The sequence below is a fragment of the Gemmatimonadaceae bacterium genome, assembly GCA_035606695.1.
Lineage (GTDB): Bacteria > Gemmatimonadota > Gemmatimonadetes > Gemmatimonadales > Gemmatimonadaceae > JAQBQB01.
Genome location: DATNEW010000017.1, coordinates 57,672 through 115,342, shown reverse-complemented (window position 1 = coordinate 115,342; position 57,671 = coordinate 57,672). Strand labels below are relative to the sequence as shown.

General features: G+C 64.1%; 39 protein-coding genes (2 of these 39 cut by a window edge). 32 read left to right on the top strand and 7 right to left on the bottom strand.

Annotation, left to right across the window (positions count from 1 at the left end; translation table 11 throughout):
* The 7 genes from VN706_07190 to VN706_07160 all read left to right on the top strand — a co-directional run.
* Positions 1-52, top strand: partial view of a pectinesterase family protein gene (locus tag VN706_07190; GenBank protein ID HXT15399.1) — the end only. The gene continues 2,426 nt to the left of window position 1, outside the view; 52 of the gene's 2,478 nt are visible here — the last part of the coding sequence; its start codon lies beyond the left edge, outside the window; the stop codon is at positions 50-52.
* Positions 53-72: 20 nt separating this feature from the next.
* Positions 73-1,617, top strand: coding sequence for an alpha/beta hydrolase fold domain-containing protein (locus tag VN706_07185; protein HXT15398.1), 1,545 nt, complete (start codon positions 73-75; stop codon positions 1,615-1,617).
* A 113-nt stretch (positions 1,618-1,730) separates the two neighbouring features.
* Positions 1,731-2,528, top strand: a complete 798-nt coding sequence (locus tag VN706_07180; protein ID HXT15397.1) for a hypothetical protein — start codon at positions 1,731-1,733, stop codon at positions 2,526-2,528.
* A 141-nt stretch (positions 2,529-2,669) separates the two neighbouring features.
* Positions 2,670-3,203: a hypothetical protein gene (locus VN706_07175; protein HXT15396.1), complete on the top strand. Its 534-nt coding sequence runs from the start codon at positions 2,670-2,672 to the stop codon at positions 3,201-3,203.
* The gene (locus VN706_07170) at positions 3,203-3,589 is read left to right on the top strand and encodes a hypothetical protein (GenBank protein HXT15395.1); all 387 of its coding nucleotides are present in this window, start codon (positions 3,203-3,205) and stop codon (positions 3,587-3,589) included. The genes VN706_07175 and VN706_07170 overlap by 1 nt, the downstream gene beginning before the upstream one ends.
* Before the next feature lie 53 nt (positions 3,590-3,642).
* Positions 3,643-4,008, top strand: a complete 366-nt coding sequence (locus tag VN706_07165; protein ID HXT15394.1) for a hypothetical protein — start codon at positions 3,643-3,645, stop codon at positions 4,006-4,008.
* Between the two features lie 105 nt (positions 4,009-4,113).
* The gene (locus VN706_07160; GenBank protein ID HXT15393.1) at positions 4,114-5,421 is read left to right on the top strand and encodes an alpha/beta hydrolase; all 1,308 of its coding nucleotides are present in this window, start codon (positions 4,114-4,116) and stop codon (positions 5,419-5,421) included.
* A 222-nt stretch (positions 5,422-5,643) separates the two neighbouring features.
* Here the strand turns inward: VN706_07160 and VN706_07155 are convergent, their stop codons facing one another.
* Genes VN706_07155 through VN706_07145 form a run of 3 tightly spaced genes read right to left on the bottom strand, consistent with a single transcriptional unit; the run spans position 5,644 to position 10,715 of the window.
* Positions 5,644-5,892 (bottom strand): hypothetical protein, encoded by a 249-nt coding sequence (locus tag VN706_07155; GenBank protein HXT15392.1) that lies wholly within the window; start codon positions 5,890-5,892, stop codon positions 5,644-5,646.
* A gap of 52 nt (positions 5,893-5,944) precedes the next feature.
* A complete protein-coding gene (locus VN706_07150) occupies positions 5,945-7,513 on the bottom strand; it encodes a RagB/SusD family nutrient uptake outer membrane protein (GenBank protein ID HXT15391.1) in 1,569 nt (522 codons plus the stop codon).
* A gap of 19 nt (positions 7,514-7,532) precedes the next feature.
* Positions 7,533-10,715: a TonB-dependent receptor gene (locus VN706_07145; protein HXT15390.1), complete on the bottom strand. Its 3,183-nt coding sequence runs from the start codon at positions 10,713-10,715 to the stop codon at positions 7,533-7,535.
* A 285-nt stretch (positions 10,716-11,000) separates the two neighbouring features.
* On the opposite strand from VN706_07145, the gene uxuA reads away from it, so the two are divergent.
* The 4 genes from uxuA to VN706_07125 are packed head-to-tail and all read left to right on the top strand — an operon-like array spanning position 11,001 to position 15,761.
* A complete protein-coding gene (uxuA, locus tag VN706_07140; protein ID HXT15389.1) occupies positions 11,001-12,038 on the top strand; it encodes a mannonate dehydratase in 1,038 nt (345 codons plus the stop codon).
* Between the two features lie 44 nt (positions 12,039-12,082).
* Positions 12,083-13,720 (top strand): phosphoglycerate dehydrogenase, encoded by a 1,638-nt coding sequence (serA, locus tag VN706_07135; protein HXT15388.1) that lies wholly within the window; start codon positions 12,083-12,085, stop codon positions 13,718-13,720.
* Positions 13,711-15,102, top strand: coding sequence for an FAD-binding oxidoreductase (locus VN706_07130; GenBank protein HXT15387.1), 1,392 nt, complete (start codon positions 13,711-13,713; stop codon positions 15,100-15,102). Before serA ends, VN706_07130 begins: the two co-directional genes overlap by 10 nt.
* Entirely contained in the window at positions 15,099-15,761 is a 663-nt protein-coding gene (locus VN706_07125; GenBank protein ID HXT15386.1) for an HAD-IB family phosphatase, read from the top strand. The genes VN706_07130 and VN706_07125 overlap by 4 nt, the downstream gene beginning before the upstream one ends.
* A 110-nt stretch (positions 15,762-15,871) precedes the next feature.
* On the opposite strand, the gene VN706_07120 is transcribed toward VN706_07125, so the two are convergent.
* Positions 15,872-18,073 (bottom strand): GDSL-type esterase/lipase family protein, encoded by a 2,202-nt coding sequence (locus tag VN706_07120; GenBank protein ID HXT15385.1) that lies wholly within the window; start codon positions 18,071-18,073, stop codon positions 15,872-15,874.
* Positions 18,074-18,137: 64 nt separating this feature from the next.
* Between VN706_07120 and VN706_07115 the strand changes: the two genes are divergently transcribed.
* From VN706_07115 to VN706_07080, 8 genes are all read left to right on the top strand, one after another.
* Positions 18,138-18,947, top strand: a complete 810-nt coding sequence (locus tag VN706_07115) for an SDR family oxidoreductase (GenBank protein HXT15384.1) — start codon at positions 18,138-18,140, stop codon at positions 18,945-18,947.
* A 94-nt stretch (positions 18,948-19,041) separates the two neighbouring features.
* The gene (locus VN706_07110; protein ID HXT15383.1) at positions 19,042-20,283 is read left to right on the top strand and encodes an enolase C-terminal domain-like protein; all 1,242 of its coding nucleotides are present in this window, start codon (positions 19,042-19,044) and stop codon (positions 20,281-20,283) included.
* Positions 20,283-22,424, top strand: a complete 2,142-nt coding sequence (locus VN706_07105) for an alpha-glucuronidase family glycosyl hydrolase (GenBank protein HXT15382.1) — start codon at positions 20,283-20,285, stop codon at positions 22,422-22,424. Before VN706_07110 ends, VN706_07105 begins: the two co-directional genes overlap by 1 nt.
* Before the next feature lie 148 nt (positions 22,425-22,572).
* A complete protein-coding gene (gene xylA, locus VN706_07100) occupies positions 22,573-23,739 on the top strand; it encodes a xylose isomerase (protein ID HXT15381.1) in 1,167 nt (388 codons plus the stop codon).
* Entirely contained in the window at positions 23,740-25,218 is a 1,479-nt protein-coding gene (xylB, locus tag VN706_07095; protein ID HXT15380.1) for a xylulokinase, read from the top strand.
* The gene (locus tag VN706_07090; protein ID HXT15379.1) at positions 25,215-26,282 is read left to right on the top strand and encodes an ABC transporter permease; all 1,068 of its coding nucleotides are present in this window, start codon (positions 25,215-25,217) and stop codon (positions 26,280-26,282) included. Before xylB ends, VN706_07090 begins: the two co-directional genes overlap by 4 nt.
* A gap of 56 nt (positions 26,283-26,338) precedes the next feature.
* Positions 26,339-27,385, top strand: coding sequence for a substrate-binding domain-containing protein (locus VN706_07085; GenBank protein ID HXT15378.1), 1,047 nt, complete (start codon positions 26,339-26,341; stop codon positions 27,383-27,385).
* Positions 27,386-27,422: 37 nt separating this feature from the next.
* A complete protein-coding gene (locus VN706_07080) occupies positions 27,423-28,958 on the top strand; it encodes a sugar ABC transporter ATP-binding protein (GenBank protein HXT15377.1) in 1,536 nt (511 codons plus the stop codon).
* 72 nt (positions 28,959-29,030) lie between these two features.
* Here the strand turns inward: VN706_07080 and VN706_07075 are convergent, their stop codons facing one another.
* The gene (locus VN706_07075) at positions 29,031-30,983 is read right to left on the bottom strand and encodes a sialate O-acetylesterase (GenBank protein HXT15376.1); all 1,953 of its coding nucleotides are present in this window, start codon (positions 30,981-30,983) and stop codon (positions 29,031-29,033) included.
* 238 nt (positions 30,984-31,221) lie between these two features.
* Here VN706_07075 and VN706_07070 point away from each other — a divergent pair, with 238 nt between their 5' ends.
* The 9 genes from VN706_07070 to VN706_07030 all read left to right on the top strand — a co-directional run bounded on the left by VN706_07070 (position 31,222) and on the right by VN706_07030 (position 50,009).
* Positions 31,222-34,263: a TonB-dependent receptor gene (locus tag VN706_07070; protein HXT15375.1), complete on the top strand. Its 3,042-nt coding sequence runs from the start codon at positions 31,222-31,224 to the stop codon at positions 34,261-34,263.
* A 30-nt stretch (positions 34,264-34,293) separates the two neighbouring features.
* Positions 34,294-36,135 carry a RagB/SusD family nutrient uptake outer membrane protein gene (locus VN706_07065; protein ID HXT15374.1) on the top strand — a complete coding sequence of 614 codons (1,842 nt, stop codon included), beginning with the start codon at positions 34,294-34,296 and terminating at the stop codon, positions 36,133-36,135.
* A gap of 130 nt (positions 36,136-36,265) precedes the next feature.
* The gene (locus tag VN706_07060; protein ID HXT15373.1) at positions 36,266-37,333 is read left to right on the top strand and encodes an endo-1,4-beta-xylanase; all 1,068 of its coding nucleotides are present in this window, start codon (positions 36,266-36,268) and stop codon (positions 37,331-37,333) included.
* A 131-nt stretch (positions 37,334-37,464) separates the two neighbouring features.
* Entirely contained in the window at positions 37,465-39,822 is a 2,358-nt protein-coding gene (locus tag VN706_07055) for a glycoside hydrolase family 3 N-terminal domain-containing protein (protein HXT15372.1), read from the top strand.
* Between the two features lie 55 nt (positions 39,823-39,877).
* On the top strand, positions 39,878-40,594 hold the full coding sequence (locus tag VN706_07050; GenBank protein ID HXT15371.1) for a FadR/GntR family transcriptional regulator: 717 nt from the start codon (positions 39,878-39,880) through the stop codon (positions 40,592-40,594).
* A 109-nt stretch (positions 40,595-40,703) separates the two neighbouring features.
* On the top strand, positions 40,704-41,756 hold the full coding sequence (locus tag VN706_07045; GenBank protein ID HXT15370.1) for an endo-1,4-beta-xylanase: 1,053 nt from the start codon (positions 40,704-40,706) through the stop codon (positions 41,754-41,756).
* 58 nt (positions 41,757-41,814) lie between these two features.
* Positions 41,815-44,448: a glycoside hydrolase family 3 C-terminal domain-containing protein gene (locus tag VN706_07040; GenBank protein HXT15369.1), complete on the top strand. Its 2,634-nt coding sequence runs from the start codon at positions 41,815-41,817 to the stop codon at positions 44,446-44,448.
* Positions 44,448-48,932, top strand: a complete 4,485-nt coding sequence (locus VN706_07035) for a glycosyl hydrolase 115 family protein (GenBank protein HXT15368.1) — start codon at positions 44,448-44,450, stop codon at positions 48,930-48,932. Before VN706_07040 ends, VN706_07035 begins: the two co-directional genes overlap by 1 nt.
* A 12-nt stretch (positions 48,933-48,944) precedes the next feature.
* Complete coding sequence (locus tag VN706_07030; GenBank protein HXT15367.1) at positions 48,945-50,009, top strand: aldose epimerase family protein; 1,065 nt, start codon at positions 48,945-48,947, stop codon at positions 50,007-50,009.
* On the opposite strand, the gene VN706_07025 is transcribed toward VN706_07030, so the two are convergent.
* Entirely contained in the window at positions 49,965-50,423 is a 459-nt protein-coding gene (locus tag VN706_07025) for a hypothetical protein (protein ID HXT15366.1), read from the bottom strand. The two genes, VN706_07030 and VN706_07025, sit on opposite strands and share 45 nt — an antisense overlap.
* A gap of 289 nt (positions 50,424-50,712) precedes the next feature.
* Here VN706_07025 and VN706_07020 point away from each other — a divergent pair, with 289 nt between their 5' ends.
* From VN706_07020 to VN706_07005, 4 genes are all read left to right on the top strand, one after another.
* A complete protein-coding gene (locus VN706_07020; protein ID HXT15365.1) occupies positions 50,713-51,843 on the top strand; it encodes an ROK family protein in 1,131 nt (376 codons plus the stop codon).
* 63 nt (positions 51,844-51,906) lie between these two features.
* Positions 51,907-52,551, top strand: a complete 645-nt coding sequence (locus tag VN706_07015) for a hypothetical protein (protein HXT15364.1) — start codon at positions 51,907-51,909, stop codon at positions 52,549-52,551.
* Positions 52,552-52,692: 141 nt separating this feature from the next.
* A complete protein-coding gene (locus VN706_07010) occupies positions 52,693-53,910 on the top strand; it encodes an aminotransferase class I/II-fold pyridoxal phosphate-dependent enzyme (GenBank protein ID HXT15363.1) in 1,218 nt (405 codons plus the stop codon).
* A gap of 201 nt (positions 53,911-54,111) precedes the next feature.
* Positions 54,112-55,956: an ATPase, T2SS/T4P/T4SS family gene (locus tag VN706_07005; protein ID HXT15362.1), complete on the top strand. Its 1,845-nt coding sequence runs from the start codon at positions 54,112-54,114 to the stop codon at positions 55,954-55,956.
* Positions 55,957-55,978: 22 nt separating this feature from the next.
* On the opposite strand, the gene VN706_07000 is transcribed toward VN706_07005, so the two are convergent.
* On the bottom strand, positions 55,979-57,671 hold the 3' portion of the coding sequence (locus VN706_07000; protein ID HXT15361.1) for a xanthine dehydrogenase family protein molybdopterin-binding subunit. The gene runs 428 nt beyond the window's last position; only the last 1,693 of its 2,121 coding nucleotides appear in the window; its start codon lies beyond the right edge, outside the window; it ends in the stop codon at positions 55,979-55,981.

Genomic DNA, 57,671 nt, shown 5'->3' with positions numbered 1-57,671 from the left:
TACGCCGGCGGCGGTGCTGAACGGTTGGGTGCCGGCGCCAAGCGGGCGTTAGTGATGTTGCCGGTGTTCCCCGTGTCGCGCCTCACCCTCGCGGCGCTCGGCGTCGGCGGCCTGATGGCGCTCGCCGCGCCGCCGTCGATAGACGTCTACATGATCGGCGACTCGACGATGGCCGACAAAGTGGATCCGGACATGAATCCGGAAGTCGGCTGGGGCCAGGTCTTCCCGAAGTATTTCACGAGCGACGTGCACGTGCGCAATCACGCCGTGAACGGCCGCAGCACGAAGAGCTTCATCGATCAGCATCGCTGGGACAGCGTGACCGCGCAGCTCAAGCGCGGAGATTACGTGTTCATCGAGTTCGGCCACAACGACGAGAAGCAGGACGACACGAGCCGCTACGCCGCGCCGCACGGCGCGTACAAGGCGAATCTCGAGCGGTTCATTGCCGATACGCGATCGAAGGGCGCGACGCCGATCTTGTTGACGCCGATCGTCCGCCGCAGCTTCGACGACAAGGGTGAGTTGAAGCAGACGCACGGCGACTATCCCGCGGTGGTGAGAGAAGTCGCGAAGGAGACGCGTGTCGCATTCATAGATCTCGAACGAGACACTCGCGCCCTGATCGCCCCGCTTGGCCCCGAGAAATCAAAGGTCGAGTACGACTACATGCCGCCGGGCGCGTCGATCATGTTCCCGAGGGGGAAGGCGGACGACACGCATCTGTCGAAGCGCGGCGCGCTCGACGTGGCGGGGCTGGTCGCGCGCGATCTGTCGAAGATGGATCTGCCGCTCGCGAAGTATCTGCGGCTCAAGCCGGATCCTACGCCGGATCCAGTCGCGCTGCGCCTGTGGGACACCGTGCCGGGCGCGGTGGGCGACAGTGTGATCGACACGCCGACGATCACGCCGTTCCTCGTGCGCGACTCGAACGGCGCAAAGGGCTCTGGCAAACCGACGAGCGCGATGATCGTGTTTCCGGGCGGCGGTTACGAGCATCTCGCCACGGACAAGGAAGGTTTTCAGGTGGCGCGCTGGCTCAACACGCTCGGCATCAGCGCGTTCGTGGTGCGCTATCGCCTGGGCCCGCGCTATCACGATCCCGCGCTGCGCATGGATGCGCAGCAGGCGATTCGGCTAGTACGCAGGCGTGCCGCGGAGTGGAACGTCGATCCGCATCGCGTGGGCGTGATTGGCTTTTCGGCGGGCGGGCATCTCGCTGCCACCGTCGCCACGCAGTTCGATTCAGCGACGCGGCCGGACGTGGCGATGCTGATCTATCCGGTGATCACCATGGCGTCGCCGTACGCGCACGCGGGCTCGCGGCGGAATCTGCTCGGGGAGCCGGCGTCGGACTCGGCGATCCATGTGATGTCGGCGAACGAGCGGGTGAGGCCGGATATGCCGCGGACGTTCATTGTGGCGAGTACGGACGACCGGACGGTGCCGGTTCAGAATTCGCTCATGATGTATGAGGCGTTGTTACGGGCGAAGGTGCCGGTGGAGATGCATATCTTTGAATCGGCGAGGCATGGGTTTGGGCTCGCGGCAGCGGATAGTGTCGTGGGCGCGTGGACGGGGTTGGCGGGGAGATGGTTGGTACGGGCGGGATTCTAGCGCTGAGCGTTTGAGGCGCTGAGACTGTATGATCCTGTGGCCTAAGCGAGCTATCGAAAATCACTGCTAAATTGCGCAGGCCACTTGTCGTTGGGTAGCTATACAGTTCTTACATGAGCGACGTTTCAGACCGAATTCGCGCGAGCATGGCGGTCCTCGGGCTGTCTTTCCTGCCGTCAATCCGGCCGCTCGCGGTTCCAAATGATTTCGGCGACGAGCTCATACCGGCGGGAACCGCTGTTCTGATTTGGTACCGCGGTGAGCGCTATGTGCTCAGTGCCGCGCACGTCGTCGAGCTGTACCCCAATTACACGTACTACATCGGATCGATGCGGAGCTGGATCGAGATCCCAGGTCCATGGACTGTGAATCGCCCTTCGGGTGGAAACCGCGAAGGCGACACGATTGACATCGCCTTTCGGCACGCACCAAACGCATTCGCAGAGCAGCTCGATGGTTGCACATTTCTCTCGGCCGACCAGCAAGCGACCACAGAACAAGTGAGGTTCAATGGGCCGTACCGTTCAAAGTATGTCGCCATTGGTTACCCGCTGAACGCCTTCAAGATCAAGCGCTACTCCAAGACAACCGTTCCGGGCAACATCGCATATGCGGGGGGAATCGCGTCGCCCGATTCCTACATCAACGAGAAGCTGAGCGCTACGGCGAACCTAGTGTTGGACTCTAAGTGGGATTCGATCGTTGGCGAAAAGGGTCTGCAAACCTCGCCGAAGCTGGAAGGCATTAGTGGCGGGGCCATCATACGGCTTAGATCTATTGAAGGGCTGGGCGATTTGACGCGGCCACAATTAGCAGGCATTACAATCGAGGAACGCAGGCAGGCAAGACTGCTCGTCGGAAATCGTCTCGGCGTCTACACGGAGGCTATCAATCGTGCTCGTACGGCCTAACCCTCCGAGCAGCTCCCTAACGAACGCTGAAACTGACAAGGAATGTGCGGATGGCACCCTGCCGCGCCCGGCGCTGTTATTAGACTTCTTTGTGCTTTCGAAGAATTGACCGGCTCACTCTTTCACCGACCTGCCCGTACGATGACCCGTCGACCACTGATTCGATTCATTCTCGGCGTCGCGTTCTGTTTCCCTTGCACGTTTGCCGTTGCCCAAGCGACGACAGCCCCCACTTGGGGGCCACTCGGCAAGCTGCTTGGATCATGGACAGCGGATAGCGGCGGCGGTGGCCGGCCGGGAATGGCGGTACGCGGAGGAGAAACATGGGTGCGGGACCTGAACGATCGCGTGATCGTCCGCCGTGATTTCTCCGAGTATCCGGCGACCGCTCAGCGGGCCGCGTTCCGTCATGAAGGGCTCATGGTGATTGCGCCCGCCGCCGCAGGGTTCGCGGCGCGTGCCTTTGACAATGAAGGCCACGTGATCACGTACCAACTCGTCGCGAGCGACACGGCCATCGTGTTGACGTCCGACGCCGTGCGTGCGCAGCCGCAGTTCCGATTGACCTACCGACCGACGCCGAACGGATATGATGTTGGCTTCGAGATCGCTCCGCCCGATCGACCGGGGGAATTCAAGCCGTATGTCGCCGGCCGGCTGCACCGCGCGCCGTAGTGTCGACTGACGCCTTCGCGACCTACTTCATCCTGGGCGGCGCCTTCTTCGCCAACCCTGCCATGCGTGCCGAGTTTGCGCGCTTCAGCACTGTCTATCGCACGCATGAATCCATGAAGCCCGTCATGCCGCTCGGCATGCTCGGTATGCTGCTCTCGATGTTCGCCCTCGCGGCATTGGTCGCGATGATCCACCCCGCCGGCGCGGGCGTCGTTGCCGGCGTGCAGTTCGGATTGCTCATCGCCCTGTATGCCTTGGGCTCTTTCGTCCTGCACAACCACGTCAATCTCAACATCGGCGGGCGATTGACGGCACTCCAGGGCATCGCGTACAGCGTGCAGTGGGTGGTCGTCGGAATGGTGATCAGCCTCGTGTATCGAGGCTGAGTGTCGCGCATGCGTTGCAGCTGACTCAAACTCGTTCGCCAACAGAGGTGCACGTGGAACGATCCGCCGCGGTGACCTATTACGAAAAGCTCATTGCCACGAATCCCGCGGTGGAGCGAAAGGGCGATACCGTGCCCTACACATCGCTCAACGGGCACATGTTCAGCGCGTTGCACAAGGACAACACGGTGGCGCTGCGGCTTCCCGAAAAAGAGCGCGAGACGTTTCTCGAGAGGTATCGAACGTCTCTAGCCGCGCAGTACGGCGTGGTGCAACCCGAATATGTGGTCGTGCCTGACGCACTGCTGGCCAAGACGAAGGAGCTCGAGCCGTACTTTGCCGCGAGCTATGAATACGTGGCAGCGATGAAACCCAAGCCCACGACCAAGAAGAAGGCGAGCGCAAAGAAGCGGCGCTGACGTTTAGGCCGGGCGCCTTGCGATTGCGACGAAAGCGTGCGAAGCTACTATCGCGATAGTAGATTGTCATGCTCTCCGCGCCGCCCACTCATGCGGGAACCACTCATGCGCCGATTTCCCACGCTCTCCTCACTCGCGGCAACGCTCACGGCCGCTCTGATCGCCACCGCCGCGAGCTTGCCGGCGCAAAACGCACTCGGCACCTGGCAAGGCACTCTCCAATTACCCGCGCAGCCGCTTCGCCTCGTCATCGACATCGCGCGCGACAATGGCCGGCTCAAGACGGTCCTGTTCAGCCTCGACCAACGCGGCTTCGAAAGTCCGATCACTGCGGACACGATCACGATCTCTTCGCGCACGGTGCGACTCGTCTTCAGCCGAGCCCGCGCGGAATTCATCGGCACGTTCGACCGAACCGGCGACACACTCTCCGGTTCCTGGATGCAAGGTGGATCGTCGCCGCTCGTGCTCGTGCGAGCAACCGCACAAACCGCATGGGGCGATAAATCATCGCACGCGATTCGACAGATCGCCGTCGATACCACCGTCTCTCTCGAGGTACTCGACTGGGGCGGCACCGGACGTCCGGTGGTGCTCCTCGCCGGCGCCGGCAACACCGCGCACGTCTTCGACGACTTCGCGACGAAGCTCACTCCCCGATATCACGTCTACGGGATCACACGCCGCGGCTTCGGTCGCTCGAGCGCGCCGCCATCCGGCTACTCCGCCGACCGCCTCGCCGACGACGTGCTGGCGGTACTCGACTCGCTACGCCTCGCGAAGCCGGTGCTGATCGGCCACTCGATCGCCGGCGAAGAACTGAGCTCCATCGGATCGCGCCGTCCCGAGCGCGTCTCGGGTCTCGTGTATCTCGATGCAGGCTACGTGTACGCCATGTACGACAGCACGCAGGAGAACACCCTGATGGACATGTACGACGTCCAGCGAAAGCTCGCGAAGCTCTCACCCGCGCTCAGTCCGCGCGATCTCGAGAACATTCTCAACGAGCTGCTGACGACGAGCCTTCCCCTCATGGAGCGCGACATGCGCTCGTGGTCGAAGCACCTCGCGGCGCGCCCCGACCGCGACGTCACACCGCCACCGTTCGCGCGAGACTTCGTCGCCGATTCACTGTTCGCGGGCGAAGAGAAATTCTCGACGATCCATGGCCCGGTGCTCGCGATCTTCGCGGCACCGCGCGAAGTGTCACCCGCACTACTGAAGGATTCCGTAGCGCTCGCGAAATCCGACTCGGCGTATCTCGCGGGCGTCATGCCGCAGATCGACGCGTTCCAGCGCGGAGCGCCGGGCGCACGCGTCATTCGCATTCCGCACTCGAACCACTATGTGTTCAGATCGAACGAGGCGGAGGTACTGCGAGAAGTGTTTGCGTTCATCGACGCTCTTCATTGACCACGGACAACGGCGGACAACGGCGGACCGACACGGAGACGGCGTCAACTGCGGTCAACTGCCGTTTGACGCCTTCGTATTGGAACACCCTCAGGACCCATCGATTCGCGAAGCGTCCTGAGGCTGTCTTAAAAAAGCAGTCACTTAAAACGTCGTTCAACCGCAGTTCAACGCCGTCTCCGTGCCGATCAGTGTCGTCCAGCAGTTTTCCGTGGTATTGCTTTACTCGAACAAAATCGAAATCGCCGTATCCGTCGCGAACAAGCGCGACTCGCGCACCGACCCGGCGTCCGTGACTCGCTCGAGATGGGCAGCACGAATGGCGTCGGGATCTGAATAGTCCGCGAAGATGATGGGATTGCGATACCGCCCCGGCCCCGCGTCGGGACTGTACGCCTGCGCAAAGGCGGTGGTTGCCGAAGCAACCACCGCCAAGAGCAGATTCCTCGCTACGCGAAGAATGACGTTCACGTTTTCGAGGACTCTGGTGTCACGCCCAGCGCCCACCGCCCACCGCCCACCGCTACTGCCACCCCGGATTCTGCGTCAGCTTCGGATTCAGATCCAATACCCGCTGCGGAATCGGCATCAACTTGTACTTGTCCGGAATCGGACCGTTGTTCGCCTTCGGGAACTTGCTCGTGCTCGACTTCGCGTGCGCCATGCTCTGTTCGATGCGCGCCTTCGACCACGCCCAGTTGCGTTGATCGTCGAAGTATCCGTTCGGCCCCTCGAGCGACAATTCCCAGCGACGCTCGTTGAATACCGAATCTCTAAAGAGATCGTGGCTCAGCCCCGGCGTCATGCTCGGAATCCCCGCGCGCTGGCGAATCGCGTTCACGGCCGCATACGCCTCCGCCCCCGGCCCACCATTCACCTCGTTCGACGCCTCGGCGATCATCAACAACACTTCGGCGTAGCGGAGAATGATGTAGTTCGGCTCTTCCGCGCCCGTGCCCGTCATCTGCGGGTCGAGGAACTTGCGCGGGAACGGCGTTTCGCTCGCGTACGGCTGCGACGCGGTCTTGGTCTCGTCCCACGTCACGGTCGTGCCGTTCTTGTTCCACGAGAGCACGAACGTTCCGTCGAGCCGCTTGTCGTCCTTGCGGAAGGTATGGAACCAGATGCTCTCCGCCTCGAACGATCCGTTCGTCGATGCACCGAGGAACGGTGCCGTGGCGTTCGGCGCCATGTGCGACGAGAGGCGACCACCCAATCCCGGGGCGCGCACGTTCTGGATGTCGAAGATCACTTCGCTGTTCTGCTCCTTCACCGTGCCGCCGATGAAGTCGAACAGCGATTTGTAATCGGACACCAGCGAATACTCGCCGTCAGACTGCACCTGCTTCGCCATCGCGAGCGCGCTCGCCCAATCCGCCGCCGTACCAACGCCCGTACCCGCGCGCTGGAGATACATCTTCGCCAACAACGTCTTCGCGGCGCCGCGCGAGGCACGGCCGATGTCGGAGCCCGTGTACGACTTCGCGGGCGGCAGCACCGCGATCGCGTCCTTCAGATCCTGCTCGATCTGCGCATACACTTCCTGCGCCGTATTGCGCGGAATGGCGAGACTGTCCAGTCCTTGCGTCTCGTGCAGCTTGAGCGGCACGCCGCCGAACATCCGCACGAGATTGAAGTAGTGCAGCGCGCGCAGGAACTTGGCTTCGCCAACGATGCGCGCCTTGAGCGTCGCATCCATGTCGATCGCCGGCACGTGATCGAGCACGGCGTTCGCGCGGTTGATCGCGTCGAACGCCGACGCCCACACCGCCTGCACGTACGCGTGGTTCACCGGAATGTTGTACACGTCCGGCTGGCTGCGCTCGTTCGTCGCCGACAATCGCGACGTCCACATCTCCGTCGAATGCTCCACGAGCATGACGAAGTCGCGGCCGTAGTAGTTGTCGCCGGTGCTGTTGATGAAATCCGCATACACGCCGTTGATTGCCGCGATCGCGTCGCCGGCGTTGCGGTAGAAGTTCGTGGGTCCGATGAAGTCGAACGGCTGCTCGGTCAGAAACTGCTTGTCGCTGCACGCCAGGCCCACGGTCAACGCGCCGAGCGCCAGGACGATCTTGATTCGCTTGTGCATATGAGTCAGATCTCCGCGCTCAGTAGGTCAGATTGATGCCGAACGTGATGCTCTTGGCCAGCGGATACGCGCCCACGTCGATGCCGCGGTTCACGTTGCCGATGCCAAGGCTGCTCACGTCCGGGTTGAAGCCGCTGTAGTGCGTCCACGTGTACAGGTTGGCGCCGGTCACGTACACGCGCGTGTTCGACAACCCGGCGCGGGACAACAACCGCTCCGGCACCGCCGCGTCGAGCGTGAGGCTGCGCAGCCGCAGGAACGAACCATCCTCGAGCAGATCGCTCGTAATGTCCGAGCCGATCGTGCCGGGCGTGAAGTTCACGCGCGGGAATTTCGCGTCGGGGTTCGTCGGCGTCCACGCATCGGTGAATCGGTCCGCGACGATGTTCGTGCCCGGGCTGCCCTGCTCGAGACGCACGTTGTTCATGTTGAGGATCTTGTTGCCGTACACCGCGTCCATCATCGAGCTCAGACGGAATCGGCCGAACGAGAATGTGTTCTGCCATCCCGCGGTGAACTTCGGATTCGGGTCGCCGATGATCGTGCGGTCGTGCGCGTCGATGCGCCCGTCCGGAATCGGACGGCCGAGCGTGTCGGCGACGTCGAGCAGCTTCACGTCGCCCGGATTCCACTTCGTGCCGCTCAACGGCTTGACCTGCGCCGTGTACGTCGCGGCCGACGCCGAGTCGCGAAGAATGCCGCCCGCCTGGTAGCCGTAGAACACACCGAGCGGCTGGCCAACCTGAATGAGCGTGCCGAGCAGTTTGAGATCGCTATTGATGCTGTTGGCGAAGATCTGCTGCACGCCGCCCAGGTCCAGCACCTTGTTCTTGTTGTGCGAGTAGTTGAGCGTCGACGTCCAGCCGAGCGCGTGCGCCTTGGTGTCGAGAATCGTGAGCGTCAGGCCGAGCTCGTAGCCGTTGTTCTGCACGGCGCCGACGTTCTGCAGCGCGGTCGTGAAGCCGCTCTCGAACGGCAGGTTGACGGCGAGCAGCAGGTCGCTCGTCTTCTTGCGATACATGTCGGCCGTGAAACTCAAGCGTCCACCCCAGAGCCCAAGATCGGCGCCCAGGTCCAACTGCCGCGTCGTCTCCCATCCGAGATTCGGATTGCCGATCACCGCGGTGAAATACCCCGGCACCACCGTGCCGCCGAACGTGTACTGCTGCGGCAGCAAGTGCGCCATCGACTGATACGGACGAATCGATGGATTGCCGGCCAGTCCGTACGACGCGCGGAACTTGAGCAGCTCGATGCTCGGATGCTTCGCCATGAACGGCTCGTCCGACACGCGCCAGCCAAACGCCGCGGACGGGAAGAAGCCCCACTGATGGTCGGCGCCGAAACGCGATGATCCGTCTTCACGACCCGTGACCGTGAACAAGTACCGATTCGCCAACGTGTAGTTCACGCGTCCGAGATACGATGCGAGCGTCCAACGCGTGTGGCTCGACCCGACCTGCGGTCCACCCGTCTGCGTTCCCGCGCCGATGCTCTCGAAGTTGTCGATGTCGCTGACGAACTGGCTGTTCTGAATGTTGCTGTTGACGAGATCACTCTGCTGCCGCGTGTACCCGGCGATCGCGCTGACCTGATTCAGGCTGTTGTTGAAATCGCGATCGAAGCTCAGGAGGTTCTCGTTCAGCCAGTTGGTGGTGTTCGTCGTACCGCGCTTCGCGTAGCCGTTCGTCTGCGAACCCTGGAGCGTCGTGCGCGGGAAGTACGTGTCGCGCGAGCGGTCGCCCAGATCCGCGCCGAAGGTCGAGCGGAACTTGAAGCCATGAGAGAACTGATATTCACCGGCGCCGTTCGCGAGAATGCGCGTGTCGCCAATCCGGTCGACGACGTCGTTCGCCATCGACACGGGGTTCGGGATGTTGGTCGGCTGGAGCACCGACGGGAGATTGCTCTGGCCCATCAGCGTGTACGCGCCGTTGGCCTGGCGAACCGGCAGAATCGGGAAATAATCGATCGCCGCGCCGACGGCGCCCGCGCCAGCATTCAACGACCCATCCGTCGGCACCGAATTACTGCTCACTCGGCTCACCGATGCGGTGCTCGAGAGATGCAGATTCTCGCCGACGTTCTGATCGAGATTGGCGCGCAGCGAGACGCGGCGGAACGAGGAGTTGATCACGACGCCCTGCTGCTGGAACACGCCGCCAGAGAGCGCGTATCGCGTCGCATTGAGGCCGCTGCCGCCACCCGTCACGCCCACTTGCAGGTTGCTGATCGGCGCCGACCGGAAGATGAGCGATTGCCAATCGGTGTTGGGCAGCGTGTCCGGATTCGCGAAGAGCACGCCGGTGCCGTTGTTCACGGACCACGTGTTCACGAACTGCGCGAACTGCTGCGCGTTGAGCAAGTCGTAGCGATGCGCCACGCTCTGCGTGCCGGCGTAGGAGTCGATCGTGAAGCGGGGCCGTGCGGACTGGCCGTGCTTCGTCGTGATGATGATGACGCCGTTCGCGCCGCGCGCGCCGTAGATCGACGTGGCCGACGCGTCCTTCAGAATTTCGATCGACTCGATGTCGTTGGGGTTGAGCGCCGAGAGCGGATCGGAGGGCACGGTGGTGCTCGCATCACGGCCGCCGTCGCTCGGATTCTGCGCATCCGGATCGTTCTCGATCGGGAAGCCGTCGATGACGTAGAGTGGTTCGTTGTTGCCGGTGACCGACGAGCCGCCGCGAATGCGAATCGACAGAGCGCCGCCCGGCGCGGACGACGCCTGCGTCACCATCACGCCCGGCGCCGCGCCTTGCAGCGTCTGCTCGAGCGAGAGGACCGGCGTCTGATCGACGTTCGGCGTGACCGACGCGACGGAGCCGGTGAGGTCGGAGCGCTTCTGGGTGCCGTATCCGACGACGACGACCTGATCGAGGGTGATCGTGGCCTGCGCCATCGAAAGATTCACGGTGGCCGTCTGGCCGGCGGCGACAGTGACGGCCTGCTCGGTCGGCGAGTATCCGATGCGCGCGGCGCGCAGGTGCTGCGCTCCCGCGGGCACTTCATTAATAGTATATCGTCCGTCGACGCCGGTCCGGGCGCCCAAGGTGGTGCCGGAGATGGTGATGGAGACGTTGGCGATCGGGGCTCCCGCGACGCGGTCGGCGACGATGCCGGTGATGCGGCCGGTCCCGCCGGCTTGTGTCGTTTGTGCGATGAGCGCCGGCGGTGGCGTCGTCGCTATGGTGAGGAGCAAGAGAGGGAGGGGGACCGCGCTACGGATGACAGCTCGCAGCAAGTTCATGCGCACATCTCCTGGCTGGCTGGCCGGCGATGCCGATATTGTTCGTAAAACGAACAATATCGGCCGAAGGAGGGCCGCTGACATCCCGCCACGCCAGCGGCATATTGTTCTTCTTAGGAACTAAACCTTGGGCAATATGCGTCACATACCAAATCGGCGCCATATCCCCCGGCCGCATCGACGATTAAGACGGTCGACCACGGCACGAATTCATCAAATCAATACCCGGCGCCACCCATGCGCATGACCCTCCGCTGGTTCGGGCCAGCCGACCCGGTCCCCCTCGCGGCAATCCGCCAAATCCCCGGCGTCCACGACATCGTCAGCGCTCTCTACGATATCCCGGTCGGCGAACCCTGGCCCCGCGTCGCGATCGAACGCCTGGCTGAAACCATCGACAGCGCCGGCCTGGCGCTTTCGGTCATCGAGAGTATTCCTGTCCACGAAGACATCAAGCTGGGACGGCCCACGCGCGACCAGCTCATCGACCAGTACTGCGCGAGCGTTCGCGCCATGGGCGACGCCGGCGTCCGGGTGCTGTGCTACAACTTCATGCCGATCTTCGACTGGACGCGCACCGATCTCGCGATGCGCCTTCCCGACGGCTCGACGGCACTCGCGTACGATCACGCCGCGCTCGCCCGCATCGATCTCTCGCGCGGCACCGGCGATCTCCCCGGCTGGGCCACCGCATACGATGCGAGAACTCTAAACTCGCTCGTCGACGCCTACCGCGCCGTGAATGCCGAGGCGCTGTGGGAACATCTCGCGTACTTCCTGGAACGCGTCGTCCCCGCGGCCGCGAGCGCGAACGTCCGCATGGCGATTCACCCGGACGATCCACCGTGGCCGATCTTCGGCCTGCCGCGCATCATCACCGACGCGGCCGCGCTCGAACGTCTCACGCGACTCGTTGATCACCCCGCCAACGGTATCACGTTCTGCACCGGCTCACTGGGCGCCGCTGCAACGAACGACCTCCCGGCGATGATTCGCAGCCTCGGCGCGCGCGGCCGCATTCATTTCATGCATTGCCGCAACGTGCGGCGAACCGGCGACAAGCAGTTCCATGAAGTCCCACATCCGTCGCACTTCGGTGACGTGAACATGCTCGAGGTCATGCGCGCACTGCGCGACATCGGGTTCGATGGGCCGATGCGTCCCGATCACGGACGCATGATCTGGGACGAGCAAGGTCGCCCGGGCTACGGCCTCTACGATCGAGCGCTGGGGGCCATGTATCTGCAAGGATTGTGGGAAGGCCTCGGATCCTGAACCGTGCATTCTCCGACCCATCGTGCGATTATGATGGATCGCCAATGCAGACCAAGAAACTCCGCATCTACGTCACCGACGAAGTCGACCCGCAGGGCGTCGAGCTGCTGCGCGCCGAGCCGTCGTTCTTCGTCGATGAGCGTCCAACGCGACCGTGGACCGAGCTCGTCGGCGAGATCGGAGACTACGATGCGTTCATCGGCCGCAGCGCGACGAAGGTTCCCGCGGAATTGCTGCGCGCCGCGAAGCGGCTCCGCGTCATCGGACGCGCCGGCGTCGGCACCGACAACATCGATCTGCCCGAAGCCACCGCGCTCGGCATCGCCGTCATCAACGCACCGAGCGGAAACACGATCTCGGTGGCTGAGTTGTTCTATGGATGTCTGTTGTCGTTCGTGCGGCATCTTCCGCGCGCGTTCAGCTCCATGCGTGCGGGACGCTGGGATCGCAGCGATCTGCTCGGCACCGAGATCAAGGGGCGCACGCTCGGAATAGTCGGGCTCGGGCGCATCGGTGGCGAGATCGCGTTGCGCGCGCAAGCGTTCGGCATGAACGTCATCGCGTACGATCCGTACATCCAGCGCGAGCGCTTTGAGTTGCTGCGTGCCGAGCATGCGGAGACGCTCGAAGAGTTGTTGCCGCGCGTGGACATTCTCACCGTGCACACGCCGATGACGGACGAGACGCGCGGCATCATCGACGCGGAGGCGCTCGCGCTTCTCCCCGACGGCGCGATCGTCGCGAATTTTGCGCGCGGCGGTATCATCGACGAAAAGGCGCTCACCGACGCGCTGGCGAGCGCCAGACTCGGGGGTGCGATGCTCGACGTCTACTCGAAGGAACCGCTCGCGCCGGATCATCCATTTCGCACGAACGACCGCGTGCTGTTGACGCCGCACCTCGGCGCATCGACTGCGGAAGGTCAACGCAACGTCGCGGTGGACGTCTGCGTCGCGGTGCGAGATGCGCTGCTCGAGGGGGAGCTGTCGGGGGCGGTGAATCTCGCCGGCGCGGATCACGGACGGTGGCGCGATCTGCGGGGCGGACTCGCGCTCGCACGGCAAGCGACGTCGATCGCGCGCGCGTTGCTCGCGAATCGCGGCGCGCGCGCCATCGATCAAGTCACGCTGCATGTCGGTCGGCGATTCGCCGGCGCGGAAGGCTTGCTGGCGGCATCGGCAGCCGCCGGCGTGCTCGCGCCGATTGTGGGCGACGACCGAATCAATCTGATCAACGCGCGTGCACGGGCGAGCGAACGCGGCATCGCGCTCGCGGTGGTGCCGCTACAGTCCAGTGAAGATGAACACGCGGTGCGTGTGACGATCAGTGGCGCGGGACAGCAGATGATGGTTGGCGGAGTCGCGCTCGCCGGCGCCGCTCCGCGCGTCACGCGCATTGGCGAGTTCAAGGTAGACGTCGCGCCGCGGCGCACGCTCGTCGTGCTCAACAACGCCGACGTACCGGGCGTGATCGGTCACGTTGGAACCATCCTTGGCAACGCAAAGATCAACATCGCCGAGTATCATCAGGCGCGCATGTCGCAAGGCGGCGAAGCGTTGGCGGCGGTGACGGTGGACGGCAATGTGCCGAATCATGTCTGCCGGCAATTGCTCGAGATTCCTGGTGTGCGCGCGGCGACCGTGATCGATTGTGGCGACGGCGAGGCACCGTCGTGGAGCTGAGTCGGGACGCCGACGTCAGATTCTCGTACGCGCGCGACGCATCAGGGTTGGAGATGATTCCCGACGCGGTCGCGCGTCCGGCGAGTGTGGCGGACGTGATCGAGGTGGTGCGAAGCGCGCGCGCGGGCGGTGCGAGCATCACGCCGGCGGGCGCGCAAACGAGCACGACAGCCGCATCGATCGTCGATCGCGGTATTCTCGTTTCGATGCGCGCGATGTCGCGCGTGATCGACATCGACACCGAGGCGCGCACCGCTGTTGTCGAGCCGGGAGTCACCATCGGCGCGCTAAACGCCGAGCTCGCGTCGCTCGGCCTGCGCTTCACGCCCGATCCCACGAGCGAGAATGAAGCGACGATTGGCGGCGCCATCGCGTGCAATGCATCAGGCGCGCGCTCGCTCCGTTATGGCGCGACTCGTCCGCACGTACGCGCGGTGACGATCGTCAACGGCGATGGAGAGGTCGTCGAACTCGCGCGGCCGCGGCTCGAGAAGAATACCGTCGGCTTTCACGCGGTGCAGGATCCCGTCGACTGGATCGTGGGTAGCGAGGGAACGCTCGGCATCGTCGTGCGGGCGGAGCTGTCACTCGTGCGTCGCCCCGCGCACGAGATCGGATTGGCGATTCCATTCGCCGGCGAACAGGACGCGCTGCGATTCGTCGTCGCCGCGCGCGAGCAGACGGACACGCGCGCGGGTCCGCACGCGGAATGTCTGGAATACTTCGATGGGCAGGCGCTGGCGATCGCGCGCGGACACATTGGGCAACCGCGCTGGATGGACGGCGCTGCCGCGCTGGTCTATCTCGAGCAGGCGTTCGGCGAAGACGAGGCACGTGACGTTTCGCTCGATGCGTGGCTTTCGCTCGGCGAACGATTCGGCGCGAGAACGGATGACATCGAGGCGTACGAAGATGCGGCGGCCTTGCGCGATGCACGGCGATTTCGGCACGCCGTGCCGGCGTACATGAACGAGAAGGGCGCAGCGCGCCGACCGTTCGGCGGACGGAAGGTATCGACCGATTGGGCCGTGCCGTTCCGTCGATTGCCGGAAGCGCTCGATGCATCGCGCCGCGCGATCGACAACGCGAAGGTGGCGCCGCCGGTGACGTATGGACACGCCGGCAACGGGCATCCGCATCAGAATTACATCGCGCACGATGCGGAGGAGCTGGCGCGTATTTCGACCGCGGTCGAGCAAACGATTCACGCCGTGCTTCGCATGGGTGGCACCGTGGCTGCCGAGCATGGGTTGGGGAAACTCAAACGCCATTGGCTCGCGGCGCAGCTCACGCCGTTGCAACTCGACGTGATGCGCGCGATGAAAGCCACGCTCGATCCGCGACGATTGTTCGCGCCCGGCAACGTGTTTCCACCAGAATGACGCGTTACAAGACGCTCATCCTCGACGCCGACTCCACGGTGGCGGGCATCGAGGGGATCGACTGGCTCGCTCGGCGTCGAGGCGACGCGATGGAGCGGCGAGTCGCCGCGCTCACCGACGAGGCGATGCGTGGCGATATCCCGCTCGAACAGGTGTATGGGGCGCGACTGAATGCCATTCAGCCGACGAGGCAGGACATCGACGCGTTGTCGCGCGCGTACGTCGAGGCGATCGCGCCCGGGTGCGTAGAGTTGGTCGAAGCGGCGACGAACGCGGGCATTCGCGTTTTGTTGATCAGCGGAGGTCTGCGGCCCGCTCTCGTGCCTTTGGCGCGCGCGGTCGGGGTCGCCGAGTCGAATCTCTACGCGGTCGAGATTCGTTTTCAGGACGATGGTTCGTATGCTGGCTTCGACGAATCGTCGCCGCTCACCACGACGAATGGAAAGCCGGTGGTCGTCGAGCGGGCGCAATTGCCGCGGCCGATCATCGCGGTCGGCGACGGGTCAACTGATCTCGCGATGCAGCCGGTGGTTGATTGCTTTGTGGCGTTTACGTATTTCGTGGCGCGAGAGGCGGTGGTGCGGGGTGCCAATGCGGTCGCGCGAAATTTTGCGGATGTCGCGCAATTGATGCCGCTTGTCATCCCGAGCGAGCGTTAGCGAGTCGAGGGACCCCCTTCTCAGCGGAGCGCTGCGTAGAGCTCCTCCGTCGGGACGGGGGTCCTTCGACTCCGGCGCTGCGCGCCTTCGCTCAGGATGACACAGGGGGCTCAATTCGGCCGCTTCGCGCTCGGATCCCCCGTCGGCGGCGGCGCATGATCCGTCTTCGCCGGCGGTCCGAGCAGCTCCGTGAGAATCGGCTTCAACGCATCCGCCCAGATCTGATAACCTTTGAGCGTCGGATGCAGTCCGTCGACCGTCATGCCGTCGAGCAGCTTGCCATTCGCGTCGGCGAGCTTGTCGTTGATGTTGACGTAGCGAACGGTCTTCCCATCCGCGAAGCGCGCGATGTTCGCGTTGATGCGGTTGATCTCGGGCACCACGGCGAGGTTGTCGCTGCGCGGAAAGATGCCGGTGAGGATGATCGTCGCGTTCGGCGCCTTTCGGCGACAGAGATCGAGCAGCGCCTTCACGCCGCGCGTGATGTCGGCCACCTTCTCATCGCCGCCCGGCGTGCGCCCGACATTGTTGGTCCCGCCGAGGATGACGATCACCTTCGGATTTACGCCATCGAGCTCGCCGTTCTCGATCCGCCACAACATGTTCTCGATGCGGTCGCCGCCCCAGCCGAAGTCGGCGGCGTTCCATCCGAAGAAATTGGATTTCCAGTTCTCTAAAAAGGTCGGATAATCCGTGGCGCCCCAGCGGCGCGTGATCGAGTTGCCCTCGAAGTACACGTCGATCGTGCCCTGCGTGCGCTTGGCGAGCAGTTGCTGGTGCGCGAGCATCGAGTTCGCATCGGTCCGCGGCGCTGGGCGATCCGCCGGTGGTTCGCGTCGCGGTTGCGCTTCGGCCTGAACGACAGCGGGGCCTGCAATCGCCGGCGCCGGCGTATACCGCCGATTGAAGAAATAGTCCGCCCACGAGAGGAAGTATTTCCAGTTCGGCGCATCGGTATGGCCGCCGTCATGCTGCCGCCAGGCAAGCTCGCCGTCGAGCAGACCAACGTTCACCGGAGGCATTCGCTCCTTCATATAATCGTCGGAGACGCCAAGTCCTTTCGCGCCCAGCAGGCGGAAGACCGGCTGTGCGGCGACGGCCGCCATGTAACTGCCTTGATGGTCGAGCCATTTGGCGTCGCCGCGCTCGGGAACGCCGTAGCTCACGAACGTCAGGCGCGGCGCGCAGAGCGCGAGCAGCTCGTGCGAGTCGACCGGAAGATCGTTCGGCGTCTTGCTGCCGAAGCTCGCCTGCGACGCGCCGTACTTCAGGAAATTGCCGGCCATCCAATGGTACTCACCGGTGCCGGTGAGACTCTCGACGGCTTCGCCCCAATTGCGGCGATGCAATTTCGCGCCGCCTTCACCCGACGATCCGATGAGCACGGCGGCGAATCGCTGATCGAACGCCATCGCGACCAACGCGGCCTTGCCATATCGCGACACTCCTTCGACCCCGACGCGTTTGGCGTTTACGGTCCGATCCGTCTCGAGATAGTCGAGCAGTCGCGACGCACCCCAGCCCCACGCGCGCAATGCGCCCCAGTCGTCCGGTTTGCGCGGCTGGCCTTTGTTCGCCAGACCGATGATGCCTTTGGTCAGCCCGGCGCCGTTGTCGGCTTGTACAGTTGTTGGATTCAAAAACGCGAAACCCCAGCCGTCGAGAATGAGCTGGTCGGTCGCGGGCGCGTCGCTGCCGGGTGCAGGTGGCGGCGGAGTGAATGGATTCGGGCGCGCACCCGGTGGCGCGGGCCGGCCGAGTGCCTGCGCGAGCGAGCCGGGGCGAAACATGATCATCGCCGGGACGGGCGCCTTTGCATTGGCCGGAACGACGAGCGTCACCGGTATGTCGACGGTAATGTCAGGATACTCTGAATTGTCCGCGTGGCCGACGAGTTGTGTGCCGATGACAGGCCGCCCGGCGATCGTGCCCGTGTCTGTCTCCGTCACCGTCCACGTGATCTTCGGCGCGTTCTTCGGCACGCGGCCATACACTTCCCGCGAGAACAACTCCACCAACTCGGCGCGACGCTGCGTCCATTGCTGGCGCGTCGTGACCTTGCGGCCGTTCTCGAGTGTCAGCACATCGGGCAGCGACGTGAAGGGATTGGCCTTCGCTTCGTCGTAGTTGGCGTGATTCGGATCCTGATCGTTTCCACTCGGCCCGGGTCGGAGCGCGGTGATGTGGAGCAGGTCCATCATGCGATGATGGTCTTGCTGCGCGGTGAGCTCGACCGGTGGCGCGTGCTGGGCGTGGCTCGGTCTCGTGGCAGCGAGGACACCCAGAACGACGATGAGTCGGCTCGAACGCATGGCTGGACCTGTGGGCGAGGGCAACATAAGATGATCTTATCAATTCTTCTTCGCTAGACTCGGAATGACATCCTTCGACATCACCTCGCGCGTAGCGCTCGTGACCGGCGGCTACGGTGTGCTGGGCAGCGGGATGGCGCGCGGACTTGCCGCGGCGGGCGCGCGCGTCGCGGTGCTCGGACGACGTGCCGACGCCGCGCAGAACGAAGCGCGCGCAATCACCGATGTGGGCGGTCAAGCAATCGCCGTCGTCGCCGACGTGCTCGATCGCGATCAAGTGCGCGCCGCGTGCGCGGAGGTCGTGAAGAAGTGGGGCAGCATCGACATTCTTGTCAACGCAGCCGGCGGCAACGTGGCGCGCGCCCGCAGCGACACCATGAGTGTTTTTGAAATCCCGCTGGACGCGTTCGACGAAGTGCTGCGGCTGAATCTCCACGGCACCGTCGCGCCGACGATGGTCGTCGGCGAGCAGATGGCACGCCAGCGGCGGGGATCGATCATCAACATCTCGTCGATGGCGGCGATTCAAGCGTTGAGCGGCGTGATGGGCTACTCGGTAGCCAAGGCCGGGATCGACAACTTCACGCGCTGGCTCGCCGTCGACATGGCGCGCCGCCACGGCGACGGCGTCCGCGTCAACGCCATCGCGCCGGGCTTTTTCATCTCGAAGCAAAATCGCGCGGTGCTCGTGAATGACGACGGCAGCTACACGCCGCGCGCGCAGGACATTCTCCGCCAAACGCCGATGGGCCGCTTCGGCCGGCCCGAAGAGTTGCTGGGCGCCGTACATTGGCTCTCGAGTGACGCGTCGTCGTTCGTGACCGGGACGGTCATTCCGATCGACGGCGGGTTCAGCGTGTTCAGTGGTGTCTGAAGACCCTTGACAGGATGCCACGCCCGCGCAAAGATCGTGGGTGATAATATGACTTGATCAGGTCACCCCCGACCTGTTACGCCTCCCCACCTGAATGAAGATCATCGACATCAGGGCGACACCCGTCACCGTGCCCCTTGCCGCGCCGTTGCGCCACGCCAACGGCTGCCATTGGGGACGCTTCGTTCGCACGGTCGTCGAGGTCGAAACCGACGACGGTTTGATCGGGCTTGGCGAGATGGGTGGTGGCGGCGAAAGCGCCGTCGCGGCGATTCATGGACTTCGCTCGTACCTCCTTGGCAGAGACCCGGCGCGGCTCGAGGAGATGCGCTTTCTGATCGCGAATCCGACGGCCTCGCTCTACAACAACCGCACCCAGATTCTCGCGGCCCTCGAGTTTGCGTGTCTCGACATTCTCGGCCAGAAGTGGGGCGTTCCAGTTTCTGAAATACTCGGCGGCCGGTTGCGCGATCGCGTCCCGTTCGCGTCGTATTTGTTTTTTCGCTATCCGAACGGCGACGGCGCGAACGAAGTGCGCACCGTCGATCAGTTGGTGCAGGAAGCGATCGATCTCAAGCGCGAGTACGGTTTCTCGACGCACAAGCTCAAGGGCGGCGTGTTCTGTCCCGAGTACGAGCTGGAGTGTTATCGCGCGCTGTCCGGCGCGCTGCCGAACGATCGCCTGCGCTTCGATCCGAACGGCGTGTGGTCGACGGAGCAGGCGATCGCATTCGCGCACGCGATCGAGGATGTGAACAACGACTATCTCGAGGATCCCGTCTTCGGGATGCACGGCATGCGTCGCACGCGCGAGCAGGCGCGCATGCCGCTGGCGACGAACACGGTGGTCGTCGGCTTCGAGCAGCTCGCGTCGAACGTGCTGCACACCGCGGTCGACGTCATCCTCCTCGATACGACCTTCTGGGGCGGCATTCGGCCGTGCGTAAAGGCGGCGGCGATTTGCGAAGCGTTTCAGCTTGGCGTCGCGGTGCATTCGTCGGGTGAGCTTGGCATTCAGCTCGCGACGATGCTGCACCTCGGCGCGGTGATTCCAAATCTCACATTCGCCGCCGACGCGCACTATCACCACTTGATGGACGACGTGATCGTCGGCGGCCGCATGTGCTACTGCGGCGGCTCGATGGCTGTGCCGACGGCGCCGGGACTTGGCGTGAAGCTCGACCGCGACAAGCTCGGCGAATATCACGAGCTGTTCATGCGGCTCGGCACCTATCCGTACGATCAGGATCCGCTGCGGCCGGGCTGGACGCCGACGATTCCCAACCAGCGGTGGGCTGATCCCCAGGACGACCGGGTTCCTGCGATCCCGCGCTGATGTGGCGCGCCCGTTCGCTGGTCTTCGGGTTCGCGCTGTTCGCCGCGCCGGCTAGCAAAAGGCCGCCCGCCGAATCCGGCTACGATCTGTGGTTGCGCTACGCGCGCGTGGACGATCCCGCGCTGCTGCGCGAGTATCGCCAGGCGTTCGCGCATGTGAGCGTGGATTCGAATTCGCCAACGATGGACGTCGTGCGCGCGGAGCTGTCGCGCGGATTGCGTGGACTCCTCGACACGACGGTGATCGTCGATGGCGACGATCGACACGCGGGCCTCATCGTCGGGCTGCCGGTTTCGGCCAACGTGGCGCGCGACGGCTTCAGCATCACGCGCGACGTGAACGACGGACGCACCGTCACGACGATTCGCGCGAGCTCCGACTTGGGCGCGCTGTATGGCACGTTCGCGTTCCTGCGCGAGCTCGCGATGCACCGTCCGTTGAATGCGCTGGCGATGGCCAGCGCACCGCACGTGCGGCGTCGTGTGCTCGACCACTGGGACAATCTCGACGGCTCGGTCGAACGCGGATACGCCGGCCGTTCGTTGTGGGAGTGGGACAAGCTTCCCGCCGTGATCTCGCCGCGCTACGTCGACTATGCGCGCGCGAACGCGTCGATCGGCATCAACGGCGCCGTGCTCACGAACGTCAACGCGAATGCGCAGGTGCTGACGAAAGCATATCTCGAGAAGGTCGCGGCGCTCGCAAACGTGTTTCGGCCCTATGGAATCATCGTGTATCTCACGGCGCGATTCAGTGCGCCAATCGAAATTGGCGGGCTGAAGACGGCCGATCCGCTCGACGCCGGCGTGCGCGCGTGGTGGCGCGACAAGGTGAACGAGATCTACCAGTACGTGCCCGACTTCGGCGGCTTTCTCGTCAAAGCGAACTCGGAACGACAACCAGGTCCGCAAGACTATCATCGAACGCACGCCGACGGCGCGAACATGCTGGCCGACGCGCTCGCACCGCATGGCGGCGTCGTGATGTGGCGCGCGTTCGTCTACAGCAACGACGTGCCGACGGACCGCGTCAAGCAAGCGTATGACGAGTTCAAGCCGCTCGACGGCGCGTTTCGCGCGAATGTCCTGCTGCAGACCAAGAATGGGCCGCTCGACTTTCAGCCGCGCGAGCCGTTTCATCCGCTGTTCGGCGCGATGCCGAAAACAGCCCAGATGGTCGAATTCCAGATTACTAAAGAATACCTCGGCGAAGATACCCATCTCGTATATCTCGCGCCGTTGTTCAGCGAAGTGTTGTCCGCCGATACCTACGCGAACGGCCCCGGCTCGACGGTCGCGCGGGTCGTCGACGGGCGATTGGATGGACCGCGCGAGACCGGCATGGCGGGCGTGTCAAACATCGGCAGCGACAGCAACTGGACCGGCTCGCAATTCAACCAAGCGAACTGGTACGCGTTCGGGCGTCTGGCGTGGCTCGATACGCTGTCTCCCGCGACGATCGCCGACGAGTGGATTCGCCAGACCTTTTCGAACGACGCCGACATCGTCCGGAGCATCGAGCACATCATGCTGGTCTCGCGCGAGGCGGTCGTGAATTACATGACGCCGCTCGGCCTCGCGCACATCATGGGCTCGAACCATCACTATGGGCCCGCGCCATGGGTGCGGTTGGCGCGCGCCGACTGGTCGCCCGTCTATTTCCATCGCGCCGATTCCGTGGGCGTCGGGTTCGATCGCACGGCCACGGGAAGCGATGCCGTCGCACAGTATTTTCCGCCGGTGCGCGATCGCTACGCGAATCGCGCCACGGTGCCGGACTCGTTGTTGTTATGGTTTCATCATGTCGGCTGGACGGAGCGCCTTCGGTCGGGCCGAACATTGTGGGACGAGCTCGCGCTGCACTACCAGGCGGGCGTCGATACCGTTCGGTCCATGGGCCGGCAGTGGAACGCGCTCGACGGGCGGATAGACGATCGACGGTTCGCCGAGACGCAGCGTGACCTGTCGATTCAGGAGCGCGAGGCGCGCTGGTGGCGAGACGCGGTGCTTCAGTACTTCGGTACGTTTTCGCACTTGCCTCTGCCAACGGGTGTCGAGCCGCCTGCGCATGATTTGAAGTACTACATGGCGGTTCCGTGTCCGAAAGATCCGCGGAAGCCAAGGTGTGATGAGGTTCCTTAATGACCCTGACCGCGTCATCCCGAGCGAAGGCGCGCAGCGCCGGAGTCGAGGGACCCCCTTCTCAGCGGAGCGCCGCCGATGGCGTCTCCGTCGGGACGGGGGTCCCTCGACTCGCTGCGCTCGCTCGGGATGACGAGAGATTGTACCGATGACCACCCCCTACACCCCACGCCCCGAACACCACTTCACCTTCGGCCTCTGGACGGTCGGCAACATCGGCCGCGATCCGTTCGGCGATCCCGTCCGCGCACCGATCGCGCCGACGCGCATCGTCGAGAAACTGGCCGAGCTTGGCGCCTATGGCGTGAACCTGCACGACAACGATCTCGTGCCGCGCGATGCGTCCGCGGCCGATCGCGATCGCATCGTGAAGGAGTTCAAGAAGGCGCTGGCCGACAACGGTATGCGCGTGCCGATGGCGACCACGAATCTCTTCGGCGATCCGGTCTTTCGCGACGGCGCGTTCACCAGCAACGATGCACGAGTCCGTCGCTACGCGCTCCAAAAGACGATGCGCTCCATCGACCTGGGCGTCGAGCTCGGAGCGGAGACGTACGTGTTCTGGGGCGGACGCGAAGGCGTCGAGACGAACGCGGCGAAAGACGCGCGGGAAGCGGTGAAGTGGTTCCGCGACGCGATCAACTTCCTGTGCGAGTACGTGCGTGCGCAGAAGTATTCTCTAAAGTTCGCGCTCGAGCCAAAGCCCAACGAGCCGCGCGGCGACATCTATCTGCCGACGATCGGCCACATGCTCGCGTTCATCTACACGCTCGACCATCCCGACATGGTCGGCCTCAACCCGGAGGTCGCGCACGATCAGATGGCGGGGCTCGACTTTGCGCACGGCGTGGCGCAGGCGCTCGAGGCCGGGAAGCTGTTTCATATCGACCTCAATGCCCAGAAGCCTGGCCGTTTCGATCAGGACCTACGCTTCGGCAGCGAGGACGTGAAAGCGGCATTCTTTCTGGTCAAGCTGCTCGAGGACGCGGGCTGGAAAGGCATGCGTCACTTCGACAGTCATGCGTACCGCACCGAGGACGAAGCCGGCGTGTGGGATTTCGCCGCCGGAAGCATGCGCACCTATCTCATTCTCGAGGAGAAGGTCGCGCGCTTCAATGCCGACGCCGAGATCCAGGGCATGTTGCGCGAGCTCGGAACGCGCGGGGCGGCGCCCGGCCAACGGATTCGCTACAGCGACGGCGAAGCGCGTTCGATACGCGACGAGCGATTCGACCTCGATGCAATGCGCTCCGCCGGATACGCGTATGAGCGCCTCGATCAGCTGACGATGGAATTGCTGCTCGGAGTTCGGTAGGTGGCCGATCCGCTCTTCCTGGGCCTCGATGTCGGGACGAGTGGCGTGAAAGCCGTGCTCGTCGCGCCCACGGGCGACGTCGTCGCGTCGGCGACCATGCCGCTCACGCTCTCGACTCCGCAGCCCGGATGGGCGGAGCAGGATCCTGATGCGTGGTGGGAGGCGAGCGTTGCATCGATCAAGGCGGTGCGCGAGCGCGCGAATGGCGCACATATCGCCGCGGTTGGGATCTCGGGACAGATGCACTCATCGGTGTTCCTCGACCGCACGGGCAACGTGATTCGCCCCGCATTGCTCTGGTGCGACGGAAGAACGACCGAACAGTGTCGCGAGATCGAGCAGAGCGTCGGCGGCGAATCGCGCTTGCGCGATCTCGCGTCGAATCCCGCGCTCGAGGGCTTCACGCTCCCGAAGGTGTTGTGGCTTCGGCAACATGAGCCTCAGGCATTCGCGCGACTGGCCACGGTGCTGCTCGCGAAGGACTACATTCGCTTTCGATTGACCGGCGAGCTCGCGACCGAACCATCCGACGCATCGGCCACGCTGATGTTCGATACCGCGCACGTGCGTTGGAGCAACGACATCATGCACGCGGTCAGCTTGGATGAAGCGATTCTGCCGCGCGTCGGAGGTTCTTCCGAAGTGCTGGGCCGCGTCAACGCGCACGGTGCGAGCGCGAGCGGTCTTCCCGTTGGGACGCCGGTCGTCGGCGGCGGCGCGGACAACGCATGCGGAGCGGCAGGCGTTGGCGTCGTCGCGCTAGGCGACGCCGTGGCGAGTTGGGGCACGTCGGGCACTTTGCTGGCTCCGCTCGCTGAGCCGAGTGTGGATCCACAGCTTCGCGCGCATACGTTCTGTCATGTGGCGCCGAACGTGTGGTACTTGATGGGTGTCGTGCTCAGCGCCGGCGGAGCGTTCGCGTGGTATCGCGACCAGCTTGCGCGCGACGTGGCGGGGCACCCCGACGCGAACCAACGCCTCAATGACGAAGCCGCGACGATTCAGCCAGGCGCCGAGGGCGTGACGTTTCTGCCGTATCTCCAGGGTGAGCGTACGCCGCATCGCAACGTTCAGGCGCGCGGCGCTTTCCTGGGCCTGAGTCTCGCGCACACGCGCGCGCATCTCACGCGGGCGGTGCTCGAGGGTGTATGCTTTGCGCTTCGTGATTCGCTTTCCATTCTGCAATCGCTCGGTCTCAGGCCAAACGAGCTGCTGGTTACCGGCGGCGGGGCACGCAGCGAGTTCGTGCGCCGGCTGCAGGCCGACGTGTTTGGGGTACCCGTGACGACCGTGAACCGCGAAGAAGGACCGGCGTACGGCGCGGCACTGCTCGCCGCCGTTGGTGCCGGCGCATTTCCCGATCTCGGCGCGGCGGCGCGCGCGACGTTGACGCGGCAGCCCCCGGAGAAGCCTTCGGTCCAGGCGCATCGGGCGTACGATGTACCGTACGCGCGCTTCAGAGAGAGCTACCGCGCATGACGCTTCCGTCGGTGCTCACGCGGCGCTTCTTCGCGTCGCAGGAGACGGGGTTGCTCATCGTCGTCACGATTGTCGTGGTGACGCTCGCCGCGGCGGCGGGCAGCCATGCGGACCGGCTGACCGGCGAGACGGTGAACAACTTTCTGAATTCAAATACGCTCATCCAGGTCGCGACCGACGCCAGCTTCTTCGCGATCATGGCGATCGGCGCGACGATCGTCATCATCTCGGGCGGCATCGATCTGTCGGTCGGGTCGATCTACGCGCTGGCCGGGGTCAGCATGGCGCTGGCGTTGCGCGCGCTCGGGCCGGCCAGCCAACCTACTATCGTCATAGTGGGCTTGGTCACGTCGCTGGGCGTCGGTCTGCTGTGCGGCATTCTCAATGGACTGCTCGTGGTCGGCCTCCGCGTGCATCCGTTCATCGTCACGCTCGGCACGATGTGGGTGCTGCGCGGCATCGCGTTCGTCGCCACGAAGGCCGAGAGCATTCTCGTTCCATTTCAATTGACCGGCGTCACCAAGGCGTCGCTCGGACTGCGCGGTGGACTGTACCCCGTGCCGATGCTCGTCATGATCGCCATGACCGTGCTCGGCTGGCTCTATCTCACGCGCACGGTGATGGGGCGGCACATCTTCGCGTTCGGCGGCAACATCGAGGCGAGCCGTTTCGCCGGCCTGTCGCTCGGACGAATTCAGCTTGGTGTCTTCGCCGTGTCGGGACTCACGGCCGGACTGGCCGCGTTTCTTGGCGCGAGCTTCTACGGCTCCGCATCGTCGGGCGACGGACAGGGCTACGAGTTGTATGTCATCGCGGCGGCGGTCGTGGGAGGCGCAAGCCTCATCGGCGGCAAAGGCAGCGCGATCGGCGCCATGCTTGGCGCGCTGCTCATCGTGCTCATTCGGCAGTCGATCCGCACGCTGCACATGGATCAGAACTACGAGTGGATCGTGATCGGCTGTGCGATCATCGTCGCGGTTGTGATCGATCGTTGGAGCGCGGGCGTGACGTCGCGCCGGTTGAGCCGAAGTACACAGTTGGCATCGCCCCCCGTGTCAACCTGACCCTGAGCGTAGCGAAGGGGAAGGATGATATGAACACCTAAATCACCGGAGAATCAATGCGATTTCGAATGACAGCGCTGTTCGCGGCTGCGTCGGTTGGCGCGCTCGCCTGCGCGAAGAGCGACAACAAGCCTGACTCGGCGCGTCAGGCCGGTGCGCCGGCCGCGAGCGCGGCGAAGAACGACAACGTGCTGCACATCGCGATGATCGCGAAGAGCTCGAACAATCCCGTGTTCCTCGCCGCGCGCACCGGCGCGGAAGCGGCGGCGAAGGAGCTGGGCGATCAGTATCACATGTCGATCGACATCCGATGGCTCACGCCGCCGACGGAAGATGGACAGGTCCAGGCACAACGCATTCAGCAGGCAGTGAACGACGGCGCCGACGCGATTCTGATCTCATGCTCCGATGCCGGCAAGGTCACGGGCGCCATCAATGATGCCGTGGATCGTGGCATTCCCGTCATGACGTTCGACAGCGATGCGCCGCAATCGAAGCGATTCGCCTACTACGGTGTCGACGACATCAAGACCGGCCAGATGACGATGGCCGAGCTCGCGACGTTGATGAATGGCAAAGGCAAGGTCGCCATTCTCGCCGGCAACCAGAACGCGCCGAACCTGCAGCATCGCGTTCAGGGCGCGAAGGACGAGGCGGCGAAGCATCCGGGGATGCAGGTCATTGGCGTGTTCAATCACGTCGAGACGGCGCAGGACGCGGCGGCCGAGGTCGTGCGCGTCGACAACGCCTATCCCGACATTCAGGGTTGGGCGATGATCGGCGGCTGGCCGCTGTTCGCGCAGTCGCTGCTCACCGATCAGAATTTCTCAAAGTTGAAAGTCGCCTCGGTCGACGCGCTGCCGGCGCAGCTCGCGTACGTCGACAAGGGCGTCGTGCCCGTGCTGCTCGCGCAGCCGGTGTACAAGTGGGGCTACGAAGGTGTGAAAACGATCGTCGACAAGGTGCACAACAAGAAGGACGTCCCGCAGATCATTCCGATGGATCTCGTTCGCGTCACCAAAACGAATCTTGGCGACTGGGCGCGGCAGCTCAAGGCGTGGGGCTTTACCGACGTCGATCAGAAATATCTAGCAATGAAGTAATCATGCGGAATTCCGAGCGAAGGCGCGGAGCGCCGCAGTGAGGAACAATCAACGTTCGGCCGCGGCAGTCAGCTTCGAGCAGATCACCAAACACTTCGTTGGTGTCCAAGCCCTCGATGGCGTCTCACTCGACGTCGCCGAGGGCTCGTGCCACGCGTTGTGCGGCGAGAACGGCGCGGGCAAGAGCACGCTCGGCAAAATTCTCGCGGGCATTCACCAGCCGGACGCCGGCCGTGTACTCGTACGCGGAGTTGAAGTGCACTTCAACTCACCGCGCGACGCGCTCGCTGCCGGCGTCGGGATGGTGCATCAGGAGCTCGCCTTCTGCGAGAACATGACGGTGGCCGAGAATCTGTCGCTCGGCAGCATGCCGTCGCGGCTCGGATTCGTCGATCGCAAAGCGATGGACGAGCGCGGCTGCGCGATGCTCGCCGAAATCGGCGCGGATCTCGATGTGTCGCGGCCGATGAGCGACCTGACGATCGCGCAGCAGCAGCTCGTGCAGATCGCGACGGCAGTGTGCGGCGGCGCGACGATCATCGTGTTCGACGAGCCGACAAGCAGTCTGAGCCAGGCCGAAGCCGATCGGCTGTATCGGCTGATCGAAACGCTCAAGGCGCGCGGCGTGACGTGCATCTACGTGTCGCATCGCATGCCGGAGATCTATCGGCTGTGCGACACGATCACCGTGTTGCGCGACGGCCGGCATGTCGCGACGCGCCCGGCCGCGCAGCTCGGCGAATCGGAGCTGGTGTCGCTGATGATCGGGCGTTCGCTGGGAGAGTATCTCCCCGAAAGCGGGGATCGCCCGAAGGGAAAGGAGTTGCTCCGCGTCGAGCGACTGAGCGTCTCGGGAAAGTTTCGCGACGTGAGCTTCGCGTTGCATGCAGGCGAGATAGTCGGGTTGGCGGGTCTCGTGGGTGCGGGGCGATCGGAGATCGCGTGCACGGTGTTCGGGCTCGAGACGCCGGCGTCAGGGACGATTTACGTCGACGGCGAGCCGCGACGCATTCGCGACGCCAAGGATGCCATCCGACACGGCTTGGGCCTCGTGCCCGAAGATCGCAAGCGGCAAGGTCTCGTGCTCGGTGAGAGCGGCTTGCACAACACCTCGCTCCCCATTCTCGGCCGGTTGTCTCGCCTGGGATTCGTGAAGCGCGGCGAGGAGGAGGCGCTCACGGCGTCGTATTTCTCGAGACTGCGCGTGCGAACGCCGAGTCTCGATGCGCTCGTCGCCGGACTATCGGGCGGAAACCAGCAGAAGATCGTGATCGCGCGCTGGCTCGCGGCGAATTCGAGAATACTCATGCTCGACGAGCCGACGCGCGGCGTGGACGTCGGCGCGAAGGCGGAGATTCACGCGTTGGTGCGCGAGCTGGCGGCACGCGGCAATGCGGTGTTGTTGATCTCGAGCGAGCTGCCGGAGGTGATTTCGTTGTCGCACCGCATTCTGGTCATGCGACAAGGGCAGATCGTGGCCGAGGTGGCCGGGCAGAGTGCGACGCAGGATGGGCTGTTGCGGCTAATGGCTGGGGTCGACCAGATCGGCGCTGGAGCCGTGCAACAGAACTAACGACGACCTTGTCTGCTCTTGTCGTTGTGTGTTGTTGAAGCCTTCCGGTGGCCAGCCGCGCGAAACGCCTCACTACCACCGATCAGACCTGAAGGGCGCCACCGGCAGCCCGTTCGTTCCATACAGATTCGCGCCCGCCGGATTATTCGTCCACGCATACCGCACCGCCGCGGGCGCATGCACGCGATCGCTCCACACAAATACCCGATTGCCCACAATCTTCGCGTTCGCCCAGATGAATCGCTTGTCGGCGGCAGAGAGCGCGAAACCGCCAAGGTGAGCGCCATGCATCGCGAGCTCGCCGCCCGTGAGCGACACGACAATTGTGTCGCCGCGCGTCGTGAAGGAGCGATACGCAGGCGCCGATGCATCGACCTGTTGTCCGTACGCGACGCGGCGGCCGACCAGCGCCAGCCGCGCGCCGACCTCGTTCTTGTCCGTTGGATGAATATTGTCGGCGTCGCCCAAATCGATCGCGATCGCGCGGCCGGTCGCCGGCAACGACAGCGCGGCATCCATCGCCTCGCGTTGCAGCGACCACGCAGGGTCGAGCGGCGGCACACTGTCCGGCTGTCCGAAGCCCGGCAGCTGCACCCACAGAAATGGAAAATCGCGGCCGCCGCCGGTCCACTCGCGCCGCCAGCTTGTCACGAGCGTCGCGAACAGCGCGCGATATGCGCGCGCCTGCTCGGCATTGTTCGCGTTCGATTCGCCTTGATACCACAGCACACCCTCGATCGCGAACGGCAGGATCGGGTGCACCATCTTGTTGTAGAGAATCGTCGGAATCTTGTTGATGCGTTGTCCGTCGGTGCCGAGCGTGACGCGTCCGACTCTGAATTTCCACGTGCCGTCGAGCGCGCGACGCGTGGTGTCCCCGAAGACGAGCGACGCGTTGCCATTGATGCCGCCACCGCCGCCGCCGTCGTTCACGCGAATCGCGAGGACGTTGCGGCCCGTGTGTAGCGTCGCTGCAGGCAGGCGATAGAGTCGCGTGACGTTGTAGCCGTTCGTCGCGCCAATCTTCACCCCGTTCACCCACGCGATGTCGTCGTCGTCGATCGCGGCGAGCGACAGGCTCACGCCCTTTGCGATGTCGGTCGCATCGAGCATGAACGACGTGCGATACCAACCGACGCCGTCCAGGCCCGGATATCCCTGTGATTCCCAGTATGCAGGCACGCGGATGTCGGCCCATCCACGCTCGTCGAGGGCAGGATCCGCCCAGCGCGCGCTGTCGTTCACGAGGCCGGAGTCGATCTCGGGCAAGCTGCCGACTCGTTGGCGGAGTGAATCGCGGACGGCGTTGTCGTGCGCGGCTTCGCCTTGCTGGATTGCCGTCCATGCGCTGTCGGTGAGATGCTGCGCGCCGCGCGAGATCCACGTTTCGATGTTGCTGCCGCCCCACGTCGCGTTCACGATCCCGATCGGCACCGCGACGCTCGGCCGCAGATGCCGCGCGAAGAAGTAGGCGACCGCGCTGAAATTGCCGACGTGTGCCGGGTCCGCCGGCGCCCACGATCCTCCCGCGAGCTCGTCCTCCGGCTCGCCGGCCCATGAATTAGGAACTTTAAATTCACGAATGCTCAGGTCGTTCGCGTCCGCGATCGCCGCCGCGGCATTCGCCGCCTGAGCCACGCGGAATTCCATGTTGGATTGGCCCGAGGCCACCCAGACGTCGCCGATCAGGATGTTGGCGAGGAGCAGGGAATCGCCGCTCGAGCGGACTAGGAGGGTGGTCGGACCGCCTGCCGGTCGCTCCGATAGGGTCAGCGACCATGTTCCGGCGGCGTTCGCTTGGGTGTGTGCGGAGCTGTTGCCCAGCCGGGCGTCGACGTTCGCGCCGGGCGCGGACCAGCCCCAGATCCGGATTGGTTTGTCGCGCTGTAAAACCATGCCATCGCTGAAGATACGTGGCAGCCGCAACGCCATATTTCGTCCAGCCGCTGACGAGGTTTGGGCGTCCGCGACGTGCTCACAAAGGGCGATCGAGAGAGCGACGGCAAAGAGGCGAAACGGTCGCATGGGCGCTCCGGCCGATGGTTCGGCTGTTGTTGGCACTCTTGACAGGCAAATCGGTGATCATAGAATCGTGTCACCGTATCATCTTATCAATTTCCCGTTGAGTCCGTAACGACTCCGACACGGAAATTCACGCGCTTCTGCCGCCTGTTGCCGCCTGTTACCGCTGTCTGACGCCTTCTGCCGCCTGCTGCTGCTGTCTCTCCGTACCCACGCTTTCACGTATTCGGAGGTAAGACTGATGGGACGCCGGATTCTCCTTGCGATCCTCACTCTCTTTGTGGCGGGCGCGACCGCCGCCGCACAAACCGGCGGCACCGTCGTCGGACGAGTGAGCGCTGTAGACGGAAGACCGCTGTCCGGAATTCAGATTGCCATCAGCGCGCTGGCGCGTGGTGCGACGACTGATACCGCCGGGCGATTTACCATCGCGAACGTGCCGGCCGGAACGCACCAGCTGCAAGCGCGGGGCATTGGGTTCCTGCTCGGCACCACGACTGTGACCGTCGTCAACGGACAGACCGCGACGGTGACGCTGCAGCTCTCGTCGACCGCGACCGAGCTCAATCCCGTGGTCGTCGTCGGATACGGCGAGCAGGAACGACGCACGGTCACCGGCGCCGTCTCCACCGTAACCGCGGAGAAACTGCAGGACATTCCCACGTCCGATCCGATGAAGGCGCTTCAGGGCCGCGTGCCCGGCGTCGAGATCTCGGCGGCGACAAACGAGCCCGGCGCGGCGATGAACGTGCGCATTCGCGGCGTTCGGTCGCTCACCGCGAGCAACGAGCCGCTCTACGTCGTGGACGGCGTCCCGCTCGGCGGCGGCATTCAGGATTTCAATCCATCGACGATCGAGTCGATCGACGTGCTGAAGGATGCGGCGGCTACCGCGATCTATGGCAGCCGAGGCGCGAATGGCGTCATCCTGGTGACGACGAAGAAGGGCATCAACGACGGCCGCCTGCACTCGACGTACAGCCTCGACACGTACTACGGCACGCAGGATCCGGTGCGATTGATTCCGATGATGAACCTGCAACAGTACGTGCAGTACATGCACGACGCGGCCGCGGCGAACGGGCAGGACACCAGCCTCGCCAAGCTCTTCACGGCGAAGCAGGTGCTCGCCATCAAGAACAACATCAGCACCGACTGGCAGCGCGCGGTGTTGCGCAGCGGCGCGCAGCGACAGGTCCAGGCGGGGCTGAACGGCACCAGCGGCGACACGCGCTTCAGCGTGAACGGCAACTACTTCGACCAGGTGGGTCTGATTCCGGGCCAGGGCTACAATCGCGGCTCGGCGTTCGCGTCGATCGATCACTCGTCGGATCGACTCAAGCTCGGATTGACGAGCAATCTCTCGCGCATTCTCACCGATCAGGGCGAGGGGGGCGGCGCGTACGGCTATGCGCTCGCGATGACTCCGCTCGGCCGGCCGACGAACTTCACCAACCCCGATTCGGCGGGCCTGCTCGATCCGCGGCCTGATGATGATCCGCTGAACATCAATCCGGTGCTCGAGGCACAGTCGGTTGTCCGCCAGCAGACGGTGAATCGCGTCTTCGGCGCGGCGTACGCGGAATACGAGATCTCGAATGGTCTGACGTATCGCATGAACTTCGGCCCGGACTACACGCAGCTCACCAACGGCTGCTTCAATGGACCGTGGACGCATGGCACCTGCGCGAACCTGGGCGCGAACAGCTCGAACCAGGGCCAGCCGCCGCAGGCGGGACAGTTCAACCAGCAGGACTTCACGTACACGCTCGACAACATCCTGCATTACAACAAGCGGGTGTGGACGGCGCATCAGTTCGATTTCACGGGCTTGTACAGCATTCAGCACGACAAGTTCACGAAGGATTCGCTCTACGCCTCGAACCTGCCGTATCCGACGCAGCTCTGGTACGATCTGGGGTCGGGCACGGCCGGCAATGAGAGAAGTTTGATCTCCGAGTGGGCGCTGCAGTCCTACATGGGCCGCGTGAACTACACGCTGCTCGATCGGTATTCGGTGTCTCTCACGGAACGCGCCGACGGGTCGAGCCGGTTGGCGCCGGGGCACAAGTGGGCGTATTTCCCCTCGCTCGGCCTCGCATGGAACGCCAGCGATGAAAACTTCATGCGGCACCTGCCGTGGGTCAGCGCGCTCAAGGTTCGCGGCAGTGTTGGCAACACGGGCAACACCGCGATCGGTCCGTACCAGACCGAAGGCACGCTCGCCGCGCGGTTGTACACGTTCGGCTCGACGCGCGTGCAGGGCTACAAGCCCGGCTCGATTCCGAATCCCGATCTCGGTTGGGAGAAGACGCAGCAGAGCGACGTCGGGCTCGAGTACGGGTTGTGGAACAACCGCGTGAACGGCAGCATCGACGTCTACAAGATGGACACGAAGGATTTGCTGCTGACGCGCCTCTTGCCCGCGACGTCGGGCTTCCTGTCGACGCTGCAGAACGTCGGCTCGACGCGGAACAAGGGCGTCGAGCTCGGGCTCTCGACGACCAATCTCCAGAACTGGCGCGGGCTCTCGTGGACGATGGACGTGAACTGGGCGACGAACAAGAACGAGATCACCGGGCTGGCCAGCGGCGCGACGTCGGACGTCGGCAACGTGTGGTTCGTCGGTCACCCGATCAACATTCCGACGGACGGGCTTCGCCAGGTCTTCTACGACTACAAGTACGTCGGCGTGTGGCAGTTCGCCGATACCGCGCTGATGAAGAAGTTCAACGCGACCGGCAGCACGTTCAAAGTCGGCGATCCGCGCGTCGCGGACGTGAACGGCGACGGAAAGATCACGGCGGATGATCGCACGTTCATCGGCGACACGTATCCCGGTTGGACGGCGAGCTGGTCGAACCGCTTCACGTATCACGGCTTCGACGTCTCGGGCCTCGCGACGTGGAAGTGGAACTATCTGTTCCGCGACGGCACGCCGCGCAGCTATTTCGGCCGCTTCAACAACGTCGCGGATCTCGACTACTGGACGCCGACGAATCCCACGAACAAGAACCCGGCACCGACCACAGGCGCCGTCGACCGCCTGTATGCGAGCACGCGTCTCTACGTCGACGGATCCCACTGGCGCATTCGCAACATCACGGCCGGGTACACGATCGATCATCGCCTGGCCAATCGCGTCGGATTGCAGAGTCTTCGCATCTACGGCACGGCGCAGGATCCGTACATCCACTCGAACTACATCGGCATCGATCCGGAAGTCGCGGGCGCGGTGCCGACGGTTCGCACGCTGCTCCTCGGCACGAACGTCGTTTTCTAGGCCCACCCACTCAGCAACGAGACACACATCATGAAGCGCATACTGCTTTCGACTGTGACGCTGGGGCTCGTGGCGGGGGCCTTCGCGTGCACGAATCTCGACGAAAAACTGATTACCGGTGTGAGCAGCCAGTATTACTCGACACCGGACGGTCTCAACTCGGCCGTCATCGCGTCGTACGCGCAACTGCGCGGCTACTATGGCCGCGAGCAGCTGCTCTCACTGCAGCAAGTCGGCACGGACACGTGGATGGCCGCCGACCAGGCAGGATCGAACAACAAGGAGTTCGACAGCTACAGCGGCGGACTGAATTCCACCGTTGCACCGCTCGCGAACACGTGGAACCCGGCGTATCAGGCGATCAACACGTTGAACGCGGCGCTCGATCGCGGTCCGGCGGCGACGGGCATTTCGGCCGCGGTGAAGAACAGCCTTCTGGGTGAAGCGCACTTTCTCCGCGCGCTCAATTATTTCAATCTCGTACGCCAGTTTGGCGACGTGACATTGGAAGTGCACGAGAACCAAGGCGTCGTCGTCACCGCGGTGCGCGACTCGGCCGCGAAGATTTACCGTTTGATCATCGCCGATCTCGATACCGCGGTGAATTTCCTTCCGGCCACGCAGAGCGATTTCGGCCGAGCGACGAAGGGGGCCGCGCAGACACTGCGGTCGCTGGTCTATCTCACGCGAGCATATCAGCCGTATTCGCCGAGCAAGTCGGGCGACTTCACGCAGGCGCTGGCGGATGCGAAGGCCGTGATCGGCTCGGGCACGTACGCGCTGGAGCCGAACTTCGCGGACCTGTGGTGCGTCGCGCGCCCCGCCGATCCCGGTCGCACCGGCTATTGCGACAACACCGGCTACAACGGCAATCGCAAGGAATTCATCTTCACCGTGCAGTTTGGACCGAACGGCATCTATAACGCCACCAACGTGGATGCCGACAACGAATACAACTATCTGCATCTCGTCTTCCTCGGCCAGTACGACAACAACGGCATTTGGGTCGGCACGCCGCGCGATCTGAACAACGGCCGTCCGTTCCGCCGGCTCATGCCGACGCCGTACGAGCTGTCACTGTGGAACAAGTACAGCGGCACGCCGGGCGCGAGCGACATTCTCGACACGCGCTTCGACGCGACGTTCCAGACCGTATGGAACGTGACGTCTGGCGGCGTGAAGAACTCCACCACCAACTGTCCCGCGTGTACGAGTGGTGCGACAGAGAACGCCGGCGATACCGCGGCCGTCTACTATCCGTTCGGGGTGACACAGGCGTTCCGGCAGTCTCGCCCGTTCCAGATTCTCACGCCGTGCCCGACGCAGCAGATCAACAACGCAGCGGCGGACTTCACGGCCGCGGGCTACTGCGGCGATCGCAACAACGCGAACGACGGCTTCTTCAACTGGCAGCGCTATCCGTCGCTCAAGAAGTTCCAGGACAACCTGCGCGCGAACCTCACGGCGCAGGAAGGCGGCAAGGTGCAGGCGATCTTCCGGCTCGGCGAAGTCTACCTGATTGCCGCCGAAGCGGATGTTGGCCTGGGGAACACGGGCGAGGCCGCGCAGATGATCAACGTGTTGCACCAGCGCGCCGCGAGCCCGGCCCACAAGAACGATTACAATGTGACCGCCGCGCAGATGAATCTCGATTACATCATGGATGAGCGCGAGCGCGAGCTCGCCGGTGAGTTCACGCGGTGGTACGACATCACGCGCCCGGGTGTCGACTTCTTCCTGGCGCGCGTGAAGAAGTACAATCCGCATGCGGCGGCGAATGTGGCGGCGCGCCACTTTCTGCGGCCGATTCCGCAGTCGCAGATCGACGGCGTCGTCGTGGGGCCCAAGTATCCGCAGAATCCGGGATACTGACTTGGGAGTCATCCTGAGCGAAGCGAAGGATCTCATCCGCGTCCTGGCATCGGGATCACGCAACCGGATGAGATCCCTCGCTGCGCTCGGGATGACAGCTCTTGTCACAGCCTGTCATTCCGCCAAGCCAGTGCCTCAGCGTACCACGCTGAAAGACGCATTCGCCGGTTCTTTCCTCATCGGCGCCGCAATCAACGGCCGTCAAATTCTCGGCGCCGACTCCATCGGTGACGCGCTCATCGCGTCGCAGTTCAACTCGATCACGCCGGAGAATGTGCTCAAGTGGGCGCCGGTCGAGCCGCGGCCCGGTCAGTTCGACTTCGCCGCGCCGGATCGTTACGTCGCGCTCGGCCAACGGCGTGGGATGAAGATCATCGGCCACACTCTCGTGTGGCACAATCAGACGCCGGCGTGGGTCTTTCAGGATGCAGCGGGTGGACCGGCGTCGCGCGACACGCTCATCGCGCGCATGCGCTCGCACATCTTCGCTGTCGTCGGCCGGTACAAGGGTCGCATTCGTGGCTGGGACGTCGTGAACGAAGCCGTGAATGAAGACGGTTCGCTTCGCCAATCGCCGTGGCTGCGCATCATCGGACCCGAATACATCGCGATGGCGTTTCGATTCGCACACGAAGCAGATCCGACGGCCGAGCTTCACTACAACGACTTCTCGGTGGAAGGATCGGCGAAGCGCGCCGGCATCGTGAAGCTCGTCAAGTCGCTGCGCGCCGAGAACGTTCCGATCACGGCGATTGGCATGCAGGAGCATCAGAAGCTGGATTGGCCGGCGCCCGGCGCGATCGATTCCGCAATCACGGATCTTGCGAGCACGGGCCTGGAGCTCATGGTTACGGAGCTCGACGTCGACGTGCTGCCAAGCAATCGCGGGCAGCGCACGGAGGCGATCGAGCAGCAGTTGATGCGAACCGGCGCGCCCGATCCATATCGCGCCGGCTTGCCGGACTCGGTGCAGCGCCAGCTCGCGCGGCGCTACGCCGAGATCGTGCGAGTGTACCTTGCGCACCGAGACGTCATCAAGCGCGTGACGTTCTGGGGCGTGGACGACGCGGATACGTGGCTGAACAACTTCCCCGTGCGCGGCCGGACGAACTATCCGCTGTTGTTCGATCGACGCGGCGCACCGAAACCTGCGTTTGACTCGGTCGTGGCCGCCGTTTCGGCGCGGGGGAAGTTGTGATCGTCACGCCGTGCATACGGCACGTCGTTCCGAGCGCCCTGCCCGTCATTCCGAGCACAGCGAGGAATCTGGCATCCCGGTCGAAGGGCTGGCCAATCCGACGGGAGAGACGATTCCTCGCTGCGCTCGGAATGACAATGTTGCTGCCGCTACAGCCAGCCGTCGCCCAACAACTGCCGTATCGCAATCCGAAGCTCCCGATCGAACGACGCATCACCGACCTCCTCGGACGCATGACGCTCGAGGAAAAAGTCGCGCAGATGCTTTGCCTGTGGGATCAGAAAAAGCTGATTACCGATGCGAGCGGCCGATTCAATCCGACTCGCGCACCGAAATGGTTTCGCGTCGGCATCGGGCGCATCGAACGTCCGCAGGACGGGCATGATGCGCGCTCCGAAGCGGAATTCGCGAATGCCATTCAGCGCTGGGTGCACGACAGCACGCGACTCGGCATTCCCGTCATGTTCAACGAAGAGGCGTTGCACGGTCTCGAGGCGGTCGGCGCGACGAGCTTTCCGCAGGCCATCGCGCTGGCGAGCACCTGGAATCCCGATCTCGTGCAGCGCGTATTCACGGCGACGGCGGCTGAAGCGCGCGCGCGAGGCGTCGACCAAGTGCTGGCTCCGGTCGTGGACATCGGCCGCGATCCGCGCTGGGGCCGTTTCGAGGAGACGTACGGCGAAGATCCGTATCTCGCGGCGCGCATGGGCGTCGCCGCGGTGCGGGGCTTTCAGGGGACAGACGCGATCATTGGGCCGAGCCACGTCTATGCCACGCTCAAGCACATGGCGGGACACGGGCAGCCCGAGTCGGGAACGAACGTCGGGCCGGCGTCGATCGGCGAGCGTACGCTGCGCGACATGTTCCTGTATCCGTTCGAGGTCGCGATCAAGGAAGCCGGTGCGAAGAGTGTGATGGCATCGTACAACGAGGTCGACGGCATTCCATCGCACGTGAATCGCTGGATGTTGCACGACGTACTGCGTGGCGAATGGGGATTCAACGGGACTGTCGTATCGGACTGGTTCGCGATCGATCAGCTGGTCGGCCGCCACCACGTTGCCGTGGATGACGCGGACGCCGCGCGCCGCGCGCTCGACGCGACCGTCGACATCGAGTTGCCCGATCCAGCCGCCTACGCGACGCTCGTCGATCAAGTCCGGCAGAAACAAGTATCGGTGCAGGCGATCGACGACGCGGTCCGCCGGCTGCTTCGCCCCAAGTTCGTGCTTGGCTTATTCGAGAATCCTTACGTCGACCCGGATGCGGCGGCGCGGATCTCCGGCGCGGAGGACACGCGGCCGCTTGCGCTGGAGGCGGCGCAGCAGGCAATGATTCTCCTGCGCAACGAAGGACACCTCCTTCCGCTCCGCGCCGACGCGGCCCGACGCGTCGCCGTGATCGGGCCACACGCCGCCGAGTTGCTGCTTGGCGGTTACGCCGGCGTTCCGTCGCACTACGTCACGATTCTCGATGGGATCAAGGCGCGCCTTGGCGCGGCGTCGACGGTCGAGTACGCGGAGGGCGTCCGCATCACCGAAGATTCGGTGTTCACGCACGACCCGCAGCCGCACATCGGCGGCACGCGGTCGCGGCCGCGTGATGACGCCAACCTCGTCGTCGCGGCCGATTCGGCCAGCAATGCGCCGCGCATCGCGAACGCGGTCGCGCTGGCGAAGCGAAGCGATGTCGTCATCCTCGTGCTGGGCGACAACGAGCAGACCGCGCGCGAAGCGTATGAGAACAATCATCTCGGCGACCGTTCGTCGCTGAGACTGCCCGGACAGCAGGAGGAGCTCGCGCTCGCCGTGGCGGCAACTGGAACGCCGGTCGTGCTGCTTTTGATCAACGGCCGTCCGCCATCCATTCCCAGTCTCGTTCCGAAGATCCCCGCGATCGTCGAAGGCTGGTATCTCGGTCAGGAAACTGGAACGGCGGTCGCGTCGGTGTTGTTCGGCGACGTGAATCCGGGCGGGAAGCTGCCGGCGACGATCGCGCGCGATGTCGGACAGCTTCCGGTATTCTACAACTACAAACCGACGGCGCGTCGCGGATACGTGCTCGATACGATCGCGCCGCTCTTTCCATTTGGATACGGGCTGTCCTACACGACGTTCTCGTACGCGAACCTGCGCGTGGCGTCGAATCACATTCAGGCGAACGGCAACACGACCGTTTCGGTGGACGTGAAGAACACCGGATCGCGTAGCGGCGACGAGGTCGTCCAGTTGTACATCCGTGACGAGGTGAGCGCGGCCACGCGGCCTGTCAAGGAGCTGAGAGGCTTCCAGCGCGTCTCGCTCGAGCCTGGCCAGACGCGTACCGTCACGTTCCCGGTGGGACCCGATCATCTTTCGTATCACGGGCTCGGCATGAAGCGTGTCGTCGAGCCCGGCCGATTTGATCTCATGGTCGGCGGCAACTCCGCCGATGTGCAATCGATCGTTCTGACCGTCGATCCTGCGCCGGTCGCGCCACTCAAACGGTAAAACGCAAGCTCGTTCCTGTCCGCCGCCGACGACGGACAATACCCGAGGAGATGTAATGAAGAACGTCCTCAAGCCAGTGTCTCGTGAAAGTCTGGTCGATCGCCTCGCCGGCGAGATCCGTACCTCCATCAACGCAGGCGACTACACGCTCGGCGAGCGGCTACCGACGATCATGGAGATGGCGAAGCGCTTTGGCGTCGGACATCCGACCGTGCGCGAAGCGCTCAAGAAGCTCGAGGCGGTCGGCGTCGTCGAGATCCGCCACGGCTCGGGCGTGTATGTCACGCGGACGCAGGATGTGCTCATGGTGGCGAGCGATTACGGCGGCAAAGTCACGAAGAAGCTGCTCCTCGACCTCATTCAGGCGCGCACGCCGATCGAGATGCAGTCGGCTGCCTTGGCGACGAAGAACGCGACGGCCGAGGATTTCGCGGAGATGAAGCGGCTGCTGACGACGGCGGGAGAGAATCTCGACAACGATGCGGTGTTGAACTCGGTGAACATGGCGTTTCACCGGCAGATCGCGTCGGCGTCGGGTAACGCGGTGATCGCACAGCTCCTCGACGTCATGCAGGATCTTTTCACCGACGAGCAGCGCTTGATCCTTGGCATCTTTGGCTCGCGCAAGCAGGATCATGAAGAGCATCTCTCGATTTTCGCGGCGCTCGAGCAGCGGCAGGAGCAGCTGGCGACCGAGCGCATGCGCAAGCACCTCGACGGCGTGGCGACGGCCATTCAGCGGTGGGATCCGATGCGACATCCGGTGCTGTAGCAGTCATTCCGAGCGCCCCTTCCCGTCATTCCGAGCGCCCCTTCCCGTCATTCCGAGCGCAGCGAGGAATCTGGTGACACGACCGAGTGGCCGGCCAATCCGCGGGGGCGTGAGATTCCTCGCTGCGCTCGGAATGACGTGCCTGGCTGCTTGCGGCGGTGGTGAATCGCCGCCGGCGGCTCCCGCTGTCCCGGTCGTGCTCTCGGCAGACAGCATCCCGCTACGCGCGCTCGCGCAACAGGCCGGCATCCGCATCGGCTCGGCTGGTGACAGAGGCTTTCGCTGGACCGGGACCGACGGCTCGAACTTTCGTGCAATCCTGTCGCGCGAGTTTTCGGTGCTCACGCCCGAGAACGACATGAAGTTCGATCACGTGCATCCCGCTCCGACGACGTACTACTTCGCCGGCGCCGACTCGCTCGTGACGTTCGCGCAGCAGAATCAGATGAGCGTGCGCGGTCACACGCTGGTGTGGCATCAGCAACTGCCGTCGTGGGTGAACAGCGCGGCGTCGGCGCAGAGCGCGCTCGTGGATCACATCACGACCGTCGTCGGGCACTTCAAGGGCAAGCTGCTCGCGTGGGACGTCGTCAACGAAGCGTTCAACGACGACGGCACGCGACGTTCGACGTACTGGTCGGATCACATCGGACCGTCGTACATCGAGCTGGCGTTTCGTACTGCGCGCGCTGCCGATCCGGACGTCCCGTTGTTCTACAACGATTACAATATTGAAGGACTTGGGTCCAAGTCGGACTCCGTCTACGCGATGGTGAAGGATTTCCTCGCGCGTGGCGTGCCGATCAACGGCGTCGGCCTTCAATCACACTTCGTAGTGAACGGCGTGCCGTCGACGCTTGGCGCGAACATCGCGCGCTTCGTCGCGCTCGGCATCAAGGTGCACATCACCGAGCTCGATGTGCGCGTGCCGACGCCGTCGACCTCGGTGAGTCTCGCGGCGCAGGCGCAGAACTATCACGACGTCGTTGCCGCGTGCATCCAGGTCAAAGGCTGCGAGCTCGTGACGATGTGGGGCTTCACCGACAAGGATTCGTGGGTTCCGGGCACATTCCCGGGTTTTGGGGAGGCGCTGCCATGGGATGCCTTCTTTCAACAGAAGCCGGCGTTTCACTCGGTCTATGACGCCCTCGCCGGCCGCTGATCGTCGCAGGTAATACCACGGCAGTACCGCAGTCATACCATCGCGTAACGAGGCTTTCATGCGGTTCTCGCGATTCGTGCAACCGATCGTCGCGCTGTCGGTGGGAGCAGCCTCCACGCTCGGTGCGCAACAGCAGGCGTCGCGCCCTACCTATCTCGACGAATCATTGACCTTCGAGCAGCGCGCTCGCGACCTCGTGTCGCGCATGACGCTGGACGAGAAGGTGCTGCAGATGAAAGACGTCGCGCCCGCGATCCCCCGGCTCGGCGTTCCCGAATACAACTGGTGGAACGAGGCGTTGCACGGCGTCGCGCGCGCCGGATTGGCGACGGTGTTTCCGCAAGCGATCGGCGTCGCGGCGACATGGGACGACAGCGCGATGTTTCGCATGGCCACCGTGATTTCCGACGAGGCGCGCGCGAAATATCACGAGTACATTCGCCGCGACAGCCATCAGCGCTATCAAGGACTCACGTTCTGGTCGCCGAACATCAATCTCTTCCGCGACCCACGGTGGGGCCGAGGACAGGAGACCTACGGCGAGGATCCGTTTCTCACGGGGCATCTAGCCGTGCAGTTCATTCGCGGCCTGCAAGGCGACGACCCGAAGTACTTCAAGACGATTTCGACGGTAAAACACTTCGCCGTGCACAGCGGGCCCGAGCCCGAACGCCACACGTTCGACGCGGTGATCAGCGGGCGCGATCTGCGCGAGTCATATCTGCCGCACTTCGAGATGGGCATTCGCGTCGGCGGCGCGTACTCGCTGATGTGTGCCTACAACTCGATCGACGGCAAGCCCGCCTGCGCGAACGACGTGCTTCTCGGCCGCATCCTTCGCGGCGAGTGGAAATTTCCGGGCTACGTCGTTTCCGACTGTGGGGCGATCGACGACATCTATCTGAGGCATCACGCGGCCGGCGATGCCGCCCAAGCCGCGGTGCTCGCGGTGAAGACAGGCACCGATCTCGATTGCGGCCGGGTGTATCCGAATCTCGCCGCCGCCGTCAAGCAGGGCGTGATCAGCGAAGCCCAGATCGACACGTCGGTCACGCGCTTGTTCCTGGCGCGATTCAAGCTCGGCATGTTCGACGACCAGTCGCACGTGAAGTGGGCGCGCATTCCATTCTCGGATCTCGATTCGCCCCAACATCGCGCGCTCGCGCGCACGATCGCCGACGAGTCGATGGTGTTGCTCAAGAACGACCGCAACACGCTGCCGCTTCGCAAGGACCTTGGCACCGTCGCGGTGATCGGACCGAACGCCGATCAGTGGCGGATGTTGCTCGGGAACTACAACGGGATTCCCGCCGATCCGATCACTCCGCTTCGCGGCATTCGCGAGGCGGTTGGCCCGCACACACGCGTGCTCTACGCGCGGGGGTCGGATCTGGCAGAGAATTTTCCGGTGTACGAGACGACGCCGTCGTCGGTGTTGCGGACGCCCGACGGCAAGCCGGGTCTTCACGTCGACTACTACGCTCATCGCGACTTGTCGGGTACGCCGTTGTTCGGCGGTACGGACTCCACGCTGAATTCCGATTGGAAGGAGGCTGCGCCGCGCGGCGACATGAACCCGGACGACTTCGGCGTGCGGTGGACGGGCAGCATTCGCCCGGCGCACACGGGGATGTATCGCCTTGGGCTCGTCGGGACCATCAAGTTTCAGTTGTGGCTCGACGACAGCATGATCGTGCGATCGGTGTATCCGACGCACGACGGTGAATTCCCGGATCCGCGCCAGGCACAGAGCGATCCGATTCGTCTCGAGGCGGGGCGCGATTACAGGATCCGCGTCGAGGGCCAGGAGTCGTATGGCGAAGCGCAGCTGCAACTGCTCTGGGCGCCGCCGCACGATGCACTCGAGGCCGATGCGATGACGATTGCGTCCCAAGCCGATGCGATCGTGATGTTCATGGGTCTGACCGCGCGTCTCGAGGGCGAGGAAATGCCGATTCAGATTCCCGGCTTCCGCGGCGGCGATCGCACCTCGCTCGACTTGCCGGCACCGCAAGAGCAACTCCTCGAGAAAATCTCCGCGCTCGGCAAGCCCATCGTGCTCGTGCTGATGAACGGCAGCGCGCTCGGTGTGAATTGGGCGCAGGCGCACGTGCCGGCAATTCTCGAAGCGTGGTATCCCGGCCAGGCGGCGGGGACCGCGATCGCCGACGTGTTGTTCGGCGACTACAACCCTGCTGGGCGCTTGCCGGTGACGTTTTACAAATCGGTGAGCGATTTGCCGCCATTCGATGACTACGCGATGCACGGACGGACGTATCGCTTCTTCGCCGGAACGCCGCTGTACCCGTTCGGTCATGGATTGAGCTACACGACATTCAAGTACTCGAATGTGCGGGCGAGCACATCGACGGCGACCGCGCGCGATACGATCATGGTCAGCGTCGACGTGGCCAACATCGGCAAGCGCGCGGGAGACGAAGTCGTGCAGGTCTACGTGCAGCACGAGGGCTCGAAAGTCAGCCGGCCGTTGAAGGATTTGCGCGGCTACGCGCGGGTGCATCTCGCGGCGGGGCGAAAGCGTACGGTGAAGATTCCGGTCGCGATGTCGTCGCTCGCGTACTGGAATGAGACCACGCAGGAGTGGGACGTCGAAGCGGAGCCGGTTCGGATTCTCGTCGGTGCGTCGTCGTCGGATATTCGGGCGACGACGACGATTCGGGTCGCGCCGTGATGCACGCCACGTCGCTGGCATTGCTGCTCGTCATTCCGATGGTGCACGGCGAGCGAGTGACGGCGCATGGCGATGCGACATTCGCGCTCGCATCTCACGGCCGCGCCGCGCCACTGATCGTCTCCGACGCCGATTGGCCCGGTGTGCGGCGCGCCGCGCGCGACCTGCAATCAGATATTCAGAAAGTGTCCGGCGCAAAGCCGGCGCTGGGCGCAGTGCCGAGCGGGGTGCCGATCATCATCGGCACGATAGGCAAATCGCCGCTGATCGACGAGCTGGTTCGTACGCGCAAGCTCGACGTGGAGGGCACGGCGGGTCGCTGGGAAAGTTACGTGCGGCAGGTCGTCGAACATCCCGCGCCGAACGTCGACCGCGCACTCGTCATTGCGGGCAGCGACAAACGCGGAACGATCTACGGCATCTACGATGTCTCGGCGCAGATCGGCGTGTCACCATGGTATTGGTGGGCTGATGTGCCGATTCACCACGCATCGACGGTTGTCGTGAGCGGCGAGCGCGTCACCGTCGGCGAACCGAAGGTCAAATATCGCGGGATCTTCATCAACGACGAGGCGCCCGCCTTCTCGGGGTGGGCGCGCGAAAAGTTCGGCGGTATCAATCACCAGGTGTACGAGCACGTTTTCGAGCTGCTACTGCGACTCAAGGCGAATTATCTGTGGCCTGCGATGTGGGGCAACGCGTTCGCCGACGACGATTCGCTCGACGCGAAGCTTGCGGATGAATACGGCATCGTGATGGGTACGTCCCACCACGAGCCGATGACGCGGGCGCAGCAGGAATGGAAGCGCTACGGCCACGGCCCGTGGAACTACGAGCAGAACGATTCGACGCTTCGCGCGTTCTGGCGCGCAGGCATCGAGCGCATGGGTTCGCGCGAGAACATCGTGACGATCGGGATGCGCGGCGACGGCGACATGCCGATGACCCAGGGCAGCAACGTCGCGCTGCTCGAGCGCATCGTCGCCGACCAGCGCAAGATCATTGCGGAGGTCACACACCGCCCCGCGTCGGAAACGCCGCAGCTGTGGGCTCTATATAAGGAAGTACAGGATTACTACGACAAGGGCATGCGTGTCCCCGACGACGTCACGCTGCTCTTCTCCGACGACAACTGGGGCAACATCCGCCGTCTGCCCACGCCGCAAGAGCGCGGACGCTCGGGCGGATTCGGCGTGTACTACCATTTCGACTACGTCGGCGGCCCGCGCAACTACAAGTGGATCAACACGAATCCGATCGCGCGCATCTGGGAGCAGATGGATCAGGCCTATCGCCGGGGTGCCGATCGCATCTGGATCGTGAATGTCGGCGATCTCAAGCCGATGGAATTCCCGATTCAGTTCTTTCTCGACTTCGCGTGGAATCCGGACGCCATCCCCGCCGCGAAGCTGCCGGATTACACACGCGACTGGGCGACACGACAGTTCGGCTCATCGCAGGGCGCCGCGATCGGTGACGTCATCACCACATATCTCAGCTATGCAGGAAGACGTAAGCCTGAATTGCTCGATACGGCGACGTACAGCCTGTACAACTATCGTGAAGCCGAACGCATTATCGCCGAGTACGACTCGCTCTCGGCGCGCGCGACCGCGATCGAAGCAAAGTTGCCGCGTGAGTATCGCGATGCGTATTACGAGCTGGTGCTGCATCCGGTGCTTGCTGCCGCCAACCTGAACGCGCTGTATATCACGGTCGCGCGCAATCGTATGTATGCGCGCCAGGGACGTGTAGCCACGAACGATATCGCGGATGAAGCGCGCTCGTTGTTCGCCAAGGATGCCGAGCTTTCGCGGTACTTCAATACGCAGCTCGCGGGCGGCAAGTGGGCGCACATGATGGACCAAACGCACATCGGCTATACGTACTGGCAAGAACCGCCGCGCGACGTCATGCCGCGCGTCGACGAGATTCACGTTCCCGTTGCCGCTGACATGGGCGTGGCGATCGAAGGACAGATGCCATTCGTGGCGGGGCAGGGTCCGCCATCACGTGGTCCGCCGCGTGCTCCATCACTGCCGGCATTCGACAACTATCAGCGACAATCGTACTACGTTGACGTCTACGATCGCGGCCGGACACCGTTCGCGTTCAGCGCCACGAGCGACGCACCGTGGCTGCGAGTCACTCCGCCTCGCGGCATCGTAACGGAGGAGCAACGCCTGATCGTGAGCGTCGATTGGAACAAGGCGCCGACCGGGGCTCACGCCGCCGCGATCACGATCACCGGACCGAACGCGCAGCACGTCGTCGTTCAGGCACCGATCGAGAACCACGCGAGCCCCGTGCGCGATCAAGTCAACGGCTTCGTCGAAGGCAACGGCTATGTCTCGATTGAAGCAGAGCACTTCACCGCTGCCGTCAACGCGCCGCCCGTGAGCTGGTTACGAATTCCGGCCTTCGGGCGAACGGTCTCCGGCATGACGACGTCGCCGGCGGATGCCCCGACTCAGCTGCCGCGCGCCGGATCGCCGAGGTTGGAGTATCGCGTGTTCATGTTCGATACGGGCGCGGTGAGCGTGAAAGCCTACATCGCGCCGTCGCTCGACTTTACCGGTTCGTCGTCTGGACTTCGATACGCGATCTCATTCGACGACGAGGCGCCGCAGCTCGTCAACGTGCTCGCCGACACGGCGGCGCGGGCGTGGGATCGCGCGGTTGCCGACAACATTCGCATCGCATCGACGACGCTCGGGGTGGCGAAACCTGGCGAGCACGTGCTCAAGTTCTGGCGCGTCGACGCCGGCGTCGTCCTCGAGAAGCTCGTCATCGACGCGGGTGGGGTGAAGCCCAGTTATCTCGGTCCGCCGGAATCCTTTCACGGCGCGCCGAAGACGGAGCCGCCCGTCGCGCGGTTCGACTGGTTCGAGTACACAGGCAATGATTCCATCTATCGAACCATTCATCAGAACGACAACCAATATCTCAACCCCATCCTCGCCGGCTTTTATCCGGATCCGAGCGTGGTGCGCGTCGGCGACGATTACTATCTCGTGACGTCGAGCTTCTCGTACTTTCCGGGACTGCCGATCTTCCACAGCCGCGACCTCGTACACTGGACGCAGATCGGCAATGTGCTCGACCGTCCGACGCAGCTCGCCGTCGACGGCCGCGCCATCTCGGAGGGGATCTACGCCCCGACGATCCGCTATCACGACGGCTTGTTCTATCTCATTACAACATGCTCATACTGCGGCGGCAACTTCATCGTCACCGCGACGAACGCCGCGGGTCCATGGTCGGAGCCGATCTGGCTCGGGTTCGACGGCATCGACCCGTCGATCTTCTTCGACGACGACGGCCGCGCGTACATCGTGAACAATGGACCGCCGGCCGAGCCGCCGCGCTACCAAGGCCATCGCGCGATCTGGATTCAACAATACGACGTTCACTCCCACACGATGATCGGCGCGCGCCACGTCATCGTGAACGGCGGTGTCGATCTCGCGAAAAAACCGATCTGGATCGAGGCGCCGCACATCCTCAAGGTGCAGGGACGCTACTATCTGATCTGCGCCGAAGGCGGTACCGCGGGCCAGCATTCCGAGGTCGTGTTTCGCAGCGACTCAGTGCAAGGTCCCTACGTTCCGTACGACCACAACCCGATCCTCACACAGCGTCAGCTTTCGCCGACCCGTCCGGCACCGATCACATCGACCGGGCACGCCGATTTCGTACAAACACCGCGCGGCGACTGGTGGGCCGTCTTTCTCGGCGTTCGCCCTTACGGGCCCGATCTCACGAACATCGGTCGCGAAACGTTCATGCTGCCGGTAACATGGCGCGACGGCTGGCCAACGATTCTCGACGGCGACGCCAGCGTGCCCTACGTTCACGAAAGGCCGGTGTTGGAACAGGCCGCCTCGCCCGCGACGCCGCTCAGCGGCAACTTCGTCATACGCGATGAGTTCAACACACCAACCCTCGCACCATCGTGGGAGCTGATTCGCACTCCGCGCGAACGCTGGTACGAGCTGGCCTCGACGCCGGGATCGCTCAGCATTCGCGCGCGACCGGTCGCGCTTGGAACGCGCGCTCAGCCGTCGTTCATCGGCCGCCGCCAGCAGCACGCGATCGCAACCGCAACGACACTGATGCATTTCGCTCCGCGGGCGCCGGGCGACGCGGCCGGCCTCGTTGCCTTTCAAAGCGATTCGTTCTACTACTTCCTTGGTGAGACCTTGCACGACGGCAAGCCGGTTGTGCGTTTGGTGCGCCGAGCCGGCGCGCGTGACGGCGGCGCGGAGGTGTCGGTGGCCGAAGCCGCGCTGAGCCGCGCCGACGGCGTGGTCTACCTGCGCATTCAGGCACGCGGCGCGAAATACGACTTCTCATATGGCGAGCGGCCGGGCGAGTGGCGGTCGCTGGCAAAGGACGTCGATGGAACGATACTCAGCACGCACGTCGCCGGTGGATTCGTCGGCACCATGCTCGGCATGTATGCCTACTCGTCGCCGCATTGAGGCGCACGCGTCGTGACCCTCGTGAGTCGCGAGCCGTTCGGCACGACGGCCGACGGACAGGCGGCCGAGCAGATCACGCTCGAGAATGCGCGCGGCATGCGTGTGAGCATGCTGACGTACGGCGGCATCGTGCGATCGCTTGTCGTGCCCGACGCCAACGGCGCGGGGACGGACGTCATACTCGGCTTTGATAGCCTCGCCGACTACGAGCGCGATGGCATGTACGTGGGCGCACTGATTGGGCGGTACGCCAATCGGATTGCCGGCGCGAGCTTCGCGATCGACGGCACGCTGTATCGCCTGCCGCACAATGACGGAAAGAATCAACTGCACGGCGGGCCGTGCGGTTTCAATCGGCGGATGTGGCGACCCGCCATCGTCAACGGCGCCGCCGGTACATCGCTCGAGCTCACGCGCCGAAGCGCCGCGGGCGAAGAAGGATTTCCCGGCGCGGTCGATGTGCGCGTCACCTACTCTCTCTCCGACGACGACGAGCTGATCATCGCCTACAGGGCCGAGTGCGACGCGCCGACGCACGTGAATCTCACGTCGCACATGTACTTCAATCTGGGCGGCCATGATGCGGGCGACGTGCTCGATCACGAGCTGACGCTTTCCGCGTCGCGTTTCACGCCGATCGATACCGCGCTCATTCCCACCGGAGAGTTGCGAGAGGTGGCGGGTACGCCGTTCGATTTCACGGCGGGCCGTCGCACGGGCGACGCTCGCCCGGCCGACGATGAGCAGCTTCGCCTGGGCGGCGGCTACGATCATAATTTTGTAATAGATGCCGGCTCGGCCAATTCCTTCTCGGCGCGGGTGCGCGATCCACGCAGCGGACGATGGCTCGAGGTGCGCACCACCGAGCCGGGCGTTCAGCTCTATCTCGGCCAGGGCCTCAATACCGAGGGCAAGAACGAGTGCCACTACGGCGCGCACGCCGGCCTGGCCCTGGAGACTCAACACTTTCCCGACTCGCCCAACCACCCCGCGTTTCCAACGACGCTGCTCCGGCCGGGCGAGTTGTTCAGCTCACGGACGGCGTATCGTTTCGGGAAAGACGAACACGTTGCTTAACGGGTGCGACGGTCCGACGGAGTCGTCCAGCGGATGCGTCGACACGTAGATCGCGCCCGCGCCGTGATCGAGTCCCCATCGCGCCGTCGCCGCAATGCCGTCGAAGAAGCGCATGTACGTCACGGGGCGCACGTCGATCGCCCGCAACTGGTCCACGCCGCCCATGCGAATGCCGTCGAAATACACCTGGACCTGAGTCGGTGAGGTGAAGCTGTCGGGCCCGCGCGCCGCCAGCCAGTTGGAGCGCAGCGCTTCGATGACGTCGTACGCCGTGTTGTAGCCGTGATCGGCGAATTGCTCCGGAACCAGGAGGTTTCGGTCAACGGACGGTCCGGGCGGACGAGTTCGCCCCATGCACGCGCCGGCCAGTGTGGCGAAACCGACGACGAGGATGATCTCAGAGACCATACGCATAACGCCCCCCGCGTTTGCGAAGATAGTCATGAATCTGCGGCGAATTTCTTCTTGACGAAAGCGACGGTGAATTGAATCATGCGTTCATGCGACTCGAGAGTCGATGAATCACCGTTTTCCCGCGATGCCTGCAAACGACGCCCCGCGCGGCCCCTCTATCTGAGCGGTCGCGCTTCGTTTTTCTGAGTTACAAATCCCGGTCCCACGGTCCCGAGTCATGCGAAAAATCAACACCCGCAGCTTCCGACTGGCCACGCGGTCCACTCCACGCGAGGTAAACAAACAGATCGTGCTGAACCTCATCCGTGAGGCCCAGCCCATCTCGCGCGCCGAGTTGGCGCGGCGCATGAACGTGCGACGCGCGTCGTTGACGACGATCGTCCGCGAGCTGCTCGCCGCCGGTGACGTCGAGGAAACAGGTCGCGCCGCCTCGGCGCGCGGCCGCCGCCCGACGCTCCTTCGCATTCGCACACGCGGACGCCTGGTCGTTGCCGTCGACGTGCGGCCGGTGCGAACCAACCTCGCCCTCGCCGATTTCGCCGGCAACGTCCTCGAGCGGCAGTGGATCGAAACGCCGAAAGATCCCTCGTTCGTCGCGGACGCCATCGCGCGCGCCGCTCGCGCGCTGCTCGACGCGCACGATCACGTCGTGGAGCAGGAGCAGTGTCACGGCATCGGCATCGTCGTGCCGGGCATGGTCGATCGCAAGACAGGTCGCGTGCTCTACGCCCCGCGTCTCGCGTGGCGTGACGTGCAGCTTCGCGAAGCGGTACAGGCGCAAACCGGACTTCCCGCATTCGTCGAGAGCGCGCCGATCGCGTGCGCGCTCGCGCGGCTTTGGTCGTTCGACGGGGGCGCCCGCAGTGCGTCGCGCGTCGTGAACAATTTCGCGTACGTGAGCGTCTCGGACGGCGTTGGCGTCGGCATCGTGACGCGTGGGGAAGTCATGCGCGGCGAAACGAACACCGCGGGAGAGTTGGGCCACGTCTCGCTCGATCCGAGCGGTCCGGCGTGCGCGTGCGGACGCCATGGATGCTGGGAGGCGTTCTCGTGCAACGCGGCGACGGTCGCGCGCTACGGCGGCGGTGGCCGCGTGTCTGTCGAGGAGATCGTGCGCCGCGCGAAACAGGGCGAAGCATCCGCGGTGGCGACGTTGATCGAGACAGGCCGGCAGATCGGACGCGGACTCGCCGCGGTGATCAACGCGTTCAATCCAAAGCGGATCTATGTCGGCGGTGAGATCACCGCGGCGTGGGAGCTGATCGAGGCGCCGATGCGCGAGCAGCTGGTCGCGGGTACGCTCACCGAAGCGACGCAGCGAACGCCGGTCTACGCGGACGCGAACCCCGGCGAGTATCGGCTGCTCGGCGCGGTGGCGCTGGTCGCGGCGCCGACGTTCGCGGCACCGCGTGTCGCTTGAGCATGAGCAATTTTCACGAAGTCTAGTACGAATTATCCAATTGTAGACGGAAGATACAATATCGTGCTCACTGTCGTGCAGTTTCTGCACGAATTAGAGTACGATATGCGCATCGAGCCCGTACGTCCCCACGCAGCTCCGGAGCCACGCCTTCCGATCGGCTCGAGCGCGCCGACGGTCCCGGCTTACACCGCCGTCGTCATCGACGTCGAGGCCGCCATGCCCGCGCTCGAGTGTTTCGCATGGCTCGCGCAGCGGCGCGGCGACATCGTCCGGCGACGAGTAGCTGACTTGGCAGCGAAGGCGGAGCGCGAAGGAATGACGTCCGCGAATCTCTACCGCGAGCGGCTCGCACTCATTCGGCCGCGACGCGACGATCTCGATACGCTCGCCTCGGAGTACGTCGCGCAGCTGCCGCCTGAAACGGCCTTCACGGTGCGACGACTCAAGTACAAGGGCGTTCGTGTCGTGCTCGTGAGTGCGGGACTGCGTTACGCACTGCTGCGCGTCGGCGCGCGGCTCGAGCTCGATCTCGCGGACATCCACGGAGTCGATGTTCGATTCGACGCACTCGGCGCCTACACCGGGTTCGATGCGCTGTCACCCCTGGCACAAATCGATGGCAAGGGCACGCTCCTCGCGCAGCTCGATCTGGGCGCGTCGCCGCTCGTGCCGAAATCGTTGTCGCAGTTGGCGTCGCTCGCGTAGCAAAACCGAATTGTCATCCTGAGCGAAGCGAAGGACCCCTCAGTCGCCGAGGAGAGCGTTCCGCTTAGAGAGGGGTCCTTCGGGCCTGCGGCCCTCAGGATGACAGTGTTGCAAAGCTCTTTCACCCGAACCACCTCGTCCATGACCTCACTCGCTCCGGAAGGCCTGGCGTCGCATCGACTCGACACGGTTTCGTTCGGCAAGATCGTGCAAATACGCGAAGAGCTGCTGAAGGCCCAGGCCGCGGGAGCGAGAGTCGTTCGATTCGAGTCGGGCGATCCGAGCTTTGCCGTCGCGCCGCACATTCTCGACGCCATGTCGTCCGCGGCGGCCGCGGGCAAGACGCACTACGTCCCCAACGACGGCATTCCGGAGCTGCGCGCCGCGCTCGCCGAAAAACTCGCGCGAAAGAATGCCATCGACGCGGATCAAGGCGACGTGTTCCTGACGAACGGCGCGATGCACGCACTGTACGTCGCGTTCGGCGCGCTGTTGAGCGAAGGCGACGAAGTGATCATCCCCGACCCGATGTGGACCGAAGTCGCCGAGAATATTCGGCTGGCCGGTGGTGCGCCGGTGCGCGTGGTCGTGGATGCGGATGGAGACTACGCGTACGATCCGGCGGCGATCGCGCGCGCGATCACGCCGGCGACGCGCGCCATATTCGTCAACTCGCCGCACAATCCCACCGGAGCGGTGCTGCCGCGTGAATCGTTGGCGGCGATCGTCGAGCTGGCCCGCGAGCACGAGCTGTGGGTCGTATCGGACGAAGCGTACGAGGACGTGATCTACGAACCGGCGGTGCACCATTCGGTTGCGTCGCTGGCCGGCGACTGGGCGGAACGGGTGATCAGTATTTTCTCATTCTCGAAGTCATATGCCATGAGCGGCCTGCGCACCGGCTACATCGTGACGCGCGCGCCCCTCTTGCAGGAACGAATTCAGAAGCTCCTGCGCTGCACGATCAACGGCGTGAACAGCCTGGCGCAGTGGGGCGCGCTTGCCGCCGTCACGGGACCGCAGGACCAGCTGGCGAAGATGCGTGCCGAGTATCTCCTGCGGCGCGACGTGTTGCTGTCGGCGCTGCGCGGGATCGACGGCGTGGACCCGTTCACGCCGCGCGGCGCATTCTACGTGTGGGCCGAGCTCGACGAGACGCTGTACGAACGGTTGCAGGTGCGCGATGCCGGCGAGCTGTCGGCGCGGCTTGCCAGGGCCGGCATCGGCAGCGCGCCGGGCGATGCGTTCGGCGAACACTCGGCCGGCGCCATTCGCTTTGCATACAGTTGCGGCACCGAGATGGTTCGGTCGGGTTCGGAGCTGTTGCGCGCGGCGCTCACGGGCGAGCTGGTCATATAGCTCCACGGGCGGGGGCTCGACTGCCGCGCTGCGCGCCTTCGCTCGGGATGACAACGAGTGCGTCCCACAAGTGCCGGCCCAAGCGGCCCGGGCCGTTTTGCTTGACACCCCCCCGGGCCTTCCCGACCTTACGACTTCGGGCCCCCGGTCGTCCTACCGATACTATAGAGTCAGGCCCGTCCCCAGCTTCCTCCGCTCCGCATGGCTGCGCCACACCCGACCCCCACGTCCGTCGAACGCATCGGTGATCTCCTCCACAAAGAGGGGCTGATCACCGGCGAACAGCTTGCCAAGGCGTTGCTGGAAGCGAAGCAGACGAACACCCGCGTCGGCTACAACCTCGTCAAGCTCGGCTTCATTCAGGAAGTCGAATTGACGAAGATGCTCGCCAAGCAGCACAAGATGCCGGCCGTGGACCTTTCGCGATTCGAGGTCGACCCAAAAATCGCGAAGATGATCCCGAACGACCTCGCGCAGAAGAACCTGGTCATTCCGCTCAAGCGCGACGGACGCACGCTCACCGTGGCGATGGCCGACCCGGCGAACCTGGGTGTGCTCGAGGATCTCAAGTTCATCACGCGGTACGACATCTTCCCGGTGATCGCGGGCGAGTTCACGCTGCGCAATCTCATCGAGAAGATCTACGGCGCCTCGGACGAACAACAGATGGCGTCGTTGATGGATACCATCGACGAGCTCGGCGACATGGGCGGCGACGTCGAAGTCGTCGAGGAGACGGAAGAAGAAGTTTCGCAGGCGGCGCTCCAGGCGCAGATGGAAGACGCGCCGGTCGTCAAGCTGATCAACGCCATCCTCACCGATGCCGTCAAGCGCGGCGCCTCGGACATTCACTTCGAGTGCTTCGAGCACGACATCCGCGTGCGCTACCGCATCGACGGTGCGTTGCAGGAGATCATGAAGCCGCCCATGAAGCTCAAGGCGGCGTTGATCTCACGCTTTAAGATCATGTCGTCGCTCAACATCGCCGAACGCCGCGTGCCGCAGGACGGCCGTATCAAGCTCAAGATGGGCAACAAGGTGATCGACTTCCGCGTGTCGACGCTGCCCACGCTGTTCGGCGAGAAGATCGTGCTCCGTATTCTCGACAAGGGCAACCTCACCTTCGACCTCGAGAAATTCGGCATTGAGCCGCGTGCCGAGCACGATCTGATGGAAGCGGTGTCGAATCCGTACGGCATGGTGCTCGTCACCGGTCCGACGGGCTCGGGCAAGACGACGACGCTCTACTCGTCGCTGTCGAAGGTGAACACGATCGACGTGAACATCATGACCGCGGAAGATCCCGTGGAGTACAACCTCTACGGCATCAACCAGGTACTGGTGCGCAACGAGATCGGCATGACGTTCGCCGCGGCGCTGAAAGCGTTCCTGCGGCAGGATCCGAACATCATCATGGTCGGCGAGATTCGAGATCTCGAAACCGGCGGCATCGCGATCAAGGCGGCGCTCACGGGCCACATGGTGCTGTCGACGCTACACACCAACTCGGCACCGGAAACGGTGACGCGTCTGCTGGACATGGGCCTCGAGCCGTTCAACGTGGCGTCGGCGCTCAACCTGATTCTCGCGCAGCGGCTGGTGCGGCGCATCTGCTCCAACTGCAAGGTGCAGTACGTACCCGACAAGCTCGAGCTGGACGCGGCCAAGGTGACGCCCGAGACCTCGATGCGCGATCTCCGCTTCACCGAGGAGGCGCTCGTCAACGCGAAAGCGAAAGCCACCAAGGAAGCGGCGCCGTTCCTCGAGACGCTGAGCCTCGACACCAAGGTCAAGGAGCTCGGCTTCTTCAAGGGCAAGGGCTGCGATCAGTGCAACGGCACGGGCATGAAAGGCCGCCAGGGCGTGTACGAGGTCATGGTGATGACGCCGCATTTGCGAAAGCTGGTCATGCAGAATCTGGGCGCCGCCGAGCTCCGCGACGGCGCGATCGAGGAAGGCATGCTGACGCTGCGCATGGACGCGTGGCTCAAGGTGATGAAGGGGATCACCACCACCGAGCAGATGATTCGCGAGACGTCTGCATAATCGTCGTCCTGCGGCGCTTCGCTCAGGCCGACATGACGAGCTTGTCCAACCGAATCGGCAATTCCCGCACGCGCCTTCCGGTCGCGTGATACACCGCATTCGCGATCGACGCCGCCACGCCGGTGATCCCGATCTCTCCGGCGCCCTTCGCGCCGACCGTGCTCACATGCGGGTCGTTCTCGTCGACGAAATGCACGTCGATCGTTCCAACGTCGGCATTCACCGGCACCTGATACTCGGCCAGGTCGGCGTTGAGGTAGCGGCCCGTATGAGGGTCGATATGAGTCTCCTCTAATAGCGCCATGCCGATGCCCCAGATCACGCCGCCGCGAATCTGGCTGCTTGCGGTCTTCTCGTTGAGGATCCGCCCCACACCGTGCGCCGTGACAATCCGCGGCACCCGAATGAGCCCGAGGTCGGGGTCGACGCGCACCTCTGTGAACACGCCGCCGAACGAGTGCATGGAGTATTGCTGCTGCTCCTGACCCGGCCGCGACGTGAGCGTGACCTCGACCGGCTGGCCGCCGTTCTTCGCGATGATCTCGGCGACGCTGTTCGACGCCAATCCGCCCGGCGCGAGCTGTTCGATCTTCTGGCGCAGCGCCATCGCCGTGTCGTGCACCGAGCTGCCCGTGGAGGCCGCCGTCACCGAACCAGTCGACGCGGGATTCTCCGGCATCGTCGTGTCGCCGAGCTCGAAGCGTACCCGATCGACCGGAATGCCCAGCGCGTCGGCCGCGATCTGCGACATCGCGGTGTACGTGCCGCACCCGATTTCCTGCGTGCCGGCGCGCACCCACACGCGGCCGTCGGGCAATAGACGCGCGGTACTCGCCGCCTGCTGACGTCGCGCGGGGTACGTCGCCGTCGCCATGCCGTAGCCGACGAGCCACCGCCCGTCGCGCATCGAACGCGGCACCGGGTTGCGCTTCGACCAGCCGAATGCGTCAGCCGCCACACGATAGCATTCTCGCAACGACTTGCTCGACCACGGCTTTCCGCTCTCCGGATCGCGCTCGGCGTAGTTCTTCAGGCGCAGCTCGATCGGATCCATCTCCAGCGCGTACGCCAGCTCGTCCATCGCACTCTCGAGCGCAAACGTGCCCGTCGATTCGCCGGGCGCGCGTTGAAACGTCGGCGAACCGACGTTGATGCGCACCACGTCATACTGCGTCTGGACGTTCGGGCAGGCGTACAGCATGCGCGTCTGGTTCAGCGCGGGCTCGATCCAGTCCTCGAGCGTCGACGTGTTCGAGGTGCTCGTGTGGCGCGTCGCGATCAACGTTCCGTCACGCGATGCGCCGAGTGAAACATGCTGCACTGTGCGGGGCCGCCCACCGACGGGGCCGAACATCTGACGCCGCGTGAGCACGAGCTTGACGGGCCGCTGCACTTCGCGCGCGGCCATCGCGGCGAGTGGCTCGTGCGACCACGAACCACCTTTGCTGCCGAATCCGCCGCCCGTGAAGTAGGCGATCACCCGCACGTTCTCGGGCGTGATGCCGAACGTCTTCGCGACCGAGTTGCGCACGCTGGTGATGCCTTGCGTGGACTCGTACAACGTCAACGTGTCGCCGTTCCAGGCGGCGATGACGTTGTGCACTTCCATCGGGTTGTGATTCTCGAGCGGCGTTGTATAGGTATTGTCCACCTTTACCGCCGCTTCCGTCCAACTCTTGTCGAAGTCTCCGCGAGCGTACGTGCGCTCGCCGCCG

Bases quoted from the DNA above. Each gene is read 5' to 3' on its own strand.
- VN706_07120 (HXT15385.1), bottom strand. From the start codon at position 18,073: ATGCGTTCGAGCCGACTCATCGTCGTTCTGGGTGTCCTCGCTGCCACG.
- VN706_07025 (HXT15366.1), bottom strand. From the start codon at position 50,423: ATGCGTATGGTCTCTGAGATCATCCTCGTCGTCGGTTTCGCCACACTG.
- xylA (HXT15381.1), top strand. From the start codon at position 22,573: ATGACCACCCCCTACACCCCACGCCCCGAACACCACTTCACCTTCGGC.
- VN706_07125 (HXT15386.1), top strand. From the start codon at position 15,099: ATGACGCGTTACAAGACGCTCATCCTCGACGCCGACTCCACGGTGGCG.
- VN706_07050 (HXT15371.1), top strand. From the start codon at position 39,878: ATGAAGAACGTCCTCAAGCCAGTGTCTCGTGAAAGTCTGGTCGATCGC.
- VN706_07075 (HXT15376.1), bottom strand. From the start codon at position 30,983: ATGCGACCGTTTCGCCTCTTTGCCGTCGCTCTCTCGATCGCCCTTTGT.
- uxuA (HXT15389.1), top strand. From the start codon at position 11,001: ATGCGCATGACCCTCCGCTGGTTCGGGCCAGCCGACCCGGTCCCCCTC.
- VN706_07115 (HXT15384.1), top strand. From the start codon at position 18,138: ATGACATCCTTCGACATCACCTCGCGCGTAGCGCTCGTGACCGGCGGC.
- VN706_07005 (HXT15362.1), top strand. From the start codon at position 54,112: ATGGCTGCGCCACACCCGACCCCCACGTCCGTCGAACGCATCGGTGAT.
- VN706_07150 (HXT15391.1), bottom strand. From the start codon at position 7,513: ATGCACAAGCGAATCAAGATCGTCCTGGCGCTCGGCGCGTTGACCGTG.
- VN706_07180 (HXT15397.1), top strand. From the start codon at position 1,731: ATGAGCGACGTTTCAGACCGAATTCGCGCGAGCATGGCGGTCCTCGGG.
- VN706_07090 (HXT15379.1), top strand. From the start codon at position 25,215: ATGACGCTTCCGTCGGTGCTCACGCGGCGCTTCTTCGCGTCGCAGGAG.
- VN706_07010 (HXT15363.1), top strand. From the start codon at position 52,693: ATGACCTCACTCGCTCCGGAAGGCCTGGCGTCGCATCGACTCGACACG.
- VN706_07105 (HXT15382.1), top strand. From the start codon at position 20,283: ATGTGGCGCGCCCGTTCGCTGGTCTTCGGGTTCGCGCTGTTCGCCGCG.
- VN706_07055 (HXT15372.1), top strand. From the start codon at position 37,465: ATGACAATGTTGCTGCCGCTACAGCCAGCCGTCGCCCAACAACTGCCG.
- serA (HXT15388.1), top strand. From the start codon at position 12,083: ATGCAGACCAAGAAACTCCGCATCTACGTCACCGACGAAGTCGACCCG.
- VN706_07110 (HXT15383.1), top strand. From the start codon at position 19,042: ATGAAGATCATCGACATCAGGGCGACACCCGTCACCGTGCCCCTTGCC.
- VN706_07160 (HXT15393.1), top strand. From the start codon at position 4,114: ATGCGCCGATTTCCCACGCTCTCCTCACTCGCGGCAACGCTCACGGCC.
- VN706_07085 (HXT15378.1), top strand. From the start codon at position 26,339: ATGCGATTTCGAATGACAGCGCTGTTCGCGGCTGCGTCGGTTGGCGCG.
- VN706_07035 (HXT15368.1), top strand. From the start codon at position 44,448: ATGCACGCCACGTCGCTGGCATTGCTGCTCGTCATTCCGATGGTGCAC.
- VN706_07065 (HXT15374.1), top strand. From the start codon at position 34,294: ATGAAGCGCATACTGCTTTCGACTGTGACGCTGGGGCTCGTGGCGGGG.
- VN706_07175 (HXT15396.1), top strand. From the start codon at position 2,670: ATGACCCGTCGACCACTGATTCGATTCATTCTCGGCGTCGCGTTCTGT.
- VN706_07070 (HXT15375.1), top strand. From the start codon at position 31,222: ATGGGACGCCGGATTCTCCTTGCGATCCTCACTCTCTTTGTGGCGGGC.
- VN706_07040 (HXT15369.1), top strand. From the start codon at position 41,815: ATGCGGTTCTCGCGATTCGTGCAACCGATCGTCGCGCTGTCGGTGGGA.